Origin of the sequence: Cytobacillus oceanisediminis (assembly GCF_003182355.1) — a bacterium.
GTDB lineage: Bacteria > Bacillota > Bacilli > Bacillales > Cytobacillaceae > Cytobacillus > Cytobacillus oceanisediminis_A.
In genome coordinates this window covers 230,687-288,357 of record NZ_QGTW01000006.1, presented here as the reverse complement: position 1 = coordinate 288,357, position 57,671 = coordinate 230,687, and the positions used below count along the sequence as shown (strand labels likewise).

General features: G+C 41.3%; 56 protein-coding genes (1 of these 56 cut by a window edge). 44 read left to right on the top strand and 12 right to left on the bottom strand.

The annotated features are described in order from the left end of the window. Nucleotides 1-70: 70 nt before the first annotated feature. A complete protein-coding gene (locus DFO73_RS13780; protein ID WP_110065312.1) occupies nucleotides 71-2,203 on the top strand; it encodes a peptidoglycan D,D-transpeptidase FtsI family protein in 2,133 nt (710 codons plus the stop codon). Nucleotides 2,204-2,583: 380 nt separating this feature from the next. Here the strand turns inward: DFO73_RS13780 and DFO73_RS28700 are convergent, their stop codons facing one another. After that, a complete protein-coding gene (locus DFO73_RS28700; RefSeq protein WP_181396019.1) occupies nucleotides 2,584-2,721 on the bottom strand; it encodes a hypothetical protein in 138 nt (45 codons plus the stop codon). A gap of 153 nt (nucleotides 2,722-2,874) precedes the next feature. Here DFO73_RS28700 and DFO73_RS13770 point away from each other — a divergent pair, with 153 nt between their 5' ends. Further along, nucleotides 2,875-3,153: a hypothetical protein gene (locus tag DFO73_RS13770; RefSeq protein WP_110065310.1), complete on the top strand. Its 279-nt coding sequence runs from the start codon at nucleotides 2,875-2,877 to the stop codon at nucleotides 3,151-3,153. Between the two features lie 835 nt (nucleotides 3,154-3,988). Here the strand turns inward: DFO73_RS13770 and DFO73_RS13760 are convergent. After that, nucleotides 3,989-4,501 (bottom strand): DUF3231 family protein, encoded by a 513-nt coding sequence (locus tag DFO73_RS13760; protein WP_110065309.1) that lies wholly within the window; start codon nucleotides 4,499-4,501, stop codon nucleotides 3,989-3,991. A 165-nt stretch (nucleotides 4,502-4,666) separates the two neighbouring features. Between DFO73_RS13760 and DFO73_RS13755 the strand changes: the two genes are divergently transcribed. Continuing rightward, entirely contained in the window at nucleotides 4,667-4,993 is a 327-nt protein-coding gene (locus DFO73_RS13755; protein WP_258309475.1) for a hydrolase, read from the top strand. Nucleotides 4,994-5,215: 222 nt separating this feature from the next. Here the strand turns inward: DFO73_RS13755 and DFO73_RS13750 are convergent, their stop codons facing one another. After that, nucleotides 5,216-5,464 carry a hypothetical protein gene (locus DFO73_RS13750; RefSeq protein ID WP_110065307.1) on the bottom strand — a complete coding sequence of 83 codons (249 nt, stop codon included), beginning with the start codon at nucleotides 5,462-5,464 and terminating at the stop codon, nucleotides 5,216-5,218. Nucleotides 5,465-5,529: 65 nt separating this feature from the next. After that, nucleotides 5,530-5,859: a hypothetical protein gene (locus tag DFO73_RS13745; protein WP_110065306.1), complete on the bottom strand. Its 330-nt coding sequence runs from the start codon at nucleotides 5,857-5,859 to the stop codon at nucleotides 5,530-5,532. A 334-nt stretch (nucleotides 5,860-6,193) separates the two neighbouring features. On the opposite strand from DFO73_RS13745, the gene DFO73_RS13740 reads away from it, so the two are divergent. The 12 genes from DFO73_RS13740 to DFO73_RS13685 all read left to right on the top strand — a co-directional run bounded on the left by DFO73_RS13740 (nucleotide 6,194) and on the right by DFO73_RS13685 (nucleotide 16,452). Next, nucleotides 6,194-7,276 carry a hypothetical protein gene (locus DFO73_RS13740; protein ID WP_110065305.1) on the top strand — a complete coding sequence of 361 codons (1,083 nt, stop codon included), beginning with the start codon at nucleotides 6,194-6,196 and terminating at the stop codon, nucleotides 7,274-7,276. Next, the gene (locus tag DFO73_RS13735) at nucleotides 7,263-9,431 is read left to right on the top strand and encodes a molybdopterin oxidoreductase family protein (RefSeq protein ID WP_110065304.1); all 2,169 of its coding nucleotides are present in this window, start codon (nucleotides 7,263-7,265) and stop codon (nucleotides 9,429-9,431) included. The genes DFO73_RS13740 and DFO73_RS13735 overlap by 14 nt, the downstream gene beginning before the upstream one ends. Further along, nucleotides 9,432-9,992 carry a 4Fe-4S dicluster domain-containing protein gene (locus DFO73_RS13730; protein ID WP_110065303.1) on the top strand — a complete coding sequence of 187 codons (561 nt, stop codon included), beginning with the start codon at nucleotides 9,432-9,434 and terminating at the stop codon, nucleotides 9,990-9,992. Nucleotides 9,993-10,004: 12 nt separating this feature from the next. After that, nucleotides 10,005-10,529 (top strand): Rieske (2Fe-2S) protein, encoded by a 525-nt coding sequence (locus tag DFO73_RS13725; protein WP_110065302.1) that lies wholly within the window; start codon nucleotides 10,005-10,007, stop codon nucleotides 10,527-10,529. Continuing rightward, nucleotides 10,519-10,710, top strand: coding sequence for a hypothetical protein (locus DFO73_RS13720; protein ID WP_110065301.1), 192 nt, complete (start codon nucleotides 10,519-10,521; stop codon nucleotides 10,708-10,710). The genes DFO73_RS13725 and DFO73_RS13720 overlap by 11 nt, the downstream gene beginning before the upstream one ends. A gap of 5 nt (nucleotides 10,711-10,715) precedes the next feature. Further along, a complete protein-coding gene (locus tag DFO73_RS13715) occupies nucleotides 10,716-11,027 on the top strand; it encodes a hypothetical protein (RefSeq protein ID WP_110065300.1) in 312 nt (103 codons plus the stop codon). Continuing rightward, nucleotides 11,014-11,289 (top strand): hypothetical protein, encoded by a 276-nt coding sequence (locus tag DFO73_RS13710; protein ID WP_110065299.1) that lies wholly within the window; start codon nucleotides 11,014-11,016, stop codon nucleotides 11,287-11,289. The genes DFO73_RS13715 and DFO73_RS13710 overlap by 14 nt, the downstream gene beginning before the upstream one ends. 5 nt (nucleotides 11,290-11,294) lie before the next feature. Continuing rightward, the gene (locus tag DFO73_RS13705) at nucleotides 11,295-12,803 is read left to right on the top strand and encodes a nitrate/nitrite transporter (protein ID WP_110065298.1); all 1,509 of its coding nucleotides are present in this window, start codon (nucleotides 11,295-11,297) and stop codon (nucleotides 12,801-12,803) included. A 52-nt stretch (nucleotides 12,804-12,855) separates the two neighbouring features. Continuing rightward, on the top strand, nucleotides 12,856-13,506 hold the full coding sequence (locus tag DFO73_RS13700; protein WP_110065297.1) for a sensor histidine kinase: 651 nt from the start codon (nucleotides 12,856-12,858) through the stop codon (nucleotides 13,504-13,506). Between the two features lie 96 nt (nucleotides 13,507-13,602). Further along, nucleotides 13,603-14,256, top strand: a complete 654-nt coding sequence (locus DFO73_RS13695) for a response regulator (protein WP_110065296.1) — start codon at nucleotides 13,603-13,605, stop codon at nucleotides 14,254-14,256. Continuing rightward, complete coding sequence (locus DFO73_RS13690; RefSeq protein WP_110065295.1) at nucleotides 14,246-14,704, top strand: GAF domain-containing protein; 459 nt, start codon at nucleotides 14,246-14,248, stop codon at nucleotides 14,702-14,704. The genes DFO73_RS13695 and DFO73_RS13690 overlap by 11 nt, the downstream gene beginning before the upstream one ends. Before the next feature lie 20 nt (nucleotides 14,705-14,724). Next, entirely contained in the window at nucleotides 14,725-16,452 is a 1,728-nt protein-coding gene (locus DFO73_RS13685; protein ID WP_110065294.1) for a PAS domain-containing sensor histidine kinase, read from the top strand. Between the two features lie 147 nt (nucleotides 16,453-16,599). On the opposite strand, the gene DFO73_RS13680 is transcribed toward DFO73_RS13685, so the two are convergent. The 4 genes from DFO73_RS13680 to fbpA form a co-directional block, all read right to left on the bottom strand. Continuing rightward, on the bottom strand, nucleotides 16,600-17,790 hold the full coding sequence (locus tag DFO73_RS13680; RefSeq protein WP_110065293.1) for a chromate transporter: 1,191 nt from the start codon (nucleotides 17,788-17,790) through the stop codon (nucleotides 16,600-16,602). Between the two features lie 13 nt (nucleotides 17,791-17,803). Further along, on the bottom strand, nucleotides 17,804-18,112 hold the full coding sequence (locus DFO73_RS13675; protein WP_110065292.1) for a PadR family transcriptional regulator: 309 nt from the start codon (nucleotides 18,110-18,112) through the stop codon (nucleotides 17,804-17,806). Between the two features lie 400 nt (nucleotides 18,113-18,512). Beyond that, entirely contained in the window at nucleotides 18,513-18,650 is a 138-nt protein-coding gene (locus tag DFO73_RS28695) for a hypothetical protein (RefSeq protein WP_181396018.1), read from the bottom strand. Nucleotides 18,651-18,663: 13 nt separating this feature from the next. Continuing rightward, nucleotides 18,664-18,828 carry a Fur-regulated basic protein FbpA gene (gene fbpA / locus DFO73_RS13670; protein WP_110065291.1) on the bottom strand — a complete coding sequence of 55 codons (165 nt, stop codon included), beginning with the start codon at nucleotides 18,826-18,828 and terminating at the stop codon, nucleotides 18,664-18,666. Between the two features lie 183 nt (nucleotides 18,829-19,011). Between fbpA and DFO73_RS13665 the strand changes: the two genes are divergently transcribed. The 15 genes from DFO73_RS13665 (at nucleotide 19,012) to DFO73_RS13600 (ending at nucleotide 36,774) form a co-directional block, all read left to right on the top strand. Then, the gene (locus DFO73_RS13665; protein ID WP_110065290.1) at nucleotides 19,012-19,335 is read left to right on the top strand and encodes a MerR family transcriptional regulator; all 324 of its coding nucleotides are present in this window, start codon (nucleotides 19,012-19,014) and stop codon (nucleotides 19,333-19,335) included. Between the two features lie 157 nt (nucleotides 19,336-19,492). Beyond that, on the top strand, nucleotides 19,493-20,245 hold the full coding sequence (locus DFO73_RS13660; protein ID WP_110065338.1) for a threonine/serine exporter family protein: 753 nt from the start codon (nucleotides 19,493-19,495) through the stop codon (nucleotides 20,243-20,245). 40 nt (nucleotides 20,246-20,285) lie between these two features. Continuing rightward, on the top strand, nucleotides 20,286-20,729 hold the full coding sequence (locus tag DFO73_RS13655; protein WP_110065289.1) for a threonine/serine exporter family protein: 444 nt from the start codon (nucleotides 20,286-20,288) through the stop codon (nucleotides 20,727-20,729). Nucleotides 20,730-20,803: 74 nt separating this feature from the next. Beyond that, the gene (locus DFO73_RS13650) at nucleotides 20,804-22,321 is read left to right on the top strand and encodes a M3 family metallopeptidase (protein ID WP_110065288.1); all 1,518 of its coding nucleotides are present in this window, start codon (nucleotides 20,804-20,806) and stop codon (nucleotides 22,319-22,321) included. A gap of 114 nt (nucleotides 22,322-22,435) precedes the next feature. Then, entirely contained in the window at nucleotides 22,436-24,151 is a 1,716-nt protein-coding gene (locus DFO73_RS13645; protein ID WP_110065287.1) for an ABC transporter ATP-binding protein, read from the top strand. 407 nt (nucleotides 24,152-24,558) lie between these two features. Further along, nucleotides 24,559-26,268, top strand: a complete 1,710-nt coding sequence (locus tag DFO73_RS13640) for a serine hydrolase domain-containing protein (protein ID WP_110065337.1) — start codon at nucleotides 24,559-24,561, stop codon at nucleotides 26,266-26,268. 68 nt (nucleotides 26,269-26,336) lie between these two features. Then, nucleotides 26,337-28,451 carry a glycoside hydrolase family 3 protein gene (locus DFO73_RS13635; protein ID WP_110065286.1) on the top strand — a complete coding sequence of 705 codons (2,115 nt, stop codon included), beginning with the start codon at nucleotides 26,337-26,339 and terminating at the stop codon, nucleotides 28,449-28,451. A 184-nt stretch (nucleotides 28,452-28,635) separates the two neighbouring features. Continuing rightward, entirely contained in the window at nucleotides 28,636-29,883 is a 1,248-nt protein-coding gene (locus DFO73_RS13630; protein WP_110065285.1) for an exo-beta-N-acetylmuramidase NamZ family protein, read from the top strand. 154 nt (nucleotides 29,884-30,037) lie between these two features. Continuing rightward, the gene (gene nagE, locus DFO73_RS13625; protein WP_110065284.1) at nucleotides 30,038-31,414 is read left to right on the top strand and encodes an N-acetylglucosamine-specific PTS transporter subunit IIBC; all 1,377 of its coding nucleotides are present in this window, start codon (nucleotides 30,038-30,040) and stop codon (nucleotides 31,412-31,414) included. Nucleotides 31,415-31,816: 402 nt separating this feature from the next. After that, the gene (locus tag DFO73_RS28690; protein WP_181396017.1) at nucleotides 31,817-31,960 is read left to right on the top strand and encodes a hypothetical protein; all 144 of its coding nucleotides are present in this window, start codon (nucleotides 31,817-31,819) and stop codon (nucleotides 31,958-31,960) included. Between the two features lie 167 nt (nucleotides 31,961-32,127). Next, on the top strand, nucleotides 32,128-32,628 hold the full coding sequence (locus DFO73_RS13620; RefSeq protein ID WP_110065283.1) for a hypothetical protein: 501 nt from the start codon (nucleotides 32,128-32,130) through the stop codon (nucleotides 32,626-32,628). A gap of 535 nt (nucleotides 32,629-33,163) precedes the next feature. Next, nucleotides 33,164-34,039, top strand: coding sequence for a carbon-nitrogen hydrolase family protein (locus tag DFO73_RS13615; RefSeq protein ID WP_110065282.1), 876 nt, complete (start codon nucleotides 33,164-33,166; stop codon nucleotides 34,037-34,039). Between the two features lie 3 nt (nucleotides 34,040-34,042). Further along, nucleotides 34,043-34,711, top strand: coding sequence for a GNAT family N-acetyltransferase (locus tag DFO73_RS13610; RefSeq protein WP_110065281.1), 669 nt, complete (start codon nucleotides 34,043-34,045; stop codon nucleotides 34,709-34,711). A gap of 21 nt (nucleotides 34,712-34,732) precedes the next feature. Next, on the top strand, nucleotides 34,733-34,918 hold the full coding sequence (locus tag DFO73_RS13605; protein WP_110065280.1) for a hypothetical protein: 186 nt from the start codon (nucleotides 34,733-34,735) through the stop codon (nucleotides 34,916-34,918). Between the two features lie 497 nt (nucleotides 34,919-35,415). Beyond that, a complete protein-coding gene (locus DFO73_RS13600) occupies nucleotides 35,416-36,774 on the top strand; it encodes an LVIVD repeat-containing protein (RefSeq protein ID WP_110065279.1) in 1,359 nt (452 codons plus the stop codon). A gap of 247 nt (nucleotides 36,775-37,021) precedes the next feature. Here DFO73_RS13600 and DFO73_RS13595 read toward each other — a convergent pair whose 3' ends face one another. After that, nucleotides 37,022-37,357: a cupin domain-containing protein gene (locus DFO73_RS13595; RefSeq protein WP_309043211.1), complete on the bottom strand. Its 336-nt coding sequence runs from the start codon at nucleotides 37,355-37,357 to the stop codon at nucleotides 37,022-37,024. Between the two features lie 199 nt (nucleotides 37,358-37,556). Here DFO73_RS13595 and fdhF point away from each other — a divergent pair, with 199 nt between their 5' ends. The 5 genes from fdhF (at nucleotide 37,557) to DFO73_RS13570 (ending at nucleotide 44,017) form a co-directional block, all read left to right on the top strand. Continuing rightward, nucleotides 37,557-40,523 carry a formate dehydrogenase subunit alpha gene (fdhF, locus tag DFO73_RS13590; RefSeq protein WP_110065277.1) on the top strand — a complete coding sequence of 989 codons (2,967 nt, stop codon included), beginning with the start codon at nucleotides 37,557-37,559 and terminating at the stop codon, nucleotides 40,521-40,523. Continuing rightward, complete coding sequence (locus DFO73_RS13585) at nucleotides 40,516-41,082, top strand: DUF1641 domain-containing protein (RefSeq protein WP_110065276.1); 567 nt, start codon at nucleotides 40,516-40,518, stop codon at nucleotides 41,080-41,082. The genes fdhF and DFO73_RS13585 overlap by 8 nt, the downstream gene beginning before the upstream one ends. A gap of 368 nt (nucleotides 41,083-41,450) precedes the next feature. Further along, nucleotides 41,451-42,356 carry an HD domain-containing phosphohydrolase gene (locus DFO73_RS13580; protein ID WP_110065275.1) on the top strand — a complete coding sequence of 302 codons (906 nt, stop codon included), beginning with the start codon at nucleotides 41,451-41,453 and terminating at the stop codon, nucleotides 42,354-42,356. A gap of 15 nt (nucleotides 42,357-42,371) precedes the next feature. Then, nucleotides 42,372-42,695 (top strand): 8-amino-7-oxononanoate synthase, encoded by a 324-nt coding sequence (locus tag DFO73_RS13575; protein ID WP_110065274.1) that lies wholly within the window; start codon nucleotides 42,372-42,374, stop codon nucleotides 42,693-42,695. A gap of 194 nt (nucleotides 42,696-42,889) precedes the next feature. Then, nucleotides 42,890-44,017: an NADH-dependent flavin oxidoreductase gene (locus tag DFO73_RS13570; protein ID WP_110065273.1), complete on the top strand. Its 1,128-nt coding sequence runs from the start codon at nucleotides 42,890-42,892 to the stop codon at nucleotides 44,015-44,017. Between the two features lie 46 nt (nucleotides 44,018-44,063). Here DFO73_RS13570 and DFO73_RS13565 read toward each other — a convergent pair whose 3' ends face one another. The 3 genes from DFO73_RS13565 to fdhD form a co-directional block, all read right to left on the bottom strand. After that, entirely contained in the window at nucleotides 44,064-44,402 is a 339-nt protein-coding gene (locus DFO73_RS13565) for a hypothetical protein (RefSeq protein WP_258309473.1), read from the bottom strand. A gap of 125 nt (nucleotides 44,403-44,527) precedes the next feature. Further along, nucleotides 44,528-44,953, bottom strand: coding sequence for a CBS domain-containing protein (locus tag DFO73_RS13560; RefSeq protein WP_110065272.1), 426 nt, complete (start codon nucleotides 44,951-44,953; stop codon nucleotides 44,528-44,530). 370 nt (nucleotides 44,954-45,323) lie between these two features. Next, nucleotides 45,324-46,127, bottom strand: a complete 804-nt coding sequence (gene fdhD / locus DFO73_RS13555; protein ID WP_110065271.1) for a formate dehydrogenase accessory sulfurtransferase FdhD — start codon at nucleotides 46,125-46,127, stop codon at nucleotides 45,324-45,326. 238 nt (nucleotides 46,128-46,365) lie between these two features. On the opposite strand from fdhD, the gene DFO73_RS13550 reads away from it, so the two are divergent. The 9 genes from DFO73_RS13550 to DFO73_RS13510 all read left to right on the top strand — a co-directional run. Beyond that, complete coding sequence (locus DFO73_RS13550; protein WP_110065270.1) at nucleotides 46,366-46,725, top strand: DUF2294 domain-containing protein; 360 nt, start codon at nucleotides 46,366-46,368, stop codon at nucleotides 46,723-46,725. Between the two features lie 360 nt (nucleotides 46,726-47,085). Then, nucleotides 47,086-48,354, top strand: a complete 1,269-nt coding sequence (locus tag DFO73_RS13545; RefSeq protein WP_110065269.1) for a coiled-coil domain-containing protein — start codon at nucleotides 47,086-47,088, stop codon at nucleotides 48,352-48,354. Nucleotides 48,355-48,856: 502 nt separating this feature from the next. Next, complete coding sequence (locus tag DFO73_RS13540) at nucleotides 48,857-49,555, top strand: FadR/GntR family transcriptional regulator (RefSeq protein WP_309043169.1); 699 nt, start codon at nucleotides 48,857-48,859, stop codon at nucleotides 49,553-49,555. 64 nt (nucleotides 49,556-49,619) lie between these two features. Continuing rightward, on the top strand, nucleotides 49,620-50,945 hold the full coding sequence (locus DFO73_RS13535) for an FAD-binding oxidoreductase (RefSeq protein WP_110065267.1): 1,326 nt from the start codon (nucleotides 49,620-49,622) through the stop codon (nucleotides 50,943-50,945). Beyond that, nucleotides 50,946-52,301 (top strand): (Fe-S)-binding protein, encoded by a 1,356-nt coding sequence (locus tag DFO73_RS13530; RefSeq protein WP_110065266.1) that lies wholly within the window; start codon nucleotides 50,946-50,948, stop codon nucleotides 52,299-52,301. Then, the gene (locus DFO73_RS13525) at nucleotides 52,301-53,758 is read left to right on the top strand and encodes an FAD-binding oxidoreductase (RefSeq protein WP_110065265.1); all 1,458 of its coding nucleotides are present in this window, start codon (nucleotides 52,301-52,303) and stop codon (nucleotides 53,756-53,758) included. Before DFO73_RS13530 ends, DFO73_RS13525 begins: the two co-directional genes overlap by 1 nt. A gap of 194 nt (nucleotides 53,759-53,952) precedes the next feature. Next, nucleotides 53,953-56,130 (top strand): malate synthase G, encoded by a 2,178-nt coding sequence (locus tag DFO73_RS13520; protein WP_110065264.1) that lies wholly within the window; start codon nucleotides 53,953-53,955, stop codon nucleotides 56,128-56,130. Nucleotides 56,131-56,194: 64 nt separating this feature from the next. Then, nucleotides 56,195-56,974, top strand: coding sequence for a fumarylacetoacetate hydrolase family protein (locus tag DFO73_RS13515; protein ID WP_110065263.1), 780 nt, complete (start codon nucleotides 56,195-56,197; stop codon nucleotides 56,972-56,974). A 67-nt stretch (nucleotides 56,975-57,041) separates the two neighbouring features. Beyond that, nucleotides 57,042-57,671: the 5' portion of an IclR family transcriptional regulator gene (locus tag DFO73_RS13510; protein ID WP_110065262.1), read on the top strand. The gene runs 147 nt beyond the window's last position; the window shows 630 of its 777 coding nt (coding positions 1-630); the start codon lies at nucleotides 57,042-57,044; the stop codon falls past the right edge of the window.

Genomic DNA, 57,671 nt, shown 5'->3' with positions numbered 1-57,671 from the left:
ACAGAGTATAAAAGATTTTGAAGAATCTCTGGCATACAGACATAGTGTTCAAAAGGGGGGAGATTCCAGCATGGGAAAAAAGAAAAAGAAAAGCCATGTGCCATTTAGGGTCAATTTATTATTTTTTGCAGTTTTTATTCTATTTTCATTGCTTATTTTAAGGCTTGGAGTCGTTCAAATCGTTAATGGAGAGACATATAAAAAGGAGGTTGAAAGGACGGAAGACGTCATCGTTTCCAGCCCGGTTCCAAGGGGAAGGATGTTGGACAGGAATCATCGGCTAATCGTGGATAATATCCCAAAAAGTGCGATTACGTATACAAACCGGAATGCCAAACAGGAAGAGATGGTGGAGGTAGCAGAAAGACTGGCTGTACTAATTGATAAAAAGCCGGATAAGGTGAGGGAACGGGATAAAAAGGATTTTTGGATCATGAAAAATCCTGAAGCTGTTAAAGAAAAAATTACTGAAAAGGAATGGGAGCTTTTTGAAAGCAAAAAGCTTACCGATAAACAAATCTATGAGATGCAGCTTGAAAGAATTACAGATGAAGATCTTAATCAGCTAAGTGAACAAGATCTTGAGGTTCTCGCAATCTATAGAGAGTTTACAAGCGGCTATGCCATGACTCCTCAAATTGTGAAAAATGAGAGTGTAACTCCTGAAGAATACGCGGCTGTAAGCGAAAACCTGCAATATCTGCCTGGAGTCAATACGACTACAGATTGGGACCGTACATACGCCTTTGGCAATACACTTCAAACTGTTCTCGGGAAAGTTACGGATTCGAACGAAGGGCTGCCTGAGGAAAGGGTGGATTATTTTCTTGCAAGAGATTACAGCAGAAATGAACGGGTAGGGAAAAGCTATCTTGAAATGCAATATGAGGATGTCCTGCACGGACAAAAATCAAAAGAGAGACTTATTACCAAAAAAGGTGAAATTCTCGGAAGTGAAATGGTTTCGGATGGACAAAGGGGAAAAGATCTTGTCCTAACGATTGATATGGATCTCCAGCGGGCAGTGGAAAAAATATTGGAAGAGGAAATTTGGGCGGCAAAACGGACTGGCGGAACCTATTTAATGGATCGTGCATTTGTCGTGTTAATGGATCCCCATACAGGAGAAGTCCTGACGATGGCTGGAAAAATGATCGGCAAAGATGACGACGGCAAAACGGTTCTTCAGGATTATGCGCTTGGAACAATTGCATCCTCTTATAATGTTGGCTCATCAGTTAAGGGTGCTACGGTTTTGACAGGATATAAAACAGGTGCCATTACTCCGGGAACAACTTTCTTGGATGCCCCAATGAAAATTGCAGGAACTCCGCAGGTGAAAAAGTCCTGGTTTAATTTTCAGGCTGTAATGAATGAGACCAGGGCTTTGCGTATTTCCTCGAACGTTTATATGTTTAAAACAGCTGTAGAAATAGCTGATGCACGATACGCTTATGACCAGCCTCTTGGATTTAAAAACCCAAGGGCATTTGAAGATATGAGAGATTCCTTCGGCCAGTTCGGTCTTGGTGTAAGAACTGGCATTGACTTGCCGAATGAAATGGCAGGGTATGAGGGGCCGCTTCGTTTGCCTGGGTTCCTGCTCGACCTTGCTATCGGCCAGTATGATACGTATACTCCAATGCAAATGGCACAATATATATCAACCATTGCTAATGGGGGCTACCGAATTCAGCCGCGCCTTGTAAAAGAAATTCGAGAGCCTTCTAATGTGCAAAATGAGTTAGGGCCAATTTGGAAGGATATTCAGCCAACTGTTCTGAATACGATCGATGTAACCGATAGAGAGTTAAGCACTGTAAAAGAAGGTTTAAGGCAGGTTATGCAGCACCCGGAAGGAACAGCATATAGAAGATTTGCTGACGCTCCTTATTCTCCGGCTGGGAAAACAGGTACAGCGGAGGCCTTTTACGATGGACCCCTTAGAAAAAAAGGAGATCCCCTAATTGATGTTATGAATTTAAGCCTCGTTGCCTATGCACCACATAACAATCCTGAAATTGCCATGTCTGTTATTGTTCCGTGGGCGTATCAGGGACGAAGCGGACATACAGCCAACTATGAAATAGGCAGAAGGGTTTTGGACACATATTTTGCATTGAAAAAGCAGCGGATGTCCGGAAAAAAACACGAACAGCTTACAGAAGAAAAAGAAGAGAATACAGAAACAGAAGTATCCTAATTTCTTGTTATATTCTATCTAAAAGGATAGGTAAGATCGATCAAGGGTGGCCATTTCATCGCAAGCCGCCGAAACTGCAATCATACAAGAAAAGCCTTTCCTTATTGGGAAGGGCTTTTCTTGTACAGAAATTTATTCCTTACATGTCTGAGTTTCTCTCTAAGTTTAAACTGTTTTTCACTTTTTCCAAAAATTTTACGGTTAACGAGAAATTGAATCGTTTCTTCCAAAATAGCCAAGATTATAATAGGAATGGAGATTATCAGAATCCAAAACCACATGCTTCTGCTCCTTTCTTCCGATGAACATACTTTAAATATATTCAAAAATCCAGAAGGAATGAACGAATTGGAATTTATATCCTTAGACAAAAGGGTGATTTAATGGAGTGCCTGCCCGATTAACCTAATATCATCCAGGAGAATTTGTTTTATTTTCTCATCATGGCACTTGTAATAATCATTAAACAGGCGCCCAATCTCATTAATAAACGATAAATACTCTGTTTCCTTAATCATCTATCAAGCTCCCGTTCTAGTTGTTATTTTACTTATAACCTATTTTTAGTACCATAAACAATTTATTGAAAAAACTCTACCATTTTAAAAGCAGCTGCTGTAGTTTAAGAAAAGGACATTCGGGAAAATAGTTTTAAAAAGGAGGTCGCTATCATGAAAACAATTAACGTTGAGCTTCAATACGATGAACAGGAATTGAATAAGGACCAAACAAAGGTATTTGATCAATTGAAGGAGCAGCTGGATGGAACGGGTTTTCAAGTTGTAACGATTATGGAAAATGATAAATATCTCCAGGAGCATTCCGGCCTTCCAAACCAAAAGAAAAATAAAGTACTGCCATCACAGCCTGAAGGCGTTGAACCTGATATCAATTCAAGCGGCGCCGGTGGTATGGTTTCCCCTGATTCTAGTGATAGTAAATATTCTTAAACAAAACCGAGCCTTAGTCTTATTTAAGATTAGGGCTTTTTTGTATTTGGCTATGGTTTTAAAGCTAAGTGTTGATTTAGTACATGCTGAATGGAGTGGAAAGCGCGAGTTCCTCGTAAATGCATTCCGATTTCCTTCGTGCGTTTTTTATTCAAGGATGCTTGTTCAGAGTCCTGCGGGAATAGCGTACCAAAGGGAGACCCAGCTGGCGTAAAACGCTGAGGAGGCTCCCGGATCACCCGCGGAAAGCAGTTTCTTGAGCGGAAATTAACACGCAACTTTAACAGAGCCAATAAAAAAAGGGATTCAATGGGATTGGATAGAATCTGCAAATAGAAGGATTAAATAAAGGGTGTTATATAATGGGGCAAAAGCTTTTAAGAGTCGGAAAAGTATACATACCTGTCACAAATGCATGTAATCCATTAAGTGGTATATGGAAAAGCTTGAGCGGTTGAAAGCTATAACGATAAAAGGATAAAGTGCCCATTATCAATACGGCGAGCTGAAATTTCTTCCTTGTCGAATCTTCTGAACAAGAGAGCATGAACTTTATGGATACAGACGGAAACAAGCGTTTTTGAAGCAGATGGACTCGCACAATTGGAAAGTCTGAGCAAAGAGCTTCTTTTTCGAAAGGTAAAAGCAGGGACCCCGGGCATTCTGTCCGTAACTTTGTTTTTTCCGATCCGGAAGAAAATCTTTTCGATGTATGGAGTGAATTAAGCCCTAGCTTTAAAAAAGCGTATAAGATGGTAAAAGAGCAGACGGAAAGCAGGGTCTGCTCTTTTTCTTTAAGTATTGATAGTTGTACAGTACTCGGTCTGTTTTTTTATTAGCAATTATCCGATTTGTGAAGATGCAGCGGAGGAGGAATGAGCCAGCCTTTTTCTTTATTCATACGGAGAACCTTAACACCCAGTGCAGCTTTTTGCGTATGGAATTGGCCAAACATGCCGGAAATGTCTTCACGAATGCATTGGCCCATAATCGTACTGCATCCAACCATTCCTGCTGCGATATCCCCAGATAATTTAGCTGCTACTTCGGGATCCATAAACCTTGCACCAGCTGGAATATCATTCACACATGCATCAGGGCGATCCGGCGGTGCTGGAGGCAGCCCAATCCCGTTCTCCTTTAAGAGTGCTTCGATTTGTTCTTCTTCTTGCTTGGAAAGGCGGATAGCTTCTTCAAGCAATTTTTTCAAGTCTTCATCTCCGGTGTGGCTAATCATCGTTTGATATGCTGACGCCATGCCCTTGCCTGCCAACAAGTAAGACCATGCGCTATAGACCTCGCCATAATGCATCGGCTCGTCTTTCGGATTACCGCTTAAAATACCCATTGTATACCTCCTGAAAAAATTCATGATATGTGCCACCTTCCTAAAATTGCACAGGTATAGCATGCCCAATTGCTTATTTAAAATGCCTTCTAATAAATCAGGACGATGAAAAGGTTAAAGTCTACACAATTGTGGTAAATACCCATAAAAGAAAGAGGAGATGAAATGATGGAACAAGCTAAAAAAACATACTATATAGATATCGAAAATGCTCAAGTATATCCTGAGCCAGATGAAGATGCTGACTGGCAGTTTAAAATTTTTGCTACAGATAAAGAAATAGCAAAATTAGCCGATTATATCAGACGAAATTATGACGCGGATATGAAAACATTTGAATTGGCGCATGTCCCTTTTGTGGAAGAGAAAGAGGAGGATCAAAATCGCAATTATGATGCAAGTATGGAAGGAATATATGGGATGATTTACGAACTCGGTGATGAAGAAGCCCGCAGAAATATCGAAAAGATGGGCATTTTAAACAGGGGATAAAATTTAATTGAATATTTAGAAGGTACGCGGCTGGTTTCCATATGGACAGGCCGCTTTTTGTTGTCATTACAGGGATCGGCGGTAAATTAGGATGAATGTTCCCATATAGAATACGAAAAAAATTAATTTTAAGCTGGAAAATGAATTTATCAAGGAAAAAGTCATTTTATCAACGAAAATTTTGATATATCAACGAAAAAGGGGATTATATCAACGAATTTTTCAAGATATCAACGAATCCAAAAATACATTATGCTGAAAGGTTTTCAGAACAAAATAAAAAGAACCATCTCTTCTGTATTCTTCAGAAAAGCGGTTCTTATGTCTGCTTGTATTTAAATGATCTTTCTTGGTCTTCGTTTGTCTTGTTCGCATATCCGTAAAAGCAAATGGGCTGCGATTCGATTCAGGATTTCTTTTTCCCTCGCGAACAGCTTTATCACGGAATTTTTTTGCAGCTGATTTAGCCATATTTACAACTCCTTCGAAAAGATTAAGTTCATTTTATCATATGCAAAAGGCCTCCTGCACTTATTTTAAGCAGGAGGGATCACGTTTGTTAAAAGTAAAATAAATAAAACCAATCCAATAAGAAGGAATATCGCAGAACCCAGAACAACATAATTTGGCCTGAAGTGAAACTCTTCCCGTTTTGTTAATAATCCAGTTCGGGCACTTGTTGTGATGTCAATAAATCTCGTTACCGTTCCTCCGCTCCCTGAGAACCATACACTTAAGGCGGTAAAAACTACTCCTGCAAAAAACATAATTTCTATAAATCGAATGGATAATGCTCTTGAAATAAAGAGTGTAATCACCGATTCCGCCAATAATGTAATGAGCATTATAATCAAATTCCTTTTCATCAGCCCGCCTCCTCATATGATATACGGATGAGTGTTAACTATAGTTTCAAATTGCAGACCTCAAAGCAGGCAATTTTTTTATTTTCCCTCATTCATTCCGGATTTCTTGCTTGCAATTTAAGTGCGCAGTGAGTTTATTTACTTGCAATAAGAGTGAACGGTTACAACTTCCGATAAATCCCCCGATTAATTTAACTAAACACCATAAAAGTTTCACTTTGTTAAAGATAGGGGAATTTCCCCCTCCTAATGGGGAGTTTCCCCGATATGTAAAAACTCTTCCCGCTTTTACAATAAGGTTAAGGTAATTGTTTGTGAATGAGGAGGAGTTAATATGCAGGCAAAAGCTGCAGTCAATCAAAAAACAGGAAATACACTAAACAATGCATTTGCATCAAACTTTGCTAAGTCGATGTTTTTATCAGTAACAGCACTTGCAATCTTATCTTTTATCGGAACAAGAATGTTTACACATGTGGATTTGAACCTTTACGGATATATGGTTGGAACAATCGTCTTTCTTGGAGGTTTTTTTTCCCGGTTTATTGCCTGGGGTGAACGCCCTCCAACAAAGATCATTCTAAAAAAAGGCCTGAAATTGTTATTTCGAAAATCAACACCTAAAACTTCAGTTGAACATCTTGCCACTTACAATTTCATCTGGAATAGGGGAATTTACCGATGGACCCAGCACGTGTTAATCGGTTGGGGATGTATTCTTTCCTGCTTTGTTACTTTTCCGCTCGTTTTCGGCTGGATGTACTTTACGATGGACGACAATGGCTACTATAACATTATTGCATTCGGAATGCAGGTAATGACTGTTCCTGCGGATGGCATCATCGCAAATCTTTCTTTTAACGCTCTGAATATTACGGCTGTAATGGTAATAGCGGGCGTTTGCATGGCTCTGTACCGCCGCTTGAAAAACATGCAGGCAAGAGCTGAACAGAAATTCCTTTATGATTTCATGCCGTTATATATGCTGCTTCTTGTTAGTATTACTGGATTAGCCCTAACATTTATGAACATATTTTTACATGGTGCTGGACAGCCGGCGATGTCCCTGATTCATCAATGGTCAGTCATAATTACTTTAATTTACCTGCCATTTGGAAAGCTGGCACATATTCCTTTCCGCCCAATGAGTGTTCTGGCAAGAAACTACAAAGAGCATTATGCGGAGCAAGCCATGAAGGAATGCAAAGTGTGCGGAGATCAGTTTGCTTCATCAGAACAATCAAAAGATGTCGTCGATGTGCTCGGCATGAACGATATTCAATTTAAATCAAAGGAAGGCCACCATCTTGCAGAAATGTGCCTTCCTTGCCGAAGGAAATACCGGATTGCACAATTTTCCGGATTCCCTACTCATGAAGTGAAGGTCAAGGAGGCAAACCAGAATGCAAAGGGATAAGTTTTTTAAAGAAATAGAGAATTTAAACCATCCAAATGAAAAATTAATCAAAACGCATTGCAGCTATTGCGGCATGCAATGCGGTATGAATCTGAGGGTTAATACACAGACAAATAAAATCATCGGGGTTGAACCGAGGTATGACTGGCCGGTTACAGTCGGAAAAATGTGCCCGAAAGGTGTTACAGCCTATCAGCAGACTAACCATAAGGACCGGCTTTTAAAACCGCTGATCCGGGATGATGCTTCACTAAAAGGAACTACTAAAGGATTCCGGGAAGCAAGCTGGGATGAGGCATACGACCTGATTGCCAAGAAATTCACTGGGCTCCAAACGGAATATGGAAAAGATTCATTATCTGTGTTCAGCGGTGTTTCCATGACAAATGAAAAATGTTATCTGACTGGCAAATTTGCACGTGTTGCCCTTGGAACACGCTATATCGATTACAATGGCCGCTTCTGTATGTCAAGCGCTGCCGGCGGATTCCTCCGCTCTTTCGGTGTGGATAGAGGTTCAACACTGCCATGGACTGATATCCATGAAACAGATTGTCTATTTATTGCAGGAAGCAACACGGCTGAATGCCATCCAACTTCCATGTTCCGAATCTGGAATGTGCAGGAAAGGGGCGGTTATATCATAGTGGTAGATCCGCGTGAAACACCGATTGCCAGAAGAGCAGACCTTCACCTTGATTTGCAGCCGGGAACTGACCTTGCACTTGCAAATGGGATTGTTAATCAATTAATCGAATTAGGCTATATAGATGAGGAATTTATCAACAACCATACAAACGGATTTGAAGAAACGAAAGAGCTTGTTAAAGATTTTACCCCGGAATATACCAGCATGCTGACTGGTGTGGCACCTGAAAAAATAATTCGTGCAGCAGAGCTTTACGGCAAGGCGCCAAATGCGGTTGTTATGTTTGCACGCGGAGTCGAACAGCAGCATAAAGGTGTAGACAATGTGTCAGCTTACACAAATATGGCGCTTGTAACAGGGAAAATCGGCCGCCCGAAAGCAGGGGTAGCCACTTTTACAGGCCAGGGTAACGGCCAGGGCGGAAGGGAGCATGGACAAAAATCCGATTTGCTGCCAGGGTACCGTAAAATTACAAATCCTGAACATGTTAAAGAGGTTTGCCAGGTATGGAACATCACACCTGATGAAATGCCGAAACCGGGTGTTTCCGCATACGAAATGTTTGAACTAATGGAGAAGAAAACAATTCGCGGTTTGTATCTGCTTTGCTCAAATCCGGCTGTATCAGCCCCAAATCAGAACTTTGTAAGAAAAGCGCTGAAAACTTTGGATTTCATGGTTTGCTCAGATTTCTATCTTTCAGAATCAGCGGAATTTGCAGATGTCATTCTTCCATCCGTAACCTGGTCTGAAGATGAAGGAACTGTAACGAACATTGAAGGACGCATCATCAAAATCAATAAAGCACAGGAGCCATTAGGAGAATCCAAGCCAGACTGGCAGATTCAAGTAGAGCTGGCTGAACGGCTAGGAAGAGGAAAGCAATTTTCCCACTTGAAATCAGCAAGAGATGTTGCAGATGAATTCAGATTGGCAAGTAAAGGCGGATATGCCGACTACTATGGTGCCACATGGGAAAAGATCGATAAACAGGACGGTGTATTCTGGCCTTGCAAGGATGAAAATGACCAGGGAACACCGCATATGTTTCTTGATAAAAAGTTCTATCACCCTGATGGTAAAGCTAAAATATGTGCACTTCCATACCGGCCGCCGGCTGAAGAGCCTTGTGAAAAATATCCGCTCCGCTTAACAACCGGGCGTGTTGTATACCACTATTTATCCGGCAACCAGACAAGAAGGATTCCGTTCCTGCATGACATGTGTCCTGAGCCGTTTGTGGAGGTCCATCCTGAAACAGCAGCAAAATACAATATGGAACATGAAGAAAGAGTCCGCCTGTTTACTAGAAGGGGCGAAGCCATTTATAAAGTGAAAATAACAGAAGCAATTCGAAAGGATACGGTTTTCGTTCCTTACCATTTTGGACATGAAGACTCTATTAATCTATTAACCATAGCTGCGCTGGATCCAATTTCCCGCATGCCGGAATTTAAGGCATGTGCTGCCCAGCTGGAAAAAGTCGAAATGAAGAAGGTGCAATAAATGAAAAAGAGGCTGTACTTGGAACTAGAAAACTGTATAGGATGCCGTTCATGCCTGGCAGCATGTACGCAATGCGGAGGGCATGAGGAACGAAACAGGAACTATGTTTACGATGTAAACCCTCTCGTTAACCGGCAGACGATGCCTCTTATGTGCCTTCACTGTGAGAATCCGGCATGTGCGAGAAGCTGTCCGGCCCAGGCAATCCAGATCCATGAAACAGGGGCAGTTTTATCTGCCCTCGTTGAAAAATGCATTGGGTGCCAAAACTGTACGATTGCATGTCCTTATGGCATACCAAAATTTGATACCGAACAAAACTTAATGTATAAATGTGACTTGTGTATTGACCGGACCAAGGATGGCATCCCGCCAATGTGTGCGAGTGTATGTCCATCCAATACACTTCAGTGGCTGACAGATGAGGAAATTGAAAACAAAAAGAAGCAATTTAACCTTGATAACGGCAAATGGGTCACAAGCATGCCGTACCTGGAAGGCGAAACAAACGTTAAAGTAAATCTGCCGGGAATCCTGCAGGGCATTACAAAGCTGTATTAGGAGGGATTAGGGATGTCAGATAAAAATAATAAAATTCCCTTTAACGAAGATAATTACACCCATAATATTGAACGGAATAATGAAAGAAAGCTGGACAGACGGGGATTTATGAAAACATTGGTTGGAGCTGCAGGCGTATTTGCAGTTTCCTCCCTTCCATGGGGTGCTGTAGCTGCAAAAGAATTAATGGGTCTGGGCGAAAAAGAATATCCGCATAAAAAAATAACAGATGTAAGCAAATTGCCGATAGGGAATGCAGTGGATTTCAAGTTTCCTGGAGATCATGATGATGCCATCCTCATTCGATTATCCGAAAACAATTATGTTGCCTACCAAAACGCCTGTACACATCTCCGCTGTCCGGTTTTTTGGGTAAAGGAACAAGGGGAGATGGTTTGTCCTTGCCACCACGGAAAATTTGATGTGGAAACTGGCGCACCGACTGCCGGACCGCCAAGAAGGCCGCTTCCGGAAATACAGGTTAAGGTGGAAAATGGAGCAATTTATGCAGTGAGGGTGAAACGTTATGAAGCGTAGCTATATTGGCGTCATCGTTTTGGCAGCTATATTAATGATGAATATTGTATTTACCCAGTATATGGTCCATCAATACTATTACGAAAACTATGTGAATGTGTTAATTTTCGGCGGGTTAAATATTGTATTATTTCCCTTGGCTGTATTCGCTTATAAAAAGACGATTAACATGAGGGCGTGATTTTAATGAACAATGAGACTTTTCTTGATTTTTGTTTTGTCAGAGAGGCATCTGGAAACTTTGCATTAGAGGTTGATCAAATGCTTACTGAGTTATTTAAAGGGGTTCGCCTGAACTGGTACCTTGATGAAAAGAACGAGGGCGGCATGGATATTGTTGTCGCTGAAGTAAAAGGCATGAGCAAATGGGAGTCAGAAGACGAAACCATTGATTTTATTGAAGACCATGCCGATGACTCTTTCTGGAGAAATTTGCAGGGATACCAAATGTATATCTATCCTGCAAAGGGAGGGTGCAGCAGCTGTGGAACTCATTAAAAAAGAAGATTTGGATGCATTTGTTCTTCAAAACGTTCAGGTAGCGATACTGGATGAAGAAGGGAATGACAAAGCCCCCTTTGTCCCTAAAGTCATACAAAAAACCGGACTATGCCCTGATGAAACACACTTGCGCATTTATTTTGACCATATAAATTTCTTTGCGGTTCCCCTAACTTCCTCTGTGGAAGCAACAGAGCAGGAATGGGCTGCATTTGATCATGATGCTGGTTTAAAATATGTAATTAAGAAGAGAGCGTGAAAATAATGATAAGAAAAATACAGCTTCCTTTACAGACGATGAATTTAATAGCTGGCTTTATGGTATGGGTATTAATCTCATCACTTATGCCGTTTATCAAGGAAGATATAAATATTCCAGCCGATAAGCTGGCACTTGTAACAGCAGTTCCGGTTATCCTCGGATCGCTGCTTCGCATTCCGCTAGGCTACTATGCAAATCAATTCGGCGCAAGAAAGATTTTTATGTTCAGCTTTATCCTGCTATTATTTCCTGTTTACTATATCAGCATAGCGGATTCTATTACCGACCTGTTGATTGGCGGGTTATTCCTTGGACTTGGAGGAGCCGTTTTCTCTGTTGGTGTGACATCACTTCCAAAGTATTATCCAAAAGAACGCCACGGCTTTGTAAATGGAATTTACGGTGCTGGTAACCTGGGAACAGCTGTTACTGCATTTGCTGCTCCTGTTATGGCAACTAAATTTGGTTGGTCTGCAACGGTGCAAATTTACCTTGTCATTCTTGGAATCTTTGTTGCCGCTAACTTCTTTCTTGGTGATAAAAAAGAGGTAAAGGTCAATACACCTCTCCTTGAACAAATCAAAGGTGTCTATAAAAATGAAAAACTTTGGCTTTTAAGCTTGTTCTATTTTATTACATTTGGATCTTTTGTCGCATTCACCATTTATCTGCCAAACTTCCTTGTTGCACATTTTGAACTGGATAAAGTGGATGCAGGTTTAAGAACAGCTGGCTTTATTGTCCTTGCGACTGCTATGAGACCGATAGGAGGATGGCTTGCTGACCGCTTCCATTCATTGATTCTGCTTATGTTCGTTTTTGGGATTTATACTGTATCTGCGGTGATTCTTTCATTATCCCCATCTATCACATGGTATACATTCGGGTGCTTAAGCATTGCTTTCTCTGCAGGGATTGGAAATGGAGTGATCTTTAAGCTTGTTCCAATGTACTTCCAAAAGCAGGCCGGCATTGTTAACGGAATTGTCTCTGCAATGGGTGGTCTTGGCGGATTCTTCCCGCCGCTGATTTTGACACTATTATTTAATATGACTGGCCATTATGCAATTGGCTTTATGGCCTTGTCTGAAGTTGCGCTTGCCAGTCTAATCCTGGTTATATGGATGTACTTCCAAGGGAAAATGGAAATTGCAAGCCAGGTGATTGACCACACCGTTGAGGGTATTCTGGTTACAGATAGGAACGGAAAGATTATATCTGTAAATCCCGCATTTACAGAAATCACTGGTTATCTGGAAGAAGAAGTGATAGGCAAAAACCCTAATATACTTAAATCTGGAAGACAGTCCAAAGGCTTTTATCAGGACTTATGGAAAACAATCGAATCAAGGGGATTCTGGCAAGGGGAAATTTGGAACAGCCGGAAAGATGGGGAGGAATACCTGCAATGGCTCACCATTAGTGCGATTAAAAATGATGCCGGAGATGTAATACAATATGCCGGAATGTTTAGTGATATCTCAAGCCATAGAGTGAAACAGGTGAAATAACAAGCCAGACTTTTTTTATAATTGCATTTTAATAGCAAGGAGGAGGGGTGAAATGGAAACCCAGCCAGCAAAGAATACTATCAGTTCCTACATTATTCAATCTCAGGAAGAGGAGATCAAGCGCATTGCCCTGGAGCTTCACGAAGGGGTTGGTCAAACGCTTTATAGTCTTTACACCGGCATGCAATTCATTGAAGCTGCTGTAAATCTGCCAGATTTGAAAGGTTATGTAGGGGATATGGCGCAAATGCTCGAAAAAACAATTCAGGAAATCAGGCTTCTGGCTGTGGAATTGCATCCCCCTACTCTTGAAACGCTTGGCCTGCTCCCGGCCATGAAGAGTTATCTTAAGTTATTTACTTCTACCTATGGAATCACTGTTGATTTGCAAAACGAGGGGATAGAGGTGCAGATCAGCGAGAGGGAAAGCATTACCTTGTTCCGCATTTGCCAGGAAGCTTTAGCGAACATAGCAAGATATGCTGATACCATGAGTGCGATTATTGTATTTCATTGGGAGCCAGGCAAGCTTTCAATCAGCGTAAAAGATCAGGGCAAAGGTTTTGATGTCGACTCAGCTATGAAAAAATCGACAGGCCTTGCTGCTATGATAGAACGTATGTGCTTAATCAACGGAAAATGCAAGATAAACTCCAATATTGGGGAAGGGACTTCAATAGAAATTACCCTTCCGTTATACTAAGATTAGTTAGAAAGAACAAGGGATTGCGCAAAAGCGAATCCCTTGTTGTCTATTTTAAATCATTTATTATACGGACAATGTTAAGGGGGAGCCGGCTTGATAAAAATTTTACTGTGCGATGACCATGCAGTAGTTAGAATGGGTTTGAAAATGCTTTTAAATAATCATAAAGATATGCAGGTAGTCGGTGAAGCTTCGGAAGGTAATGAGGGGATTCAGCAGTCGCTTGACTTAAAGCCTGATGTGGTAGTGATGGATTTAAGCATGCCGCATGGAAAGGATGGATTGTCTGCAACTTCAGAATTAAAAAAACTTATGCCGGATGTAGCCATCCTGATTTTGACTATGCATGATGATGAGGAATATTTATTCAGGGCCATTCAGTCTGGTGCTTCCGGCTGTATTTTAAAAAGTGCTCCGCATGATGAGTTGGTGGCTGCCATCCGTTCAGTTGCCGGTGGAAATGCTTACTTGCATCCATCTGCAACGAAAAGGCTGATGGAAGAATATATCGGAACCGTAAAGCAAGGAAACACCGACACATTCAATCTCCTGTCTGACCGCGAGAAGGAAGTTCTGACATTAATCGCCAAAGGCTTCTCAAATAAAGAAATTGCCGAACAGCTTGTCATAAGTGTTAAGACAGTTGAAACACACAAAGGCAATCTGATGGAAAAGCTCCAAATGAAAACAAGGCCTGAGCTTGTTTCCTATGCACTAAAAAAGGGGCTGTTAGGGTATGGAATATAAGGGATGCAGCCAGGCTGGAAACGGCCAGATTGATCAAGCCTGTGAAAAAGTTCTATCTGAATTGGAATGTGATTTTGTCGGTCTTGCCCTTCAAAATACGGATGGGCCGGATGTGAGGTGGCATTACGCTGCAGGCAATAGCAATGAAAAATACAAACGGATTACTGTCAGGTACGGAAAAGGCATTGCAGGGAAGGTTATTTCAACCGGAAGGCCGATGTATTTGGAGAACTTCCCAGAGAATATTTCTGGCAAAGCGCTTGAATATCCAATTATGCTTGCAGAAAGCCTTAATTTCGCCTATGCAGTTCCGATCCACTTTAAGGGCATTCCCAAAGGTGTGCTTTTGATTGGGAATCGAACCGGTCAGCCTATTAATGAAGGTGAGCAGAGCGCAGTTCGGTCAGCCGTCAGAAGGCTGGAAGAAAAGCTGAGCGGCCTAATCTAAATTCAACTGGAGGAAAGAAAATGGACAGGAATGATCAATTACATAATAAAAGAGAGATTGCTCCTGATTCCAGCGATGCTACCATTCTTATTAATGAATCGGGCAACATCTCCTACGCGAATCAGCAGGCACATGATCAATTCGGCTACAAGGACAATGAATTGTTGGGAAAGAGCCTTAAAGAATTATTGCCAGGAATAACTTCGCTCACTGCTGAGGAAGGCAAAGTAATCCATCAGTATGGAAGGCATAGGAACGGGCAAAGTTTTTCGATTTTTTATAGAATAAATTCTTTCAACTTTGGCCAGGAAAGCTTTTTTTTAATCGTTTTTCATTCTGTAAAAGACCGATCGCGTTTGAAAAAACAGCAATCATATCCCTTAAATGAACTGGTGGACCTTCAATTCGCTCTGGATGAATCAACGATTGTAGCCTTTACCGACCAAAAAGGGAAAATTAAATATGTAAACGAAAAGTTCTGTGAGGTTTCAAAATATTCCGCTGAAGAGCTGATTGGCAAAGACCATAGAATTATTAATTCCGGTTATCATTCCAAAGAGTTTATGGAGAACCTCTGGAAAACGATCTCCAGCGGGAATGTCTGGCGCGGTGAAATTAAAAATAGAGCTAAGGATGGAACTTTATATTGGGTTCATACGACAATTGTGCCTTTCATGGATGAGAAGGGGAACCCCTACAAATATCTGGCTATCCGCAAGGAAATAACTGAGTATAAGCGTGTCGTTGCGGAACTGAAAAAATCTGTAAATGAACTGATAGACTTAAAGTTTGCCCTTGATGCATCGTCAATAGTGGCGATCACAGATCAAAAAGGCGCCATAAAATATGTTAATAATCAATTCTGTAAAATTTCAAAATATTCAAGAGAAGAATTGCTTGGGCAGGATCATAGGATTATAAACTCTGGCTATCATTCCAAAGAGTTTTTTAAGGATTTATGGAAAACGATTACCTCAGGCCAAGTGTGGAAGGGGGAAATCAAAAACAAAGCAAAGGACGGAACTTATTATTGGGTTGATACAACCATTGTGCCTTTCCTTGATGAAAAAGGGAAGCCTTATCAGCATCTCGCCATCCGCCATGAAGTTACCCAAAGAAAGAATGCAGAAGAAGAGCTGCAAAAAATGATGACAAGAATTATTGATGTTCAGGAGGATGAACGGAAGAGATTGTCGCGGGAGCTTCACGACGGAATTGGCCAAAATCTATACAGCCATTTAATTACGATTAACAGGCTGCAGGCAGAAATCAGTCATCCTCTCCTAGATCAAATGCAGGATGAAGCGACTGAGATTATTGAAGAGCTTCGTGATCTTTCATGGGAGCTTCGACCTTCTGTTCTTGATGATTTGGGGCTGATTCCGGCTATACGTTCCTATTTGGTCCGTTATTCCGAACATCATAATATTAATGTCCATTTCGATTGTTACCTGACCTCCCGCCTTAGTTCCAACAAAGAGATTACGATCTACAGGATTATTCAGGAAGCGCTGACCAATGTCAGGAAATACGCCGATACAGAAGAAGCAGCTGTCACAATCCGCCAAATAGATGAAGAAATCCGCATAGTCATCGAAGATAAGGGGAAAGGCTTTAATGTTGATAAAGTCACACGCGGTGTCGGACTTTTCAGCATGGAAGAAAGAGCTAAAGCCGCTGGAGGTTCTATAAAAGTCCATTCAGCAGAAGAAAAAGGAACAAGGGTCGTCCTTGAAATTCCTTTATAGGAAAAAAAGCTGCCGTAAAATCGGCAGCTTTTTCTATACGGCAATATGGTTCTCTATAAGCGTCTGGAGGGACAAAAACGTATGAAAAAGGTTCGAAAAAGTCCTTCATAAGGATATGAAGGACAGAAATTACTTAACAAAACCCTTTTAAAGAATCAAACCCAATATATTTCCGCCAATTGCACCAGTCACAACAATAACCCATGGCGGAAGCTTCCAATAGACCAGCATGCTGAAAAGAACTGCGGCAAAGGCAAAATCTGCAGGTTCAAGAATGCTGCTTGTCCAAATGGGGTGGTAAAAGGCTGCTATTAAGATACCAACTACTGCTGCGTTCACACCCATTAAAGCACCTTTTATTTTTGGATTGCGGCGAAGGCTGTCCCAGAAAGGGAGAGTACCTAAAATCAAGAGAAAAGCCGGCAGGAAAATAGCCGCTGTTGCGAGCAAACCGCCTTGCCATCCATTGATTGCTGCTCCAATATAAGCAGCGAAAGTAAATAAGGGTCCTGGCACTGCCTGGGCTGCACCGTAACCTGCCAGAAAGGCTTCTTCACTTAGCCAGCCAGCCGGGACAAACTCGCGCTCCAGTAATGGAAGTACCACGTGGCCTCCTCCGAAAACAAGCGAACCTGAACGATAAAAGCTATCGAATAAAGCTACCCAGTTTAGAGCCGTAAACTCCCTTAGGATAGGCAGCAATATTAACAGACCAAAAAATAGCACTAGGCATCCGATAGCAAACCTTTTTGAAATAGGAAAATGTATCTCTGCGTCATTATTCTCGGCATGCTTTTTGTAAATTAAAAATCCAATAAATCCTGAGATTAGAATGATTGCGACTTGTGTAAATGCTGTTTGCCATAATAAAGTAGCAATAATGGCAATTAAGGCAATTGTTTTTCTTGGCAGGTCAGGTACCAGCTTTTGCGCCATTCCTAAAACTGCATGCGCAACTACGGCCACTGCGACAATTTTTAGGCCGTGTATCCAGCCCGCTTCTGCCACATCTGTACCCTGCAGCAAGATGGCAAAGATGATCAGTGCAATGACAGATGGCAGGGTAAATCCAAGGAAGGCCATGATGCCGCCGGCTACACCAGCCCGCATTACTCCAATGCCAATTCCAACCTGGCTGCTAGCCGGTCCGGGGAGGAACTGGCATAAAGCAACCAAATCAGCATAGCTCTTTTCATCCATCCATTTCCTTCTTCGAACATACTCGTCGTGGAAATAGCCAAGATGTGCCACAGGTCCGCCGAAGGATGTGAATCCGAGTCTTGTTGAAACAATTAGTATTTCCAGTAAAGACTTTAAACTTATTTTATTCTTGCCCATTATGCATCTCCTTTTAATCTTTTATTTCTTTGAAAAGCTCGTAGGCTTTCTTTCTCGCTTCCTCTAAAACCATCTTTCCTTTTTCAGTAGCTGTATAATATTTTCGGATTTTACCGTCCACATTTTTTTGCTCCTGATGGAGAAGGCCATCGGATTCCATTGAATGAAGGATTGGATATAAAGTTCCGGAACTAATGCTATATCCATGTTCCTTTAATTCTTCAAGCATCCACATGCCAAATATGGGATGTTCTTTTGCATGGTGAAGAATATGGATTTGAATAAACCCTAAAAACAGCTTTCTTACTATTTTATCCTCCAAAGAGAGTCCTCCTTTTTCCAATTTCGAAAGCCAATATCGAAAACCGATATTGGCATAATAACAAATTAAACAGAATATGAAAAGGGGATTAGAGTAATCTTTGCAATACCCTGATATTTACATAGCTCTGTTAAATTAGCCTGTTGATTTCCACTGCAGGCTCTCAGCGAACGCGGGTGGTCCGACGCTCCTCGTCGCTTTGCTCCTGCGGGGTCACCCTTTGATCCGCACTCCCGCAGGACGTTGAATAAGTATCCTCGAATAAATACCACACGAAGAAAATGCGAATGCACTTTCGAGGAGTTCGTGCCTTCTGCTCAAATCAAAAGGTGTTAAAAAACAACAATATGCTATAACAGAGCCTTACATAAAAAAGAACGCTTTATCCAAGCGTTCATTGTTAATTATTCTGTACATTTCTTAAGATTTCATAAGCCTGGTCACCGGCCGCAGCAGCGAAGCTTTCCCACATCTCATCACGCAATAAATCAAGTTCGATTATTTTTTTCGCCAGGTCAATCGCATCTTGCGTCTTCATGGTCATCCTCCTATTAAAAGCTGTTCCCGTTTTTATGCTTCTTAAAAATAATCTCGAGCTCCGTTAGAGTCAGCTTTTGCAGTGCCGGCTCGGAATGCTGATATTCTCCTCCTGATTTAATCAGCAAATCGATTAAATATTGTCGCTTTTTCTCAATTGCCTTACGTAAATATTGCATCTGGATCTCCTCTTTTCTTTAATGTTTCTGTCATTCTATAAAAAGATAAGTTTTCCGTCATTGAATATGTTAGGTTTTTTAACACGGTTTTTTAATTGATGTCAGATTTTCTTACATATTTGATGAAATTAACTGTGAGATTAGTATAATGAAAGAAATCAGTTGAATTTGAGGTGACATTGATTGGAGAATGAAGCTTCTTACAAGAACAGAAAAGTCATTTCGATCGGAACGGTGAGTGAATTGACAGGGCTAAGTGAGCGGCAGATTCGCTATTATGAAGAAAGGAAATTAGTATTTCCGGAAAGATCAGACCGTGGAAGCAGAAAGTATTCCTTTTCCGATGTTGAGAGGCTTATCGATATTGCAAACAAAAGGGAAGAAGGAGTTAGAACGGAAGAAATACGGTCTGAATTAAAAAGGAAAAAGAAAAAGGACGACAAAGCGACACGGTCAAAAATGATACAGGGACAGCTTAACGCACAATTCGGCATTCGAAAAAAATAAAGCTCTAAAAGCGGTTATTCTTTAAAAGAATAATCGTTTTTTTGATTTATTATATAAATTTTTCCTCAAAAGCTCTTTCTTTCGTTTATCATTTCCTTTAAGATTTAACCTTATAAAAGAGGGTTTCATAAAAATGGATACTAAAGCGGGTGAAAGAATGGGGAAAGAGTTTCCTACAACAATACAAGTAATCGAATTATGCCTGCTTGCAGGGAAAATTATGCTGCAGGGAGGCGCAGAAACGTACCGGGTGGAGGACACGATGACTAGAATTGCAGCCTCTTTGGGAATTCCGCATTCACACAGTTATGTGACGCCCACCGGGATCATTTTTTCAACGGATGGAACAGAACCAGCGAAACTTATCCGGATATCCGAACGTTCAACTGATTTGTATAAAGTAACACTAGTTAACGGGATATCTCGAAAGATCAGCAGCGGCGAGCTCGGCGGGCAAGAAGCCTTAGCCAGACTGAAAGAAATTGAAAGGGCTGACTATACCTTTCCCGTTTACCAGCAGGTTCTTGCGGCTTCTATTGCAAGCGGCTGTTTCCTGATTATGTTTCTAGGGAAATGGGCAGATTTTATCCCTGCCATGATTACAGGGGGATTGGGCTTTGCTTCATTTATATTTGTTCACAGGGTCGTGCAGATCAAGTTTTTTTCCGAGTTTATTGCTTCCTTATTAATTGGGCTTTTAGCATATCTGTTTGTTATATTTGGATTAGGGACCGAGCTCGATAAAATTATCATTGGCTCGGTAATGCCGCTGGTTCCCGGACTGCTTATTACCAATGCCGTCCGTGATTTAATGGCCGGTCATCTGGTATCAGGGTTGTCGAAGGGAGCGGAAGCCTTTCTGACAGCCTTTGCAATTGGAGCGGGGATTGCTCTTGTGTTCACTTTTTAAACGTAAAAGCTAGTTTTGCTTAAAACGGAGGAATGAATGAATGTTAACTCACTTAATCACAAGTTTTATAGCATCGGCAGGGTTTGGCGTTCTTTTCAATGCGCCGAAAAAATCATTGCTGAAATGCGGGTTTGTCGGCATGGTGGGCTGGTTCGTTTATATATGGCTGGTTACCCGCCAGTACGATGCCGTTATTTCTTCGTTAATTGCTGCATTTACGATTGCAGTGATCAGCCAGGTTTTTGCCAAAATATATAAAACGCCTATTATCATTTTCAGTGTTGCAGGCATCATTCCGCTCGTGCCAGGCGGGTTGGCTTATGATGCGATGCGGAACTTTGTTGAAAATGATTACAATACCGCTATTCAGCTTGCTGCAAAAGCCTTTATGATTTCGGGTGCGATAGCGGTTGGGCTGGTGATATCCGAAGTTCTTAATCAAATCATCCGCAAGGTTCAGTTTAAATCGGAAAGAAGTCATTGATTTCTGAAAATTCATTCTCTATAATTTATTTAGCAGTTATTTCGAAATACTAAATAACTAAGAGGAGTTTAGGGATGGCGACACAATCAAAAATAGAAGAAATTTATAGAGAAATACATATCCATTACACCCAGTATAGCCGGATGCAATGGACACTATATACAGCTGGCTATGATTTCGGGCTAAAGGAACAATATGCAAAAATCACTGACATAATGAAAAATAAGGCTAATTATGAGACTGTCCTGGATTATTTGCAAAAGGATATTTCTCCGCTTGAAAAAAGAAAAGCAGAGATTGTCCTGAACGGGTTAAAGCCTTACCATCTTTCCGCTGAATTAAACGAGCTCGATATGGAGATTAGCGATAAAGTAAATGCTCTTTCTAAAATATTAAATACTTTTCGTTATCGATTTGAGGGAAGAGAAGTTTCTTCTGTGGAGCTCAATCAGGTATTGAGTTCTGAAAGCAGCCGGGAAAAAAGAAGGGAAGCCTACTTTGCGAAGAATCAAATTAATAAACCGATGATCGAAGGCGGTTTTATTGATCTGATAAATCTTCGCAAGGAATATGCGAAGGTATATGGAGCGGAAAATTTTATTGCTTACAAGCTTGAGCAGGATGAACTTGATCAAAATGTGTTTGATGGCTGGGCCGAGCAGCTTCACGATGCACTTCCTCAAATGAATGCAGCAAGGGAAAAATATGCCCGAGAATTTTTAAACGATGAGCGCATTATGCCATGGGACGAACAGTATATCGATTCCAGAATTGCACCCTCCCTGAATCAGCATGTAGATATGTCGGATTTCTATGGGAATATTAAAGAGCTGTTTGATTTATTCTCTATTGATATTTCAAATTTTAATATCACTTATGATATTTTCCCAAGAGCCAATAAATCTGAATGGGGCTACAACTTTCCTGTGGAAACAGCAAAGGATTCCCGCATTCTTGCCAATGTCAAAAACAAATATCATGAATATGGAGTTTTGCTTCATGAAACCGGCCATGCCGTACATTCTTTCCTCCTAAATCCTGACGAGGAAATTTTGAACCATGGTGTAAGCGGAATAATCAGTGAAGGAATCGCCAACCTGTTCCAGGGCTTTTTATACAGTCCTGTATTTTATAAAAAGTTCTTTAGCGGGGAAATGGGCACGGGCGATGAATTCAAGAAATTGAAGGAATACCGAAAACAAAATTCATTGCGGGCAATCAACAGAATCTTCTTTGACCATAGCTTATATAAAAATGATATAAGCAGCCTGGATGATATATATGAAGTATATTGGAAAAATCAGATGAATGTTTTAAAGGAGGAACCGTTCGGCGAAGAACCGCCATGGGCGTTTACCATTCACTATACAACCCACCCGATTTACCTTCACAATTATTTTATGGGTGATGTAACTTGTGCCATGCTGTCCTCTGTTTTTGAGCAAAAAGCAGGTGCAAAAATGATTGATAGGCCAAATGAATTTGGTGAGTTTTTAATCAATGAAGTCATTAAGCCTTCGGGTAGATATCCATTCGGCGAGCTTTTCAGAAGGATTAGCGGCCAGGATTTTAAATTGGATTATATGCTTTAATTCTTGAATCGTTCCAGGTGCGTAATTTCTGGGACGATTTTTAGCTTGTAAAATTTTCCTGTTGAAACTATAATTCTACTATATTCTTGATTTTTCATGAAAAGGAGAACAGCGATGATCCGACGTTTTTTTACTTATTATAAGCCGCATAAGCGCTTATTTATTCTTGATTTCAGCTCAGCTGTAATTGTGGCAGTTTTGGAGTTGGGTTTTCCGTTAGCGGTACAATGGTTTATCGACAGCTTGCTTCCAAGCGGCAATTGGTCAATGATCGTCTCTGTCAGTGCAGGCCTCCTGGCTCTTTATATGATGAGTACATTTTTGCAATTTGTCGTGAACTACTGGGGGCATAAGCTTGGCATAAATATTGAAACGGATATGCGCCAGCAGCTGTTTCAGCATGTTCAGCGCCAATCATTTCGCTTTTTTGACAATACTAAAACAGGGCATATTATGAGCAGAGTGACCAATGACCTCATGGATATTGGGGAGCTTGCCCATCACGGACCTGAGGATTTATTTATTGCAGTAATGACTTTTGTCGGTGCTTTTTGGATTATGCTGACAATTAATGTCAAGCTTGCTTTTGTTACCATATTCATCCTGCCGTTTCTGGTATGGCTTATTGCTTTTTGCAATATCAAAATGAACAGGGCATGGAAGCGGATGTACAGTGAAATTGCCGATGTTAATGCCCAGGTAGAGGACAGTGTCTCCGGGGTCCGTGTCGTTCAATCTTTTACAAATGAACATTATGAAATTAAAAGATTTACAGAGAACAATGGCAGGTTCCGCCTTGCTAAGCTTGCAGCTTATAAGATTATGAGCTTTAGCGCTTCCGGCATTTATATGCTGACAAGATTAATTACTTTAATTGTATTAGTGTACGGTTCCTGGCTAAGCTTCAGCGGGCAGCTTACCTACGGGGAGCTGGTTGGATTTGTTCTATATGTCAATGTTCTCTTTAAACCTATCGACAAAATAAGTGCGCTAATGGAACTTTATCCAAAAGGGATGGCAGGATTCAAACGATTTTCGGAGCTAATCGATACAGAGCCTGAGGTTGAAGATACAGAGGATGCTATAGATATAGCGTTTTTAAGAGGGGATATCCGCTTTAACAATGTATCCTTCAGCTATGACAAACATAAATCAGTGCTGGACGGGATTAACTTGGAAATGAAAGCGGGTGAAACTGTGGCATTTGTGGGACCTTCAGGCGCCGGTAAAACAACAATATGTTCACTTATCCCTCGTTTTTATGATGTGAATAGCGGCAGCATCACTATAGATGGAATGGACATCAGGGATTTGACGAAGAAATCATTAAGGTCGCAAATTGGTATCGTGCAGCAGGATGTTTTTCTCTTTACCGGCACTTTAAAAGAAAATATTGCGTACGGAATGCTCGGGGCAACGGATGAACAGATTGCGGAAGCTGCAAAGAAAGCTCATTTGGAGGATTTTATTGCTTCTTTGCCGTTTGGTTATGAAACACAAATTGGGGAAAGGGGATTAAAACTTTCGGGCGGCCAGAAGCAGAGGATTGCGATAGCTCGTATGTTCTTAAAAAACCCGCCGATTCTCATCCTGGATGAAGCTACATCCGCATTGGATACCGAAACGGAACAAATTATTCAAACAGCATTAACGGAACTTGCGGTGGACCGAACAACTCTGGTGATTGCACATAGGCTTGCGACGATCCGCAATGCCGATAGGGTTGTTGTTGTAACCGAAGACGGAATAGCGGAAGAAGGGACACATGACGAATTAATCAAGCAAGGCGGAATCTTTGCCAGCCTTCATAATGTGCAGTTTCAAAGATAAGGCGGAATCCGGTTAGGATTCCGCTTTTTTACATGGTCCTGACAATGTCTAATTGTGTACTTTGCGAATAAAAGACTCATTCTGGCAAATAAACCTTGGAAATTAGCGAATAAAAAATGAAAACTACGAAGAAAGTATGAGACTTAGCGAATAATCATCAGGGACATTTGCTTGGGAACGAATGTTATATTTTCTTTTGAGAAAGAATTAGATAATGAGTTTTCAGAATAGTCAAATATAACTAGATTATATTCTATTTAACTGGAAGTTTTTAACTAGAACAGGACTTATGTGGTATAGACAACTATACTCTTACTCTATTAAGCTAAAAGTATGAAATGTAAACCTTTTCAGGAAGCAAAGGAGGTTATTGTTTGGGCAAAAGTCATAATAATAAAGGAGGCAATATGAAAAACAAATCAATTACTGTTGCGCTTGCAGCTGCATTAAGCACTTCACTCTTTATTCCGGCAGTACATCCGGTATCTGCACAAAGCGGGGAAGGAGTTGCGCCAATAATGGAAATGAAAGATAACAAGAGTACGAAACACAAAGTTCATCCGGTTTTTGCATGGGATCGTCCGGGTCCTGTTTCTCCTGTTCTTCATCCGGGATCTGCAGTCGGAGCAGGAATGGTTCAGCAGCCGCTTGATAATATTGATCCAATTATGGGGGATATGATAGCAGATGGAGTCATGCCTGGCGCTGTAGCTTTTGTAGCAAGAAGGGGGCATATCGTGAAGCATGATGCATACGGATATGCTTACCGTTATACGGATAATAAATTTAACGAAGCGGAAAACCCCATTGAAATGTCAGAAGATACGATTTTTGACCTGGCTTCGATCAGTAAAATATTTACAACTACAGCTGCCATGAAGTTATACGATGAAGGTTATTTTCAGCTTGATGAACCTGTAGCAAAATACATTCCAGAGTTTGCAGAAAACGGCAAGGAAAATGTGACGATCCGACAGCTGATGACACATACATCAGGGTTCACTGCATGGATTCCTTTACATTCCCAGGGCAGCAGCCGTGAAGACCGAATGCAGATCGTTTTTAAATATCCTTTAGCCAATAAGCCAGGCGAAGCGTATACATACAGCGATTTGAACATGATTACGCTTGGTGCACTAGTCGAACGTTTATCGGGGCAAAGGCTTGATGAATTTGTGAAAGAGCATATTACAGAGCCGCTTGGCATGAAAGATACAATGTATAACCCGCCTGAATCCTTGAAACACCGTATTGCTGCAACTGAATATCAGCCTGCCATCAACCGGGGACTTGTATGGGGTGAAGTACATGATGAAAATGCCTGGTCACTTGATGGCGTGGCAGGCCATGCAGGCGTCTTTTCAACAGCCGCTGATCTTGCAAAATTTGCCCATATGTATGTGAATGACGGCCGATACGGCGGCAGGCAAATTCTAAAAGAAGAAACCGTAAAAATGCTTGTTGAAAATCAAATTCCGCAATTCCCTGGCGATGACCACGGACTTGGCTGGGAACTTGGACAGGGATGGTTTATGGATGCCTTATCTGAGGGCACTTCACTGGGGCATACAGGGTACACAGGAACTTCCATCGTTATTAATCGAAATAACGGAACAATTGCGATTCTCCTGACAAACCGTGTACATCCATCACGAAATACGGTTACAACCAATATTGCCAGAAGAGCCTTTGCAAGGCAGGTTGCTGATTCGATTCCAGTTTCGATCCCTGGAAAAGGGGATGCCTGGTTCTCTGGATATGGAGATAAAGCACAGCATAATTTGAATGCTAAAGTGGATGTTGCAGAAGATGCAGTTCTTTCCTTCGATACGTGGTACAGAACTGAAACCAATTTTGACAAGGCCTATGTGGAAGTTTCTGAGGATGGCGTTAATTGGACTCAAGCAGCCCAGCCATTCACAGGCAGCAGCGTCGATTGGAATAATGAAAAAGTGGCGATCCCTGCAGGTACAAAATATATTCGTTTCAAATACCAAACGGACAGCTCGGTGAACGGAAGAGGCTGGTACGTTAAAAATGTGAAGTTGGAGTTTTCTAATAGCGAAACAGTTGAACCAGATTTTACAGGTGAGGGCTGGCAAAAAAGAAATTACTAGTTTTCTATCATTTGGAGAAAGTAAGCATAAGCGATTTTGAAAAATACGCAGTTAGGACGGTGTAGAAAATGAGGAAAGCGCGAAAAGTGGTAATCCTTTCTCTTCTCGCACTAATTTTGGCAGTCTCCCAGCTTGGTATTGGTGCTCCCGTGAAAAAGGCAGCTGCTGAAAGTGCAGTCAAGGATTTAATCATCCTGCAAAATGTCCCCCAAGCTGTTACGGACGCCAATGGAGGGGATATACAATTAAAGGCCCTTCATGTTTTTGAAGAAGGCCATTTCATGGGAGTCTCTTCCGGTGTAAAGTGGAAGTCTTCCAATAAAAATATAGCAAAAGTTGACCAGAACGGAAAAGTGACACTTACTGGACAAAACGGCAGAACTTTTATCAGTGTAACAGATGGAGAATTTAAAGACCGGATTGCCATCGATTATAAAGTGGACTCAAAAGAAGAAGGCGAGGGAAAGCCAGCTTCCAAAGCGGAGGTTATCAAGGAGCAGGGAGATCGTTATGATGTCATTGGCCACGCAGTCAGCAACCTTACAATTGAAGAAAAAATTGGCCAAATGCTGATGCCAGATTTCCGCAATTGGAATGGTGAAAACGTAACAGAAATGATTCCTGAAATTGAGCAGCTTGTAAAAGACTATCATCTTGGCGGAGTTATTTTATTCCGTGAAAACGTTGTGACAACAGAGCAGACGGCCAAACTTGTTTCGGAATACCAGGAGGCTGCTGAAAAGTTCGGGCTGTTAATGACAATTGACCAGGAAGGCGGAATCGTCACACGCCTTCAATCTGGGACTGATATGCCTGGAAATATGGCTTTAGGGGCGACACGTTCCGAGGAAATTTCCCGCAAAGTCGGCAAGGCAATTGGTGAAGAGCTCGGGTCACTTGGTATTAACATGAACTTTGCCCCTGTTATGGATGTTAATAATAATCCGGATAACCCGGTAATTGGTGTTCGCTCCTTTGGGGAAGATCCCGAGCTGGTGGCGAAAATGGGTGTAGCCTACACAGAAGGACTGCAATCAGCCGGCGTAGCGGCAACAGCCAAGCATTTTCCTGGGCATGGAGATACTGCTGTAGATTCACATTTAGGATTGCCGGAAGTACCGCATGATAAAGAACGATTAAAAGAGGTTGAATTGTATCCTTTCCAAAAGGGAATAGAAGCGGGAATTGATGCCATTATGACTGCACATGTTACCTTCCCTAAAATTGATGATACAAAGGCCGTCTCGCAAAAAACAGGTGAAGAGATCGCAATTCCAGCAACACTCTCTTATAAAGTGCTGACAGAACTTATGAGAGAAGAAATGGGCTATGAAGGCGTCATTACAACGGATGCAATGAATATGAAAGCCATTGCAGATCATTTTGGCCCAGTTGAGGCAGCAATTCGTGCAGTAAAAGCGGGTACTGATATCGTGCTGATGCCGGTTGGGCTGGAAGAAGTGGCAGGAGGACTTTTGAACGCTGTTAATAGCGGAGAAATTTCAGAGGAACGCATTGAAGCTTCCGTTGAACGAATTTTAACATTGAAAATCAAACGGGGAATTATTAAAGAAGAAACACCTCAGCCGATTGAAGAAAAAATTGCAGATGCACTCAAGGTTGTCGGATCCGAAGAGCATAAGCAGGTAGAAAAAGAGGCAGCAGAGCATTCAATTACATTAGTGAAAAATGAAGGTGCAGCATTGCCTTTAAATGTTGAAAGTGATGATAAGATTGTTGTCGTGGGCAATACGTATATTACAAGCCTTGTGGATGCAGTGAGTAAGCATCACGAAAATACAGCTGTTATCCAAACGTCTACCTATAAATTGACGGAAGCCCAGCTTCAACAAATCAAAGATGCAAGCGCAGTAATCGTTGGATCTTACACCTTTAATGTATCAGGACGTTCACCGGACAGCGCTCAAATGCAAATGATTAACTCGATCATTGCTGCAGCAGATGCTCCAGTTATTGGTGTCGGCATCCGCAATCCATATGACATTATGGCATATCCGAAAGTTGATGCGTACCTCGCACAATACGGATTTAGAACAGCGAGCTTTGAAGCAACAGCGGCATCCATTTTTGGCCAAAATAACCCTTCCGGTAAATTGCCAATTACGATTCCTGGCGTGGAAGGAAGCGTTTTATATGAATTTGGGCATGGTTTGAGCTATTAAGTAGGTTTTAGTTTACGAAAGATCAGTTGAATAGTGCTTCGCATGGAAGATATCAACGAAAAGGGCAAGTTCATCAACGGAATTTCCAATATATAACGAATTTGGGTGATTTATCTACAAAACGGTCCGGACAGGCTTTTCTAGGCTTTGTCCGGCATCGTTTCCAAACAGGGAGGGAAATCTAATGAAAAAATGGTTTATGTCTTTTTTGACAATGATTCTAGTACTCTCTTCTTTATCCATTGTGCTTGCAGACAATGGAAATGGCAAGAACAAAAAGTTCGAACTGGGTGTTGAAGTGCTCTTAAATGAGCAAAAGCATCTAATTGAAGGGAAAAGGGTCGGGCTGATTACGAATCCAACTGGCGTTGATCAGGAGCTAAACAGTATTGTCGATCTTTTGCACAATGATCCTGATGTTGAATTGACTGCTTTATATGGACCAGAGCATGGAGTCCGTGGAAGCGCTCAGGCCGGGGAGTATGTTGAATACTATATCGATGAAAAAACCGGCCTGCCTGTATATAGCTTATATGGACAAACCAAAAAGCCAACACCTGAGATGCTTGAAAATGTTGATGTTCTTCTATTTGATATCCAGGATGTAGGAACGCGTTTTTACACATATATTTACACAATGGCTTATGCCATGGAAGCTGCCAAGGAAAATAACATTCCATTCATCGTGCTCGACCGCCCAAATCCTCAAGGCGGAGCAAAGGTTGAAGGACCTGTTCTTGATATGAAATATTCTTCATTCGTAGGTAATTATGCGATTCCGCTTCGCCATGGAATGACTGTCGGTGAACTTGCGAAATTATTTAATGAAGAATTCGGAATTGGGGCCGATTTGACTGTTGTAGAAATGAATGGGTGGAAGCGTAATATGTATTACGATGACACCAATCTTCCATTTGTAATGCCTTCTCCCAATATGCCAACGTTGGAAACGGCTTTGGTTTATCCGGGTGCGGCCTTAATTGAAGGAACGAATGTATCTGAAGGACGTGGAACGACTAAGCCTTTTGAATTAATCGGCGCTCCATTTATTAATGCGGATGACTTGTCAGCACACTTGAATAGCCTTAAATTGCCAGGTGTAACATTTAGGGCTGCTTCATTTACCCCGTTCTTTTCCAAGCACTCTGGAAAGCTTTCTCATGGTATCCAGATTCATATTACAAATCGTAATTCCTTTAAGCCTGTAGAAACGGGGCTTCACATCGTAAAAGCGATTCATGATATGTATCCGGAAGACTTCCAATTCCGTGCAGAAAACAGTGCAGGCATTTCATTCTTTGATAACCTCATGGGCAACGGCTGGGTGCGCGAAGCCATTGAAGAAGGAAAATCAGTAGAAGAAATCTCACATAAATGGCAGGAAGAACTGGATCAATTCAATCAAACACGCAAGCAATATCTGCTTTACTAAACTAGCAATCCGTAAAAAGAACTTGGTGGCAATCGCCCCCAGGTTCTTTTACTCTTTACTAAGATTTTTCGACAAAATTCGGGTGGTACCTGGTACTAAAAAGTAAAGCCTGTTCATAATTATTATTAAATTGAGAAAGAAAGAGGTGTTTGGGATGTTGGGGTTTTTGCAGAAGATTGGTAAGTCTTTGATGCTTCCGATTGCGATTATGCCGGCGGCTGCGCTTTTGCTCAGGTTAGGGCAGGATGACCTTTTGGGAATTCCGTTTATCTCTGCAGCAGGCAATGCAGTTTTTGGCCATTTGGCCCTGTTGTTTGCTATTGGCATTGCAATTGGTTTTTCGAAGGATAGCAATGGAGCAGCCGCTCTTGCCGGAGCGGTTGGCTATTTTGTTTTAACAGAAGGTGCCGCTGCCATAAATGAAACGATTAATATGGGGGTTTTTGGGGGTATTATTTCCGGTATTATTGCAGGACTATTATACAATAAATATCATGATATTAAACTGCCGGATTGGCTGGGGTTCTTCGGAGGAAAGCGGTTTGTCCCTATTGTAACATCACTTATTATGCTGGTGATTGCGTTCCTGTTCGGCTATATGTGGCCTCCGGTCCAGGCAGGCATCAACAGTGTCGGTGATTGGATTATCGGGGCCGGTGCTGCGGGTGTAGGTGTCTTTGGATTCTTGAACCGTCTATTAATTCCGATTGGCCTTCATCATATTTTAAACACACTCGTATGGTTTGAGTTTGGCGAATTTACAAATGCAGCCGGCGATGTCATTAAAGGAGATTTATGGCGCTTTCTTGCAAAAGATCCATCCGCGGGAATTTTCATGGCAGGATTTTTCCCTATCATGATGTTCGGATTGCCTGGAGCAGCGTTTGCGATGATTGCCGCAGCTAAAAAGGGGCGAAGAAAGGCAATGACCGGGGCGCTTGCCGGCCTTGCTTTTACATCATTCCTGACAGGCATCACAGAGCCGATTGAATTCTCATTTATGTTTTTATCACCTGTATTATATTTCATTCATGCGATACTTACAGGCTTGGCCATGTCCATCGCTTATGTTCTGGACATCCATCACGGCTTTGGGTTCTCTGCAGGAGCGATTGATTATTTCCTGAACTTCGGAATTGCACAGAAACCAGTACTGCTGGCAGGAATAGGCCTTATCTATGCGCTTTTGTATTTTGTTATCTTCTACTTCCTGATCAAAAAATTAGACTTGAAAACGCCAGGACGTGAAGACGAGGTTGAAGGTGAATTTGAAGAGAATTTCACTGTTAAAGGCTCCTACACGGAAGCAGCCAATGGATACCTCGCTGCTTTGGGCGGAAAAGAAAACCTTGTTGAAATTGATAACTGCGTAACCCGCCTGCGATTAAAAGTTAAAGATATGTCGCTGGTAAATGAAGCACGATTAAAACAGCTTGGCTCCAAAGGTGTAATCAAACTAAGTAAAACAGATCTTCAAGTAATCGTGGGAACTGGCGTCGAGTTCCTATCCAATGAATTGAAAAAGAAATAAAAAAGGAAGCTGGCTTTTTAGGCAAATGCCTTGGGAAGCCAGTTTTTTTGGGTTAGTACCTAATGTCTTATGTATCACTGTTTAATAGTTAAAAAGTGTTCTGGCAGTCTATTCCCCATTTTTCTACTTCTAAGCACCAGAGTTTCAATTCCATTCCCGATTTTTTCAAATCTATTCCTCACTTCTTTCATTCTATTCTCAAGTTTTATTTTTTTCTATTCCCTAGTTCACAAATCGTCTATAGCAGGCAGTCTTCAACACAAAAACTGGGCAAAAGTCCAGTGTACAAGCGCCTTTTTTTCATAGTAAATGATGTTTGCATATGCATGTCCACTTTTTAAACATAACATAACTTTGTAAGGGTACCCTTATTAATTGAATTTAAAAAGGGGGGATATCAACATGGTAGAACCTTTAACGATTGTGATTGTTTTATTGTTAGTGGTTATCTTGCTTTTGGCAAGCATTCTTGCACCTTCAGCAGCAGGTGCAATCAGAGATGCGATCTGTGAGCTTTTGGAATGCGGCACTCCAAGCAATGGTTAGAAGGAAAAATGAATCGAATAATGCTTAATAGGAAAAACCCTGGTACTCTTCCAGGGTTTTTCCTATTAGGCAACCCTCCAAATCATTCTGTACTGGATGTTTGTCCATTTCAATCAGGCCGAAACAACATAAAATAGTTAGCAGAAACTATAAAAGGCGGGCTGAATGTGGAAAAAAATAAACAGGAACAAAAGAATTCATATGAAAATTCAACAAATAAAATAAAACAGGAAAAAGCAGAGGCTGTCCAAAGGCTGGCATCAAACTTACTGAAAGACGAAAAAAATATCGATATCGGATCTCTTTTCAAAATGGCAAATAAACTTATAAAAGATGATTCCTTAATGGCAATGGTTAATGAAATCGGAAAAAAACCTGAGAGAAGTGAAGGAACTGCTGTAAAGGAAACAAGGGAAGAAGGAACAGAAGCAGGAACTAAAAAAGGATCTGAGGATAGGAATGGCAGTGAAGATGCTGCTCTTGCAGTATTAAATATAGAAATAGAAGAAATAAAGGCTGAACTCAAAAAAACACAAAAAGAGGTTGCTGAGCTTAAGAAACAAAATGCCTCCCTGCTAAATCTGTTTCTCAAAGTTATCAATGCTGCTAACCACGATCTTAAAAAAAGTGTCGGATTGCTATCTGGATTAAGCAAGCTATTAAAATAGCTTATCTTAAGCATTGCTTTACAAGTAATGCTTTTTTTACTGTGCGCAAGGAATAGCCGGACCGTGAAGCCAGTTGCATAGGCTAGCTTAATGCAAGGGTGCCTCTGCTCGTAAGCGAGCGTTGGTAACACAAACTTAATAAAAGGCAAAGTTTCATGGTGGTGTCTTCATAATAAACAAAGTACTCGCTCCTTAGGGTTCCGCATTATTCCTTTTTTAGAGGAAATTACCAGTTGCGGTTAAGCTGCTATTAGAACTGGACCATTTCACTGCAAGTTTTTAAAATAGTATTATATCTATTGAAGGACGGTTAGCCATATGGTGCTTTCCAGAATGGTAATAGGCAACATTGTTATTGACCATGAATATATTAGAGGAAGATCAAACGGGCAGGTTTTGTAAAATAAACTGCTGTGAACTAAAAAATTTCGAGCATCGATAAAAAAAGGTATTGTGAATTTAATAAAAATCATTGATAATCTTTTAAAGATAGAGTGATACTCATCTATAAATTTTGCTGATGAGGGGGAGTACAATGAAAATTCGTGTTTCCGCTGTGCAGTATCATCTGCACACCATTCGTTCATTCGAAGACTTTGCAAAACAGTGTGAGCATTATATTAAAACAGCCCAGGAGTTCGGGGCTGAGTTTGTTTTGTTTCCGGAATTTTTTACAACACAGCTTTTGTCAATCGGCAGCGAGCAGGGAACAACCCTGACAATAAACGAATTGCCTGGTTTTACAGATCAATATCGAACACTTTTCTCCAATTTTGCTAAAGACACAAATATGCATATCATCGGCGGCACTCACGTGATTAATAGAGAGGGCCGCTTATATAATGTCGCCCATTTATTTTATCCGGATGGAAGAATTGAAGAGCAGGCTAAACTGCATATTACGCCAACAGAGGTTCATGAGTGGAATATGTCTCCTGGTGAAGGGCTTCAGGTATTCGATACAGAAAAAGGCAGAATTGCTGTCCTGACTTGCTATGACATTGAGTTTCCGGAAATCGTCCGTATGGCTAAGGCAAAGGGTGCGGACGTTATTTTCTGTCCTTCTTGTACGGATGATCGCCATGGATTCCATCGAGTCCGCTATACAAGCCACGCGCGTGCTATTGAAAACCAGGTATACGTAGTTTTGACAGGTACAATCGGATCCCTGCCTACTGTTGACTTCATGCGCGCCAACTTCGGCCAGGCTGCAGTCATTACCCCAAATGATATCCCGTTCCCGCCTAAAGGGATTATGGCGGAAGGTGAGCTGAATGACGATATGATAGTGACAGCGGACCTGGATTTAAGCCTTTTATACGAGGTGCGTGAGCGCGGATCTGTAACGACCTGGCGTGACCGCAGAACCGATTTGTATATAGACTGGGAAAAAGAGAATATTGAAGGATAAGCTATGGCGTACAGGAGCGATTTCTATGTTTTTGATGCTGACAAGCCGGTGCCTGTTACGATTCGGAACTATACAAAGGCGGACTTTGACGAGTTGATTGAGATTCAGTCTGAATGCTTTCCGCCGCCTTTTCCATCTGAACTTTGGTGGAATAAGGAACAATTGACGAATCACACTGAGTTATTCCCTGAAGGTGCACTTTGTATTGATGTGGATGGTGAATTAGCAGGATCATTGACAGGTCTGATTGTTGACTTCGATCCTTTGCATCCGAACCATTCATGGGAGGAAATAACCGATAATGGATATATTCGCAATCACAATCCGGAAGGGAATACTTTATATATTGTTGATATCAGCGTACGCCCGAAGTACCGGAAGCTCGGTCTGGGAAAACTAATGATGCAGGCTATGTATCAGGTTGTCATTCAGAATGGGCTGGATAGGCTGCTTGGAGGCGGCCGGATGCCTGGGTACCATCAAGCAGCGGTGGAAATGTCTGCTGAAGAATATTTGGAAAAGCTGATTGCCGGGGAAAAGAAAGATCCTGTAATCACTTTTTTGTTAAGATGCGGCAGAACGCCATTGGCCGTTGTGGAAAATTATTTAGAAGATGAGGAGTCACTTAACCACGGCATCTTAATGGAATGGAAAAATCCATTTAAGCAGTGAGTGGCAGAGGTGAAAAGAACCATGGAATATATCAGGATGACAAACATTGAAGAGCCTTCTGACGAAAATGAATGTGAAATCTCTTCGGATTTAGTAGTCAAATTCCTAACTAAATGCTATTCCGTACATTCAACTAAACCGCAGGAATGGTATTCGATGATCGAGCAATTAAAAGAAAAAGAAAACCTTGCTCTTTTGCCTGTATAATCCGATCACAAGCCCTTGTATTCAAGGGCTATTTTTTTTGCAATGTTTAGCCGGCTCAAGGGAAAGGTAAAGGATATAAATTGCTGTACGAAAGAGAGGGATAACAGATGGTTGTGAAAAGAATTATAAAAGCCTTTATATTAAAGAATGGCGTAACAATAGTGAAAAGGTATATCGTTCCAGCGGTAAAAAGAAAGCTGAAAAGCAGAAGATAAATATACTATGGCATCTTCCGTTACGGGAGGTGCTTTTTATTTCTATAAGGGTCAAAAGATATAACGAGAAACCATTTCAACGTATTTTTCTAGTTAAATAGATGGGAAGCGGGTTGTCTATTTATGTAGAAACATTAGGAAATCTAGAGGATATTAAAAGTTCTGAATTTTCTTTAATATTAAAACTGCACTATTTCGGGACACTTAATTTTTCATGTCCCAGAAATAGATCATGAATGACTACATAGGTGGTTATCAAATTTCATTAAGGGAGGAATACAGTTGAAAAAGAAAATTTTAATGAATACTGCACTTGCAGGAGCATTGGTGTTTTCGGCAGGAGGAGCCTCGGTTTTTGCTCATGATGAACTAGGCGGAGGGGCTGAAAAAGGCGATAGTCTTGCTGGTGTGGAATTGGCAGTTCCTTTGCTTGAAGGCAGCAAGAATACTGGCAACCTTCAGGAGGTGGCTGCTGTACCGTTAAAGGAAATCCGTGAAGGTGTAAAAAACTCTACGGGTGATGTTTATGCCCATAAAGGTTATGCATATTTAGGTACACACTCAGCAAATGGAGGAGGCGGCGGAGTTCGTGTTTTTGATATGAAGGACCCTTCAAATCCTGTAGAAGTAGCTGCATTTGCTGATATTCCAGGTACCTGGCAGGAGAAGGTAATTGTAAAAACTGTTAATACTGAGCATTTCAAAGGGGACTTAGCAGCTGTCAGTGTCCAGAAGCTAGAACGTTTTGATCCTAACTCGAAAGGCGGTTTTATCTTATATGATGTGACCAACCCTCGTGAGCCAAAGAAGCTTGGTTTCTGGGAAGATGCTTCAGGTGCGAGAGGTACCCATGAGCTGTATTTAACAGTACAAGGAGATAATGTTTATGTCCTGACTGCTAATTGCTATGCTGATTACTACTCGCATGGTGAAAAAATGGATGTTACGATTGTTGACGTTTCCAAGCCATCAAGTCCGGAAACCATTTATGAATTTAATCCACGCGACTATATTTCCGAAGTCAGTGACGAGAACTACGACGGCTACAATTGGACTGACGAAGAAGGGATTAAGCGAACGGCATTTGCTCATAGTGTCAAAACGGATGGAACTGGAAAAACAGCTTTCCTCTCTTACTGGGATTTAGGAACCATTATGCTTGATATCAGCGATGCCAAGAATCCAGTCTATCTTGGCAGAACGGACTTTGCCAATGATGTACAAGGTGCAGCACATTCCATGGATTTAGCTAAAGGCGGTACTGTACTAGTTGAGACAAGGGAGGTATTCGGTCCGGTTAGAGAGGGCTTCGAATCAGCTTACGGCTATACGATGATTTATGATATTAAAGATAAAACAAATCCGAAGCTATTAAGCACCTTTAGAACGGATTTTACAGAAACAATTCCAGGCGGGGCTACTGTCCATGATCCAAAGGTGCAGGGCAATACCCTTTATTTATCCCATTATTCAGGCGGGGTTAGAACAGTTGACATCACGGATCCATCTAATCCAGAAGAAATTGGGGTTTATATTCCAAGCAGATCAAACATTTGGGGCGTTTTTGTAGACCGCAATTATGTGCTGGCATCCGATATGGGTACAGGGTTAAAAGTTTTGCAAAAGAACGGCAGCCAATAATACGATTAAAAGGCAGCAGCTTCCTTATAGGCTCATGATTTCTTTTGAGGATTAGTTTGGGCAATCATGTTAATGGGCATCTTCTGAAAAATGGAGAGGCGCAAGTAGAGTCGAGGATAGCTGGCTGAATATGAGTGCTGATAGAAAAACGGCTGATGTGAAGAGACCTAGCTAAATGAGACAAAGAAAAAACACCCCTTAAGTCGTAATTATAATTATGACTTGCAGGAGGTGTTTTTCTTATTGGTTAAATATCCTGGGCATATCTTTCATCTGGTATTTTGTTCAGCATAACATAAAGGCTGACCGGATCGTTTCCGCTGTTTTTAAAAGAAAACTCTTCTTCTCCGTCCGCATGAATCACAGCTTTTTCAGATACTTCAGTTGGCTCCCCGTTTATAGTAAGTGTTCCGTTCCCTTGAAGAACCAATAAGTATACTTCAGTACCCGGATGTTTATGGGCAGGAAGCTGCTGTCCAGACATAAAGTTAAGTACGAATACTGTACTCCCTCCCTTTTTAAAAAGAATCCTTTTTGTAAACTGTTTATCACTATATTCTATTGCTGATTCAATTGATTGCATTTCCAATTTAATAACCTCCAAAAGTTTTTGGTTTACGCCCTTAATGATAATGAATTTCAATGATCAAAGTGATGATTTATATCACTTACTTCGCTTTTATGAGAATGCCCATCAATATTAGCCAATATCATTTACTAAACGTTTAACTTTTTTATACAAGGGTAGGGAAAACTTAGAAATTGATTTTTTTGAAAGGATGATGATTTACTTGCCAGATTCTCTGAATATAAAAATAAATGGAATAGAAATGAAGGCAAATCCGGATCAAACCGTTTTGCAATTATTAAATGATAGTTCGATTGAAATTCCGCAGGTATGCTATCACCCAAGCCTTGGTGCAATCGAAACATGTGATACATGCATTGTTTCTGTTAATGGAGAACTGGTGCGTTCCTGTTCAACAAAAATTAAAAATGGGGATGTCATTGATACAGTCGACCCCGATGTTAAGCAAGCCCAGACCATCGCCATGGATAAAATCCTCTACAACCATGAACTGTACTGTACAGTCTGTGACTACAACAATGGGGGATGCGAAGTACATAACACTGTTAAAGCTATGAAAATTAATCATCAAAGCATCCCTTTCGATCAAAAACCATATGAAAGAGATGATTCGCACCCTTTTTACCGATACGACCCTGACCAGTGCATTCTATGCGGCCGGTGTGTTGAGGCATGCCAGGATGTCCAGGTTACAGAGACGCTTACGATCGACTGGGAACGCCAGCGCCCAAGAGTCATTTGGGATAATGATGTGCCAATCAATGAATCCTCGTGTGTTTCCTGTGGACATTGCTCCACCGTTTGCCCGTGTAATGCCATGATGGAAAAAGGAATGGAAGGGGAAGCAGGCTTTTTAACAGGAATCGCAAAAAATACGCTGCGCCCAATGATTGAAATCACCAAAAACGTCGAGACAGGCTATGGATCAATCCTGACAATATCTGATATGGAAGCAGCCATGCGTGAGGAGAAAATCAAAAAGACAAAGACTGTCTGTACTTACTGTGGAGTTGGCTGCAGCTTTGATGTATGGACAAAGGGAAGAGAAATCCTGAAGGTGGAACCTCAGGCAGAAGCGCCTGCTAATGGAATCTCAACTTGTGTAAAAGGGAAATTCGGCTGGGACTTTGTTAACAGTGAGGAACGCTTAACGAAACCACTAATCCGGGAAGGAGATTCATTCCGGGAAGCTGAATGGGAGGAAGCTTTGGACCTGATTGCACGGAAATTTACTGAAATAAAAGAGAAAAACGGACCTGATGCCCTCAGCTTCATTACATCCTCAAAATGTACGAATGAAGAATCATACTTAATGCAGAAGCTTGGCAGAGCTGTAATAGGAACAAATAATGTTGATAACTGCTCAAGATATTGCCAGACACCTGCTACTGTTGGATTATTCCGGACAGTAGGGCATGGAGGAGATGCCGGTTCAATCGAAGATATCAGGAACTCGGAATTGGTGCTGATTATAGGTTCGAATACATCTGAATCGCACCCTGTACTATCCACAAGGGTGAAACGTTCCCAAAAGCTTAACGGCCAAAAGGTAATCGTCGCAGATTTAAGGGAACATGAAATGGCTGAGCGTTCTGACCTATTCGTTCGCCCGCGAGCAGGTACCGATATGGTTTGGCTATCAGCGGTTATAAAATATATTATCGATCAAGGATGGGCTGACGAGAAATTTTTACAAGAAAAAGTAAATGGATTAACAGAATTTGTCCAAAATCTTGAGAAGTTTACGATCGAATACGCAGAAAAAACAACGGGGATATCAAAAGAAAATTTAATTAAAATAGCAGAAATGATCCATGAAGCAAATTCCGTTTGTGCTTTATGGGCAATGGGGGTTACTCAGCACCTTGGCGGAAGTGATACAAGTACGGCCATTTCCAACCTGCTACTCGTAACAGGAAATTACGCTAAGCCCGGTGCAGGCGCCTATCCTTTAAGGGGCCATAATAATGTACAAGGGGCTGGAGACTTTGGAAGCAGCCCGGATAACTTGCCGGGATATCAAAAGGTTACAGAACCTGAAGTGAGAAAGAAGTTTGAAAATGCATGGGGAGTAAGGCTTCCAGAGAAAGTGGGAATGAACAACCACGAAATGGTAGAGGGTGTCCATGAAGGCCATTTGAAAGCAATGTATCTAAAGGGGGAGGATATGGGTCTTGTTGATTCCAATATCAACTATGTCCAGGCGGCTTTTGAAAAACTGGATTTCTTTGTAGTCCAAGACATTTTCCTTTCCCGTACGGCTGAGTTTGCCGATGTCGTTCTTCCTGCAAGTCCAAGCCTTGAAAAAGAAGGAACTTTTACGAATACAGAAAGAAGAATTCAGCGATTATACCAGGCATTTGAGCCGCTGGGAGATTCCAAGCCTGACTGGCAGATAATCATAGAGATTGCCAATCGTCTGGGAGCGGGATGGACTTACACTCATCCAGGCGAAATAATGGCAGAAGCAGCTATGCTCATGCCGATTTACTCAGGTGTTACTTATGAGAGATTGGAAGGCTACAAGAGTCTGCAATGGCCAGTTGCGGAGGATGGAACAGACAGTCCGCTCTTGTATACAGAAGGCTTCCCATTCCCGGATGGAAAAGCCAGGCTTTATCCAGTCGATTGGACACCTACTCTTGAGTTCCCGATCGAATATGATATTCATGTCAATAATGGCCGCCTGCTTGAGCATTTCCACGAAGGGAATATGACATATAAATCCAAGGGAATCAGCTCAAAGACACCGGAAGTCTTCTTGGAAGTCTCACCTGATCTTGCTGCCGAACGCGGCCTGAAAGATGGTACACTGGTTCGTTTAACCTCTCCATACGGAAATGTTAAAGTGAAATGCCATATAACCGACAGGGTTAAAGGCAAAGAGGTCTATCTGCCGATGAATGATAGAGGCGAAGCAGCAATCAACCTATTGACAAGCAGCTATGCCGATAAAGATACGGATACGCCTGCATACAAGGAAACACGGGCAAAACTTGAAATCCTGAGTGAGGAAGGAATCAATCCACTTCCAAAAATAAATCACCGCTTTGGAAATCCCCAGCCGCAGATTGGTGTCAATGTTCAGAAAAAGTGGGCACGAAAGGATTATGTTTTCCCTGGAGATATGGTGAAAAAGGAGCGGAAGCAGAATGGCTAAAGCGATTAATAATATTAAGCGTTTCGAATTAAGTCCGGAGGACAAACGCAAAAAGGACTTGGAAGAAGTGGAAAATGCCCTTATTGATAATAAGGAATCCATTCTCGAACTCCTTTCAGTTGTTAACCATATGCATGATAGGGGGGTTCTTTCTCTATTAAACGGCTTGTTTGGACAAGGAGACAAAGTATTGAACGTGCTTGTAAAAGCGGTAGACAAACCAGAAGCCACAAACACGATTAAAAACCTGCTTCTAATGGTTGGTACACTAGGTACGGTAAATGTCCAGCAGCTGGAGCCATTGCTGCTTAAATTAAATTCCGGTATAGCCCGTGTTGCCGAATATAAAGAAACAGATGAAAGAACGAGCTATTTTGATTTAGTAAGGGTATTAAAAGACCCGGAAGTGAACAGGGCTGTCACACTGCTGATTACCTTCCTAAAAGGGATGGGAGAAGATACAAGCGGAATGGAAAGAACGACACAGCTTCCCGAAGATCAGAATCTTCATAAAAGGGAGAATAACGAAAAAGATGTTTCACCAAATAAAAGAGAGTAATATAGCACAAACCCAGAGACCGGAGCGGTCTCTGGGTTTTAATTATTTTTCGACTTTGAAAAAAATAGGGCTCCTCAGTAAGATATGAGTATAGACACCACTCTAACTCACACTTTAGGAGGAACCCTACTATTAGTCATATAAAATACTTTATTTGGAATAATAGCAGGTAAATAGATGTGTTAATTGGTAACATTATCATGAAAATCAAGGAACTAGTAAAATTTTTGTGGAAATATGGAAAATCATGTACTAGAATGTCAGTATAGGAAAAAAAGAGTTACATAAAATCTAAAGAGACTAGTTTCATACAAAAAACATTAAACATACAGCACCATAAGAGAAAGTTTTAGAAAGAGGGTAATTAAGTGGGCATTATAAATGAAGATAGTTTCATTGAAACAGTCCACATGAAGGGATTACAAATCTCCTTAATCGCTTCCGGGGACGGAACAGAAGTTATATATCATAAGTTGGATCCTGGAGTGATGTGGGGAATCGAACCTCAGGAAGGATGGGAAGCTCTAGAATATTTGTATGTGCTTTCTGGAGAATTAATTCTTAGGTACAAAAATGAAACAAAGACAGTAAGAACAGGGGATTCTTTTTATAGGACACCTGTAGAAGAGCATTACGTATTTCAAGCAGTGGGAACAGCGGAATTTCTATATATAACTTCACAACCTTTTTTTCATCATTACAGCAAAGCCACAAAGGAATTAATGGAGCTTTCAGTTTCAATAGAGCAAAAAGACGGTTATACAAAAGATCATTGTCATCGCATAAATAAGATGTGTATGCTGGTTGGTAAAGAAATTGGTTTGAATTCGAAGCAATTAATGGTCTTGAATGTTGCATCATTTTTGCATGATGTCGGTAAGTTGCGAATCCCCTTGGAAATATTACAAAAGCCAGGGAAGTTAACCTCTGATGAATGGGAGTTAATGAAGCAACATTCAACCTTTGGAAGAGAAATCTTAGAAGAAACTGGACTTTCATTACTAACGGATGCTGGAAAAATAGTAGAACAGCACCACGAAAGATATGATGGACTGGGATATCCTAATAGAATATCAGGGAAAGACATCTCAATCGAAGCTTCAATTATATCAATAGTAGATTCTTATGATGCTATAACAACAGACCGGGTTTATAAAAAAGGTCGATTAAAAAGTGAAGCAGTAGAAGAGCTTAGGAGATGCCGTGGTACTATGTATCATCCTGAAGTGCTTGATACATTTCTAATGCTTGTACATGAAAATAAAATAAATTAATAAGGGGAGAGCTGTATGAAGAAATTAGGACTTGTTATGATGACATTTTTAATTGGTACTTTACTTACTATTAAACCAGCAGAAGCGGCATACTTATCAGAGTATGATAAATATGTAGAGGTGTCCTACGAAGAAGCAAGAAAGATTGCAGATTTATTTGGTTTACAGGATATCTCATTGGGAGAAGAAACTGCCAGGCTATCATTTGAAATGCAAGAGAGTTTAATCGCAAAAGTTGAGAAAATCCTAAATACTGAAATTGATCATTACTACATTTGGTTAACTGTTAATGGTGAACCCGTTTTAGGAATTGATCCTCCAGTTGCATTGTACAATTAATATGTTTATTAAAAAACAATTCAAAAGTTCTCTTTTTGAATTGTTTTTTTAATATACTAAAAAGTAACATAGTTCCGTTTCAAAAACATGTATTAAAGGTATTACATAAAAGTGGCCGGTTTTAAAGAAAATAAAACGGTGTTTTTATAACTTGACAGAGAAAACATATAAATTTACAGAGAGGGAAGACAGCAATGGATCCAAAATTTCAACCGCTTTTTGAAGACTTTACTTTTTCGAATGGCATATCGCTTAAAAATCGTGTCATAATGGCACCAATGACTAATTTTTCATCAAACGAGGATGGGACTGTATCTGATGCAGAAGTTGAGTATTATGCCCGCCGCTCGAAAGGCGTTAGCATGGTAATCACCGCATGCACCTATGTAACAGCTAACGGAAAAGGGTTTCATGGGGAGTTTGCAGGACATTCGGATGAGATGGTTCCGAGTTTAAAAAGGCTTGCTTCTGCGATAAAAGAGCAAGGTGCCAAAGCAGTTCTGCAAATTTTTCATGGGGGAAGAGAATGTCCCCCTGAGCTGGTGCCGGATGGTGACATTGTTTCCGCAAGTCCTGTTGCATCTGAACGCGGAGGTTCAAAGGAGCCAAGGGCACTTAGCGGGCAGGAAACAGAAGAGATAATTAAAGCATTTGGTGAGGCAACACGGCGTGCTATAGAGGCAGGGTATGACGGAGTTGAAATTCATGGAGCAAATGGCTATTTAATTCAGCAATTCTTCTCCCCGCACTCTAACCGGCGTGAAGATCAATGGGGAGGCAGTCTTGAGAAAAGAATGGCATTCCCATTGGCGATTATAGAAGAGGTAAAGAAAACTGTTTCTAAACATGCAAAAGGGCCTTTTCTTGCAGGCTACCGTTTTTCCCCGGAAGAGCCGGAAATACCAGGAATTACAATGGCTGATACTTTAGCCTTAATTGATGTTTTGGCGGAGAAGGGTCTGGATTATCTCCATGTTTCCCTGCAGGATTTTTGGTCTGAACCAAGAAGAGGAGTGGAGGAAAAACGTTCCCGCATGGAAATTATTCAGGAGCGTGTTGGACATCGCATACCAGTTATTGGTGTGGGCTCTCTATATGGTGCTGAGGAAGCCCTTCATGCATTGGAAAAGAGTGGTGTTCCTTTAATTGCATTAGGTCGGCAGCTTATAATCGATCCGGATTGGGTGGAAAAGATTCAAAGCGGGCGCGAAGAAGAAATTCTAATAAAGCTTGATAAAAATGCCCAGGATCGTTTAGTTGTTCCGGATCCGCTATGGCAGGCAATTATTAATACACCTGGCTGGTTCCCGGGTGTTGAATAGCAAAAAACCAAGGGGATTACAAAAGCTCCTTGGTTTTTTCAGTCGCTTAATAGTAAAAAGGATATGGAAAAATGAATGGGAAAGCGAAAACGTAGAATGGAAAGCGGCGTCTGCGATAGCGGCGGAATCTCCTTCTTCCGTAGCCGCCATATCCCCCATAGCCATATGTTCTTGAGTCATTTTCTTCCACATCTTCAGGTACCATCATTGTTACGCCTTCATCATCCATATCCTCTATGATGCCTTCAACTTGAGAACCATCCTTCATTTGAGCAATTACATGGTAATTCATGTATTTTTGGCATTGGCTCTTGGCGTCCCTGAAATCCTGGTCTTCACGGCTCCAAGAAACTGGCAGATTCCCATGTGCGTTAAAATAATACATAAGCATTCCTCCTTTGCATAAATAGGGTATTCACCTATATGCAAAAAAGTGAGTTGAAATAAGAAAGTTTTACCAAGGGAAATCGAAAAGAAATGGATCCCCGAAAAGAGATCCATTCTGGTTAGTTATTTATTTGGTTCAGAAGGATAGGAGATTTCTTCCAGAGCTTCTCCTGCATCGGATTCTGTCCTGTTATGGACGGCTAGGTCACCTAAAGACACGATTCCTACAAGCTTGCCGTCATCTACAATTGGAAGGCGGCGAATTTGGACATCTGCCATAATATCCGCTGCTTCTTCAGGTGTCATGGTTACTGTCCCCCTCACCGGATCGCCGGTCATTACTTGGGAAACCGGTGCATCGAGCGGCAATTCTTCTGCAAGGCCTTTTAATACAAGATCTCTGTCAGTTGCTAAGCCGATTAATTCATCTTTTTGTGTAATAGGCATTACACCAACATCCAACTCCTTCATTTTTGCTGCAACTTCCATAAGGGTAGCATTTGGTGAACAGCTTTCTACCTCTGTTGTCATCATTTCAGTTATTTTCATTTGTATTGCCTCCTTATAAGAATTTGTTATCCTGATATGAATTGATTTCCCTGTGGAAGCGGGTGCGAAACGTGATGTGAAAAATAACCAGTAATTGATAAAATAAAGATTCTATATAAAAAAAGGCATTGTTAACGCTCATGTTGATACCCTGTTGATTTGAAAGGAAGGCGCGAAACTCCAGCTGGAGAAGTGAATCGAAGGGAGAACTCCTGCATGCATAAGGTGCCCGGGGAGCGTTGGATCGCCCTCGGTTCGCTGAGCTTCCTGAGTGAATATAGATAGGCAAGTTAAACAGAGCCTAAAAAAAAGAACCCAAACCGGATTCTTATTTTTGTTATTCTTATATATTTTTTGTGTTCAGGATAAATTAACTTTTCTGCCCTGAAATAATTCTTTCCGGGTGTGAATAAACATTAAAGGTGTTTCCGCGAATAAAACCAACTGCGGTAATATTCAAATCATCTGCTAGCTTAATAGCAAGATTAGTAGGGGCGGATTTTGAAAGGATGATGCCAACTCCAATTTTTGCAGCTTTTAATAAAACTTCTGATGAAATTCTGCCGCTAAATGCGATAATTTTATCCCTGACAGGAATACGGTTTTCAATACAGTAGCCAAGGATTTTATCCAGTGCATTATGGCGTCCGATATCGGTTCTGCTTACAATTAACTCATCGGCAGAAAATAATGCGGCATTATGTACCCCTCCGGTTTCTTGGAAAGTAACACTGCCTTTCTGAAGATCCTTCATAAAAGATATACACTGAAGGGGGGTCAAAGTCATTTTGGAAGTAGAGGTTTTAGCCGTACGTGCATCATTATGGAAGTAAAATTGCCTGCTTTTTCCGCAGCATGAACCGATAAATCTTTTAGAATGGAACTCATGGCTTGCGGTGACAGTCTTAACATGTAAATCTACGTATGCATAGCCTTTGCTTTCGTCTATTTGTATATTTTTAATTTCGTCTATTTTACGGATAAAACCTTCTGAAGCCAGAAAGCCAATTGTCAGCTCCTTGATGTTGTCTGGGCTGCAAACCATAGTGGCGAACTCCTCTCCATTCAGGTGAATGGTTAAAGGGTGTTCTGTAACAATTTCATCATGAGTTTCCTGCAGAACCCCATCCTGAAATTTAACAATTTTTCTGCTGTTGCTGATTTGGCTGTCCATGTAAGCCGCCTCCTAAATTCTGTTTAACTAACAAAAATATTAGCACAAATTCTCAGTTAGGCAAGAAATTAAAATGCATCTGCACCTGTTCGCCTATTGGAATAGGTACCTGGCACCAGCTTTTTTGTTTGACAATTATAGCGATAATTGCTTAACTTATTACAGCGAATCCTAGTTTAAGCGCTTATTTAATAGATAGTAATTAGGGACAATAAATGGGTATTTGAGGGTTGGAAAGATGAATAAGTATGAAGCTGAATTTAGTAATTTAGTACGTTCCTTCAGGAAAAAGCACATGGGTAAAGGGCCAAGCCAAGTCAGAACAACTTTTTGTAAAAATTGGGCTATTTGTGAGATGGAAGGGAACCTGTCTCCTGTAGAAAAGTTTATTGCCAGTGCAGATGAAGGAAAACAAATGCTCCGTGCAGCCCGAACAGAAATGGTAAAAGAAATGTATAAGAAAAATCGTCCAGCAGAAATGGAAGAGTTTTTGCAGGCGAAACTTATCGACCTGTTTGTTGACATTGATATTGAACGTGATTTTGGGATGTCAGTTTTTGTTTTCGATCAGGACATACAAAGTAAATTCAGAAGTTAAAAGATAAAACTTTTTAGAAATTTGTCGAGTTCCTTCTATTTAAAAAGTATAAATACAATAGGCTGAAATCGTGAGTTTTCTAAATTACGGGTTCAGCCTTTTCTTTTATAATTTGAAGAAAAAACAGGAAAAATGTCTTACGGAATTGGCGAAAAAAGAGGTTTAATGTCACAAATGAAATATTTTTGTAATATTAATATTACAAGCCTGTCAAATAACGATGGTATAATCCTCCATGGAAAGACAAATTTACTAATGAGTATTCACTTAATATTTTTAAATACATAGGGCAAAAGTTTTATATAATCCATATGCTGGCGAGTTATTGGCCGGGTACATATCAGAAAGCAGGTAATAATCTTGAAAAAAGGGCTGCTCGTTTTAAATACCACAATAATGCTTGGCCTTGGAAGTGCTTTTTCTATTCCGGGCGTTCATGCTGAATCTATTAATAAATTACATAATCAAAAAAGTGAAATCCAACTGCAGCGATCAGACGTACAAGCAAGCCTTGCCAAGGCTGATCAGGAACTTGTTTCAGTATTAAAGGAAATTGCCGAACTAAATATAAAGATTCAAAGAGTAGAGAAAGCAATTGAAGATAATAATAAAATAATAGAAGAAACACAAAGTAATATTACAAGTACACAATCGGAGTTAGATAAATTAAAAGCGGAAATGGGGATCATTGAAGAAAGAATTGAAAAGCGAAGCGGAGTTTTAAAGCAGCGAGCCCAGTCGTTCCAGGAAAGTGGCGGAACAGTAGCTTATCTGGATGTTCTGCTTGGTGCGTCAAGCTTCAGTGATTTTGTTGACCGTGTTGGTGCAGTTACGACATTTGTTCAGGCAGACAAACAATTAATGCTGGAACAAGAAAAGGATAAAAGAGAACTTGAAGAGAAAAAGGCTGCAGTTGTAGCAGAGTTGTCCAAATTGACCAGCATGATGACCGAGTTTGAAGGCATGCAGGCTAATATGGTTGAACAAAAAAAGCAAAATCATTCACTAATTCAGCAGCTGAAAGAAAAAGAGAGTGGTATTGCTGAAAAGAAGGCGAAGCTTCAAAGTGAAGATAGTAAATATGCGTCATTACTTGCTGAAATAGAGCAAAGCATAGCTGCTCAAACTGCAGCTTCAACTTCAGTACGATCATCTGCAGGGACAGTACCAACATCTGTAAGCGGGAACAAATCAGGCAGCTCCAACAGTTCTGCACCTAAGCAATCAGTAAATGGAAGCAGTGCGGTTAATATAGTCACAACTGCCGGCAACAAATATATAGGCAACTCTGTTTATGTGTTTGGCGGTGGCAGAAATGCCAATGATATTACAAACGGAAGATTTGATTGCTCAGGTTTTGTTCATTGGTCTTTTGCTCAAGCAGGAATAAAGGTAGGGGCCAGCACAGATTCTTTAAAATATGCGGGACGCCAGGTTTCTGCAAGCGAAATGAAGCCGGGAGACCTTGTTTTCTTTGATACATATAAAAAAGATGGCCATGTGGGCATATATCTAGGCGGCGGAAAATTCATCGGTTCCCAAAGCTCAACAGGAGTCGCTATTGCCAATATGTCCAGCGGCTATTGGAAGAGTGTATTTAATGGCCGCGTAGTGCGCGTTATAGACTAATAGGGGAAACCTGATCACCATGCGAAAGCATGGCTGGTCAGGTTTTTTTATTTTTGGCAATTGTTGATTTTGGCATTATATTGATTGGAGCGTAAGGCGCGAGCTTCTCGAAAGTGCATTCGCATTTCCTTCGTAAGGTGTTTATTCACGGATGATTATTCAATGTCCTTCGGGAACAGTTGGTCAAAGGGAGACCACACAGGCGCATAGCACCGCGGTGGCTCACGGAGCGCAAAGGATAAGCGAGGCTTGGTGAGGAAATCAACAGCCAAAGTTTAAAAGAGCTTATTTTTTAAAAAAGTAATTCTTGCAGGAAAGGCAGCAAAATAAAAATGTAAGCCCTTCATCCTACAAGATAAACCAGAAAATAAGAAGGAAGATATAAAATACTTATAATATTAAGTGAATTCTAAATATTTTATTGATTAATATAATTTGTCATGCTTTAATAATAATTAACAAGTAACTTATCAGATATGTGATGTCTGAAATGAAAGGGGGCATGAGCGTGAATGTAAAAAAAATTTCTAATAGGAAAATTTCAGATTTGGTTGCAGAACAAATCGAAGAGATGATTGCGAAGGGTTCCTTTCAGCCCGGTGAGAAGCTTCCTTCTGTCAGAGAATTATGTGATTTATTTGGTGTTGGGCGCTCCGCTGTCAGGGATGCTTTAACATCGCTGCAGGGAAAAGGGATTGTTCAGGTTAAGCAGGGTGAAGGAACTTATATTTGTAAGTTTGATTCCTCGAAATTATTTAACAGCCACCACTTGCTTCCTGGCATTAAAGACATCCAGGAATTGTTTCAGGCCAGAAAAATGGTCGAAGCCGGCCTTGCAGAAATGGCGGCGGGAAATCGCTCGGATGAGGATCTAAGCAAAATGACTAAGTTGATTTCAGATACAGCTATCCATGGATGGGAGGAGGATTACCAATTTCACATGGCCATTGCCCATGCAGCAGGAAATGATATCCTCATCCAGTTTGTACAATTTATATCGGAAACAATGAAAAAGTCGATGATGGATTTCCACCAGTACATCCAAACACAGCCTGAAACGGCCAAAAAAATCGGGCAGCAGCATCTCGGAATCTATTTATCAATTAAAAATCAGCAGCCAGAGCAGGCACATAAAAATATGATTGAACATTTAGAACTGGTGGAGCGGCTTTTACAAATGAGTATTCTTCAGGAACAATAATGTATTTTTTTGAAATTCACGAGAAACATTGTTTGTTATTAAGAAACAATAGGTGGTGTTTGTTTTGATTGCATCAGAAACGATTAGCGAGTTAAAAACAATCCTTAGGGAAGATCAATTATCAGCATATGAAAAAGATTCCCACCCTTTTGGGAACTCAGGACATGTAAAAGCTTATCCTGAATCGGAAGAAGAAATTTCAGCAGTATTAAAATATGCCAATTCAAATGGTTTGACGATTAACATACTGGGGGGCGGAACAAAACGGGGATTTGGAGGCCTTAATGAAAAGGCAGATATTCTGCTTTCTCTTGAAAGGTTTACAGGAATAGTGGAACATACGCCTGGCGATATGACATTAACTGTAAAAGCTGGAACTCCTTTTAAAGAACTTCAGGATTATCTGTCAAAGCATCATCAAAAGATCTCACTTGACCCATTCTGGCCGGAAAGGTCTACAATTGGCGGAGTGATTGCGACAAATGAAAGCGGACCCAAAAGATTGGGATACGGATCCGCCCGTGATGCGGTTATTGGATTAAGGACAGTATATCCCGATGGCAAAGTTATCCGGTCTGGCGGAAGAGTTGTTAAAAATGTTGCCGGTTACGATATGAATAAGCTATTTATCGGATCAATGGGAACACTTGGTGTTGTCACCGAGATTACGTTAAAGCTAAGACCGCTGCCGAAAAGTGAAAGCCTGGTTCTCGTATCGTTCCCGAAAGGAAACCTGGAGCAGATAAGAACATTTACCGTTAAAGTGCTTGATTCCATGATTGAGCCAGTAACGATGGAACTATTAAACCCAGCGCTTTCAGATAAGCTTACAGGAATAAACTTTTATACTCTTGCGATAAGCTTTGAAGATGTGGAAAGTTCTGTACGATATCAGGAAAATTTTATAAAAAATATTTTGCCATCAGATGCAAATTTGACTGTAAATTCAAAGGAAGAAGCGGATTTCTTCTGGAATCGCTTTTACCAGAATAGCCCGAATGGGTCAGCTGAAGAATTGCCGGCTGAAACAGAAGCTTGCTTGAAGATTGGTACGGTTAATCTGAATGTGCTGGATGTTTTAAAGGAAACTGAGCTTTTTAAAGATATGTTTAACGTAACGGTAGAGTCACATGGAGGCTTAGGCCATGGATTGAGCCAGGTAATCATCAGAGGTGCAGCCAAGGATGTAGCCTCTGGGGTTAAGGAAGCGAGAGAGATCGCTGAAAAGGCTGGCGGATACGCCTTAGTGAAACACATTCCATTTGAACTTCGAAAAGAAGTAAATGTCTGGGGAAAGAATCCATCATACTTCAGTCTGCTGCAAGGAATTAAAACAAAAGTAGATCCACATAAAACATTAAACCCAAACAGGTTTGTAGGAGGGATTTAAGTGAGTGTCCGGGAACTCGATTTAAAACAAGATCCGCCATGCACGTCAGGATTGGGAAACTATTTATGGAGCGATCCGCCGGATGAAAAAAAATGGGCAGACTGTGTCCATTGCGGAATGTGCCTTGAATCCTGTCCTACATATGAGCAGACAGGACAGGAACAGCATTCGCCAAGAGGGCGTGTCCATCTGATTAAGTCAGTGGCTGAAGGCAAACTTCAAGTGAATGAGCAATTCATGGATCCTGTATTTCAATGCCTGGATTGCCGTGCCTGTACCACTGCTTGTCCTGCGGATGTTGATGTAGGCGGTTTGATTGAGGAAGCACGCGGGCAGATCCGCCAAGCTATGCCGTTAACAGGGGTAAAGGGAGCAGTAAGCAAGTTTTTCCTTCATGACTTATTTCCTCATCAAAATCGCTTGAACACTCTTGGAGGCCTTTTAAGGTTTTATCAAAAAAGCGGCATGCAAAAAGTGATACGTAAGACGAAGCTGATTAATATCATGCCTCAGCATCTTGTTGATATGGAATCAATCATGCCGGAAGTGAAAGAGCCTGTTAAAAAGAAATATAAAGATGTAAAGGTGATTAAAGCAAAAGGTGAAACCAAACAGGAAGTTGCCATGTTAACAGGCTGTGTGATGGATGTTATGTTCAGCGATATCAATGAATCAACTATAAATGTACTCACCAGAAATGGGAATGATGTTGTCATTCCTCAAAATCAAACCTGCTGCGGAGCACTTCATGTCCATGCCGGTGACCGGGAAATGGGAAGAAAACTGGCAAAGCAGAATATGGAGGCCTTTGAGGATTTTGATAAAGTGATCGTCAATGCAGCAGGCTGCGGATGCATGATGAAGGAATATGCCGAATTATTCAAGGAAGATCCAGAAATGCATGCTAAAGCAGAGGAATTTTCAGAGAAGGTAGAGGATATTTCGAAACATCTTCATGATACAGGATATGAAAAGCCAAAAGCTGAATTAAATACAAAAATCACTTACCATGATGCCTGCCACCTTGCACATGGACAGGGAATCCGCCAGCAGCCGAGAGACATCCTATTGGATATCCCTGGAGTTGATATGGTGCATATGCCAAACTCAGACCGCTGCTGCGGAAGTGCTGGAATCTATAATATAACGAATCCAGAGATGGCCGATGCTGTTCTAAAGAGCAAAATGGAAAATGTACCTGATGATGTAGAGATGATATCAATGGGTAATCCGGGCTGTATGCTTCAAATGGCGATGGGTGTTCAAAGATACGGGCGGAACCAGAAAATCGTTCATACCGTACAGCTTCTTGACTGGGCATATAAAAAGGAAGATGGCATGAAGGAGGGTGAATAATGAAGGCAAAGAATATTAAATCAAAGGATAAACATATTTTGAATTTGGCTGATATTGTTGGCGGCGCCAGCTCCATTCTTTATCAAAAGGAAGATCTGCTTGCATATGACTGTGACGGTTTTACCATCCACAGGCATTTACCAAAAGCAGTCGTTTTTCCGAAGGACACCCAGGAAGTCGCTGATGTTGTAAAATACTGTGCAGAAAATGATCTGCCTTTTCTTGCCAGGGGGGCAGGAACAGGACTGAGCGGCGGCGCCATACCGCTGAATGGGGAAATCATTATCAGCATGGTACGGATGAAAAAGCTTATTAGTGTGGATCTTGAAAACCGCAGGGCTGTTGTGGAACCTGGGTTTGTTAACCTGAAACTGACAAATTCAATATCAGATAAAGGCTATTATTATGCTCCCGATCCTTCCAGTCAATATTGCTGTACCATCGGCGGAAATGTTGCTGAAAATGCAGGCGGTGCCCATTGTTTGAAATATGGAGTAACTACAAATCATATTCTCGGTCTTGAAGTCGTTATGCCCAATGGAGAGATAATCGAAATCGGGAAAGACGGCATTCCGGACGCACCGGGTTATGATTTGCTGGGCCTAATTACAGGCTCGGAAGGTACACTGGGCATTGTTACTAAAATAACTGTCCGCATTCTTAAGAATCCTGAAGGAAAACAAACTGTACTCGCCTATTTTGATAATGTCGAGGATGGCAGCCAGGCGGTTTCAGATATTATTTCTGCAGGTATCGTGCCGGCTGCACTGGAGATGATGGATAAGACTGCTATTGAAGGTGTTGAAGCAGCTGCCTTCCCGGTTGGACACCCGAAAGATATTGAAGCTGTCCTGCTTATTGAAGTGGATGGAATTGCTGCAGGAATTGATGAACAAATTGAGCAGATTCTTGAGGTTTGCAGAATGCGGAATGTCCGTGAAGTCCGTGCAGCCAGGAATGAAGAAGAAAGAGCAAGATGGTGGGCGAATCGAAAGACAGGCTTTGGCGCCATGGGAGCAATATCTCCAGATTATCTAGTACAGGATGGAGTTATCCCTCGAAGCAAGCTGCCTGAAGTACTGCGCAGAATCAACCAGATCAGCGAGGAATCGGGATTAAGAATTGCGAACATTTTCCATGCAGGGGATGGAAATTTGCACCCGCTTGTCCTGTTTGATGCCCGAATACCTGGAGAATCAGAGAGAGCGCTTGAAGCTGGAAGCCTATGCCTGAAGGTGTGTGCTGATGTTGGCGGAACAATAACCGGGGAACATGGAGTCGGTATTGAGAAGAGGGAAGAGATGCGATTTGTTTTCACTGAAGATGAAATTGCAGCCCAGACAGAGATCCGTGAAGTCTTTAATCCTCGTAATCTGCTGAATGCAGGGAAACTCTTCCCGTCACCTAGCCGCTGTGTGGAGATAAAGAAAGAGATGAAAGCCCAGGCAATTTCATAAAGTAAACCGGCAGCCTCCCTTAAACGAAAGGGGGCTGGCTTAAGAATAATAAAAAGAATTACAAATTGCATGAAAATTATTGAAACGGCAAAGAAAACCATGCTATTATTTTTTTAAGAGACAGCAAGAAACAGTGTTTGGTAATAGCAAACAAAAATGTTATCAAAGAGGCAATTCTAAGGAGGAAATGACCAATGGGAAACTATGTGAAATCTGGAAACCTGCAAGTTGAAAGTGAACTCTATGCATTTATTAATTCTGAAGCTCTTCCGGGAAGCGGAATCGATCAGGAGCAATTCTGGTCTGGTTTGGAAGTGCTTATAAGCGATTTGACGCCTCAAAATAAAGCACTTCTTGCCAAGCGTGATGAAATTCAAAATCAAATTAACGCTTGGCACCGCGAAAATAAAGAATTCGATTTTAATAGCTACAAGTCATTTTTAGAGGAAATCGGCTACCTTGAACCAAAGGCAGAAGATTACAAGATCACGACAGAAAACGTGGATGATGAAGTGGCTATCCAGGCTGGCCCTCAATTAGTTGTCCCTGTTAACAATGGACGTTATGCAATCAATGCAGCAAATGCGCGCTGGGGCAGCTTATATGATGCACTTTACGGAACGGATGCCATTAGTGAAGATCATGGGGCTCACCGGGACGGAGGTTATAACCCTGTGAGAGGTGAGAAAGTTATTTCATTTGCCAGAGAATTCCTTGACCAAACAGTGCCATTAACAAGCGGATCGCATAAGGATGCTGTGCAGTACAAGGTAGAGGATGGAAAGCTTGAGGTTGTCCTTAGCAATGGGGAAACTGCAGGATTGGCAGATGAAGCGAAGTTTGCCGGCTATCAGGGTGTGGAAAATCAGCCAACAGCAGTTCTATTGAAAAATAATGGCCTGCACTTTGAAATACAAATTGACAGAAGCCATCCTATTGGAAAAACTGATGATGCTGGCGTTAAAGACGTACTTCTCGAAGCAGCTGTTACAACGATCATGGACTGTGAGGATTCTGTAACCGCAGTTGATGCAGAAGACAAGGTAATAGTATACCGCAATTGGCTTGGATTAATGAAAGGCGATCTTTCTGCAACATTTTCTAAAGGAACTAAAACAATGACACGTACTTTAAATCCTGATCGTACGTATGTATCCCCGGAAGGACAAGGTTTTTCCCTGTCAGGACGTTCACTTATGTTCGTCCGCAATGTGGGACATTTAATGTCTAACAACGCTATTTTAGATGCCAGCGGCAATGAAATTCAGGAAGGAATCCTTGATACAGTGGTAACAAGCCTTATTGCCAAGCATACGATCCTTGGAAATGGCCCTTACCAAAATTCCTCAAAAGGGTCCATCTACATTGTAAAACCGAAAATGCACGGTTCAAAAGAGGTTGCTTTCGCAAATGAATTGTTTGACCGCACAGAAGATTTGCTTGGACTTGAGCGCAATACATTAAAAATAGGTGTTATGGATGAGGAACGCCGTACTTCCTTAAATCTAAAAGCATGTATCCGTGAAGTAAAGGACCGTATTGTTTTTATTAACACAGGATTCCTGGATCGCACTGGCGATGAAATGCATACATCCATGGAAGCTGGCCCGATGATCCGCAAGAACGACATGAAATCAACTGCATGGCTTAAGGGCTATGAAAAGTCCAATGTAAACACCGGGCTTGAAACAGGCTTCCAGGGACATGCCCAAATCGGAAAGGGAATGTGGGCAATGCCGGATATGATGGCAGATATGATGGAGCAGAAAATTGGCCATCTGAATGCTGGAGCCAATACTGCATGGGTTCCATCTCCTACAGCTGCGACATTGCATGCTTTACATTACCATCAGGTTGATGTTTCGGAAGTACAAAATAAGCTTATGGAGGATACTTCTGACCTGCGCGATGATATCCTGCAAATTCCGGTTGCTGAAAATCCGCAATGGGGCCCAGAAGAAATTCAACAAGAGCTTGACAATAACGCACAAGGCATTCTTGGATATGTTGTCCGCTGGGTTGAACAGGGCATCGGCTGTTCAAAAGTTCCAGATATTAACGATATTGGTTTAATGGAAGACCGTGCGACATTAAGGATTTCCAGCCAGCATGTTGCGAACTGGCTGCACCATGGCATTTGCAAAAAAGAACAAGTGCTTGAGACTCTTAAGAAAATGGCAAAAGTTGTAGACGAACAAAATGCAGGAGATCCGGCTTATCGCCCAATGGCAGCTGACTTTGATAACTCAGTTGCATTCCAGGCAGCCTGCGACCTTGTATTTGAAGGTTATGACCAGCCAAACGGCTACACAGAGCCGATTCTGCACCGCCGCCGCCTTGAAGCAAAAGCTAAGTATGCTGTAAAACAATAAATAATTATAGGAACAGGGTATAAAAATGCCCTGTTCTTCACAGATAACCGAAGGGAGATTCAAAATGAAATTTACACGATTCGAAGCTAATTCAGCTGTACATACAGGTGTGATAGAAAATGAAACAGTTAAAGAAATTAAAGGTGATATTTTTGGAGAATGGGAGTATACAGGAAATTCTTTCTCGAAAAGCGAAATAAAGCTGCTTGCCCCGCTTGTGCCAAATCAGATTATTGGTATTGGAGCTAACTATGTATCCGCAAAAACTGATTTACCGGAAACGCTTCCTGAGATTCCAGTATTCTTTTTCAAGCCAGTTTCGTCAGTTATTGGACCAGAGGAAAACATCGTTATCCCGGAGGGCATTGAACAGGTTAAATTTGAATCGGAACTTGCTGTGGTTATCGGTAAAGAGGCTAAGGATGTACCGGAATCGGATGTGCTTGATTATGTCTTTGGCTTTACAGTAGGAAATGATGTGACAGCACCGCAATTCTTCCATAGTGACGGGCATTGGACGGTAGGAAAATCATTCGATACCTTCACTCCGCTGGGACCTGTTATTGAAACAGACCTGGATCCATTCCAAGTGAAGGTTGAGGCGAAATTAAACGGGGAAGAAAAGCAGAACAGCAGCACCGAATTAATGATTATTCCGATCCGCAAAATGATTTCTTACCTGACCAATGTGATGACACTGAAGCCAGGGGATGTCATCCTTACTGGAAGCCCAGTTGGAGCGGAGATGGTTGGTTCCGGTGATGTGATTGAGTGTAAAATTATAGAAGTAGGAACGCTTCGCAACACATTTGCTGCAGCCCGTGAAGGTGCAAAAACAGTTTAATCCATTCACATTTTCTGTATGCTATAATGTTAAAAGATAAAGGTTTATGCACCAGAGGTGAGCGTTTTTGGAAAGAGAGAATATGGTTAAATCTGTAAGCAGGGCACTTGATATCATCACGCTGGTGAGCATGAAAAAAGGCGGCCTGGGGGTTACGGAGATAGCCAAACAAATAGACATAAATAAAAGTTCCGTATACCGCATCCTGTCTACACTTGTGCAATATGGGTATATTGAACAGGATGGCGAGACAGGAAAATATAAGCTTGGCTACAAGTTCCTTGAGATCAGCTCCAAACTTCTTGAATCAATCGATTTGAGAGCGGAAGCAAGGCCTTTTCTGCAGGAGCTTGAAAATGAGACAAACGAAGTCATTCATTTAGTTGTATATGATCAGGGAGAGGTTGTATATATCGAAAAGCTTGAAGGCAATGAGACATTGAGGATGCACTCAAAGGTTGGAAAACGGGCTCCTATGCATTGCACATCTGTAGGGAAAGCCATTCTTGCATACCTGCCCTCCAGTGTGGTACTCGATATCCTGGAACGGAAAGGGATGCCGGTCCATACAGATAAAACCATTACTGAAAAAGAAGAATTTCTAAAAGAACTTAGCCAAGTTAGGCAAAAGGGGTTTGCGCTTGATCTGGAGGAAAATGAATACGGAATTACTTGTATTGCTGTTCCTATCTTTGAT

Excerpts from the sequence above, each read along its gene's own strand:
- DFO73_RS13780 (WP_110065312.1), top strand. The coding sequence starts at position 71 with ATGGGAAAAAAGAAAAAGAAAAGCCATGTGCCATTTAGGGTCAATTTA.
- DFO73_RS28700 (WP_181396019.1), bottom strand. The coding sequence starts at position 2,721 with ATGATTAAGGAAACAGAGTATTTATCGTTTATTAATGAGATTGGGCGC.
- DFO73_RS13770 (WP_110065310.1), top strand. The coding sequence starts at position 2,875 with ATGAAAACAATTAACGTTGAGCTTCAATACGATGAACAGGAATTGAAT.
- DFO73_RS13760 (WP_110065309.1), bottom strand. The coding sequence starts at position 4,501 with ATGGGTATTTTAAGCGGTAATCCGAAAGACGAGCCGATGCATTATGGC.
- DFO73_RS13755 (WP_258309475.1), top strand. The coding sequence starts at position 4,667 with ATGATGGAACAAGCTAAAAAAACATACTATATAGATATCGAAAATGCT.
- DFO73_RS13750 (WP_110065307.1), bottom strand. The coding sequence starts at position 5,464 with ATGGCTAAATCAGCTGCAAAAAAATTCCGTGATAAAGCTGTTCGCGAG.
- DFO73_RS13745 (WP_110065306.1), bottom strand. The coding sequence starts at position 5,859 with ATGAAAAGGAATTTGATTATAATGCTCATTACATTATTGGCGGAATCG.
- DFO73_RS13740 (WP_110065305.1), top strand. The coding sequence starts at position 6,194 with ATGCAGGCAAAAGCTGCAGTCAATCAAAAAACAGGAAATACACTAAAC.
- DFO73_RS13735 (WP_110065304.1), top strand. The coding sequence starts at position 7,263 with ATGCAAAGGGATAAGTTTTTTAAAGAAATAGAGAATTTAAACCATCCA.
- DFO73_RS13730 (WP_110065303.1), top strand. The coding sequence starts at position 9,432 with ATGAAAAAGAGGCTGTACTTGGAACTAGAAAACTGTATAGGATGCCGT.
- DFO73_RS13725 (WP_110065302.1), top strand. The coding sequence starts at position 10,005 with ATGTCAGATAAAAATAATAAAATTCCCTTTAACGAAGATAATTACACC.
- DFO73_RS13720 (WP_110065301.1), top strand. The coding sequence starts at position 10,519 with ATGAAGCGTAGCTATATTGGCGTCATCGTTTTGGCAGCTATATTAATG.
- DFO73_RS13715 (WP_110065300.1), top strand. The coding sequence starts at position 10,716 with ATGAACAATGAGACTTTTCTTGATTTTTGTTTTGTCAGAGAGGCATCT.
- DFO73_RS13705 (WP_110065298.1), top strand. The coding sequence starts at position 11,295 with ATGATAAGAAAAATACAGCTTCCTTTACAGACGATGAATTTAATAGCT.
- DFO73_RS13700 (WP_110065297.1), top strand. The coding sequence starts at position 12,856 with ATGGAAACCCAGCCAGCAAAGAATACTATCAGTTCCTACATTATTCAA.
- DFO73_RS13690 (WP_110065295.1), top strand. The coding sequence starts at position 14,246 with ATGGAATATAAGGGATGCAGCCAGGCTGGAAACGGCCAGATTGATCAA.
- DFO73_RS13685 (WP_110065294.1), top strand. The coding sequence starts at position 14,725 with ATGGACAGGAATGATCAATTACATAATAAAAGAGAGATTGCTCCTGAT.
- DFO73_RS13680 (WP_110065293.1), bottom strand. The coding sequence starts at position 17,790 with ATGGGCAAGAATAAAATAAGTTTAAAGTCTTTACTGGAAATACTAATT.
- DFO73_RS28695 (WP_181396018.1), bottom strand. The coding sequence starts at position 18,650 with ATGAAGACGCAAGATGCGATTGACCTGGCGAAAAAAATAATCGAACTT.
- fbpA (WP_110065291.1), bottom strand. The coding sequence starts at position 18,828 with ATGCAATATTTACGTAAGGCAATTGAGAAAAAGCGACAATATTTAATC.
- DFO73_RS13660 (WP_110065338.1), top strand. The coding sequence starts at position 19,493 with ATGGGGAAAGAGTTTCCTACAACAATACAAGTAATCGAATTATGCCTG.
- DFO73_RS13655 (WP_110065289.1), top strand. The coding sequence starts at position 20,286 with ATGTTAACTCACTTAATCACAAGTTTTATAGCATCGGCAGGGTTTGGC.
- DFO73_RS13650 (WP_110065288.1), top strand. The coding sequence starts at position 20,804 with ATGGCGACACAATCAAAAATAGAAGAAATTTATAGAGAAATACATATC.
- DFO73_RS13645 (WP_110065287.1), top strand. The coding sequence starts at position 22,436 with ATGATCCGACGTTTTTTTACTTATTATAAGCCGCATAAGCGCTTATTT.
- DFO73_RS13640 (WP_110065337.1), top strand. The coding sequence starts at position 24,559 with ATGAAAAACAAATCAATTACTGTTGCGCTTGCAGCTGCATTAAGCACT.
- DFO73_RS13635 (WP_110065286.1), top strand. The coding sequence starts at position 26,337 with ATGAGGAAAGCGCGAAAAGTGGTAATCCTTTCTCTTCTCGCACTAATT.
- DFO73_RS13630 (WP_110065285.1), top strand. The coding sequence starts at position 28,636 with ATGAAAAAATGGTTTATGTCTTTTTTGACAATGATTCTAGTACTCTCT.
- nagE (WP_110065284.1), top strand. The coding sequence starts at position 30,038 with ATGTTGGGGTTTTTGCAGAAGATTGGTAAGTCTTTGATGCTTCCGATT.
- DFO73_RS28690 (WP_181396017.1), top strand. The coding sequence starts at position 31,817 with ATGGTAGAACCTTTAACGATTGTGATTGTTTTATTGTTAGTGGTTATC.
- DFO73_RS13615 (WP_110065282.1), top strand. The coding sequence starts at position 33,164 with ATGAAAATTCGTGTTTCCGCTGTGCAGTATCATCTGCACACCATTCGT.
- DFO73_RS13610 (WP_110065281.1), top strand. The coding sequence starts at position 34,043 with ATGGCGTACAGGAGCGATTTCTATGTTTTTGATGCTGACAAGCCGGTG.
- DFO73_RS13605 (WP_110065280.1), top strand. The coding sequence starts at position 34,733 with ATGGAATATATCAGGATGACAAACATTGAAGAGCCTTCTGACGAAAAT.
- DFO73_RS13595 (WP_309043211.1), bottom strand. The coding sequence starts at position 37,357 with ATGCAATCAATTGAATCAGCAATAGAATATAGTGATAAACAGTTTACA.
- fdhF (WP_110065277.1), top strand. The coding sequence starts at position 37,557 with ATGATTTACTTGCCAGATTCTCTGAATATAAAAATAAATGGAATAGAA.
- DFO73_RS13585 (WP_110065276.1), top strand. The coding sequence starts at position 40,516 with ATGGCTAAAGCGATTAATAATATTAAGCGTTTCGAATTAAGTCCGGAG.
- DFO73_RS13575 (WP_110065274.1), top strand. The coding sequence starts at position 42,372 with ATGAAGAAATTAGGACTTGTTATGATGACATTTTTAATTGGTACTTTA.
- DFO73_RS13570 (WP_110065273.1), top strand. The coding sequence starts at position 42,890 with ATGGATCCAAAATTTCAACCGCTTTTTGAAGACTTTACTTTTTCGAAT.
- DFO73_RS13565 (WP_258309473.1), bottom strand. The coding sequence starts at position 44,402 with ATGTATTATTTTAACGCACATGGGAATCTGCCAGTTTCTTGGAGCCGT.
- DFO73_RS13560 (WP_110065272.1), bottom strand. The coding sequence starts at position 44,953 with ATGAAAATAACTGAAATGATGACAACAGAGGTAGAAAGCTGTTCACCA.
- fdhD (WP_110065271.1), bottom strand. The coding sequence starts at position 46,127 with ATGGACAGCCAAATCAGCAACAGCAGAAAAATTGTTAAATTTCAGGAT.
- DFO73_RS13550 (WP_110065270.1), top strand. The coding sequence starts at position 46,366 with ATGAATAAGTATGAAGCTGAATTTAGTAATTTAGTACGTTCCTTCAGG.
- DFO73_RS13540 (WP_309043169.1), top strand. The coding sequence starts at position 48,857 with ATGAGCGTGAATGTAAAAAAAATTTCTAATAGGAAAATTTCAGATTTG.
- DFO73_RS13525 (WP_110065265.1), top strand. The coding sequence starts at position 52,301 with ATGAAGGCAAAGAATATTAAATCAAAGGATAAACATATTTTGAATTTG.
- DFO73_RS13520 (WP_110065264.1), top strand. The coding sequence starts at position 53,953 with ATGGGAAACTATGTGAAATCTGGAAACCTGCAAGTTGAAAGTGAACTC.
- DFO73_RS13515 (WP_110065263.1), top strand. The coding sequence starts at position 56,195 with ATGAAATTTACACGATTCGAAGCTAATTCAGCTGTACATACAGGTGTG.